Consider the following 41,287-nt stretch of genomic DNA (forward strand, 5'->3'; position numbering starts at 1 on the left):
GACGCGTAGACCAGGTGTTTGCCGTTGTACGTCACGGTGGTGAAGTCCTTGAGCGAGAGCCACCCGTTCGCGGGCTGCGCCAGCACACCCGTCGACGACCACCGGTACGCCGACGGAAGAGAGCACGTGCCGTCCGGCGGCGTCGCCGGCAGGCCGGTCCACTTCTGGTCACTGCCGCCGTCGCACGTCCCGATCTGCACCGCCGTGCCGTTGGCCGTACCGGCACCCGCGGCCTCCAGGCACAGCCCGGACTCCACTCCGACGACCGTGCCGTCGGAGTTCACCCGCCACTGCTGGTTCGCACCGCCGGAGCAGGCCCAGATCTGCACCCGGGTACCGGACGAGGTGGCGTGGCCCGGGACATCCAGGCACTTGTTGCCGTACACGGTCAGCTGTTTGCTGTCCGTCGACGTCCACTGCTGGTTGGTCCCGCTCCAGCAGTCGTAGATCTGTAGGTACGTGCCGTCGGTCTGGCTGGCTCCCGGCACATCGAGACACCGGTTCGAACCAACGCCGCGTAAGGCGCCGCTGGCGGCTGCCTGAGCCGGGATGGCGACGAGCATCGCCGCCAGCGCGGCCAGGACCGCCACAGCGGCGAGCACCACGGACGGTCGTCCGGGGCTGAAACTTCCTCTGTGCATGGGGAGTTCCCCAACCTTGAGTAGACGGTTCCGGTGGCCTCGTCAGAGGTTGACCGGGCTTGTTGACGCAGTGCGGTGGGCGGTGGGCCGGTGCCGGCCCCGTTCAGGGCGTGGCCGGCTCGGACCGCGTGACGCGGACCGAACCACCGAGCGCCCGGGTGGCATGGTTGAAGAGCGCGAACCGGTAGCCCATGAAGAACCGCCAGTCGTCGCCCATGGAGAAGGCGGGTCCGAGCCGGGTGAACGTGACGCCGTCGGTGCTGTAGGAGAACGTCCCCTGACGTGCCGCGCCGGGGCGGATGTCCGCGCTCGCGCGCAGCCGGAGACGGCCGCCCGAGGCGGCGACGCGGGAGGCTCCCGTCGCCGGGAGGAGCACACCGGCGGCGAGGCCTGTGGCGGCGGCCGGCGCGCGACGCCGGGGGAAAGGCCGACGAGACCATGACATGCGCATACGGCAGGCTCCTTGCGGCTCGGCGTTCGAGGAGATGACCCGGAGATGCCTTGCTGTGCGATGGAGCTACCACGACATGTTCGTAATGCCGAACAATGGTCGGTTTATCGAGCAACCTAGATGATAAGGAACCGGCGAACGACGTCAATACCTCTCGCACGTGTCACCGCCGGCACCGTCGCCGATTCCGCAGGACCCATGCGGCCCGGCCGGTCGCGGCCGGCCGGGCCGAGACGTGTCAGTGGCGCCGCTGACCGGCCTGGAGCTCGAAGTACCCGCAGCTGTTGTCGGCCGGGTTGGCCGTGACACCGGGAGCGACGATCTCGTCGACGGCGTCGAGCACGTCGGAGGACAGGGTGACGTCGGCGGCGGACAGGAACGCCTCCATCTGCCCCATGGTGCGCAGGCCGATGACCGCGCACGACGTCGAAGCGGGCGTTGCGTACGAAGCGGGGCCTGACCTCGTCGTTTGCCGATCCGGAGGAGCACCGTGCGCGCGGCACTCGTGTACGCAGCGCTCGTGCACGCGGCCGGTGCCGGGCCATGGCCGCGTGCGCGGCGCTCAAGGTGCTGGTGCGGCCGTGAGCAGGCAACCTGTGATCAATGCGATGGGCGTCTCGGCGCGGGTGGGCGCCACCGTGCCCGCCGTCCGGGCGCGCACCGCGACCGAGGCCCGGGAAGCCGCCGAGGGAACTGGTGCCGACACCATGATCACCACCGCACAGCGCACGTCTTCGCCCACGGCGGAGCGGCCGGGCGGGACCCCGGCCCACGCGACGCTGGTCCTCACGGTCGTCTGCGTCAGCTACTTCATGGTCGTCCTCGACAACTCGATCGTCTTCACCGGCCTGCCGCAGCTCCGCTCCACCCTGGGGTTCTCCGAGACCGGCCTGTCCTGGATCACCAACGCCTACGTCCTGGTCTTCGGCGGACTGCTGCTGCTGGGCGCCCGGACCGGCGACCTCTTCGGCCACCGCAGGGTCTTCCTGCTCTCCCTCGCCGCCTTCTCCCTGACCTCCCTCCTGGTGGGCGCCGCACAGACCCAGTGGTGGCTGATCGGCGCCCGGGCGCTCCAGGGCGTCGGCGCCGCCGTCCTGGCCCCGTCCGCGCTGTCGCTGCTCACGTGCGGCTTCGCCGAGGGCCGGGCCCGCAACCGGGCGATGGCCGCGTACAGCGCCGTCACCGGCCTCGGCGCCGCCCTCGGCCTGGTCGTCGGAGGGCTGGCCGCGGACCTCGTCTCGTGGCGGGCCGGGTTCTTCCTCAATGTGCCGGTCGGCGCCCTGATGATGGTCATGGCCCTGCGATACCTGCCCGAGACCGAGCGCCGGGGCGGCCGTTTCGACGTGGCCGGGGCACTGCTGGCGACCCTGGGCTCGACGGCCCTGGTCCTGGGCATCGTGAACACCGCCGAATTCGGCTGGACCGCCCCCGCCACCCTGATGCCGCTGGTGGCGGGCGTAGCGCTGCTGTCCCTGTTCGTCGGGGTGGAGCGGCGGGCCGCGCAGCCGATCGTGCCCCTGCGGCTGTTCGCCAGCCGGGAGCGCGGCGGCGCCTACGTCACCCGGATGCTCTACATGGGCGCGATGATGGGGTTCTACTTCTTCACCGCCCAGTTCGTGCAGAGCGTCTACCACTGGACGCCGCTGGAGACCGGTCTCGCGTTCCTGCCGATGACGCTGGTCAGCTTCGCCCTCGCCCTCCAGGTGCCCCGGCTCCTGGAGCGGGTGGCACGGCCGCTGGTCCTCGTGTCCGGGGTCGCTCTGACCGCGGTCGGCATGGCATGGCTGAGCCGTCTCGGCCTGCACACTCCCTATCCGACCGGTGTCGCCCTGCCGATGGTGCTCATCGGCGCCGGGCAGGGCCTGGCGCTGGCTCCGCTGACCTCCAGCGGCGTCGACGGTGTCGCCCCGGCGGACGCGGGCGCCGCCTCCGGCCTGGTCAACACCGTCCACCGGATCGGCAGCGCACTGGCCCTGGGCATCCTGGCCGCCGTCGCCGGGACCGTCTCCACCGGCCACTCGGCCGCCGACATCGCGGCCCGCTCCGGAGCGGCCCTGACCGGCTCCGCCGTCCTGCTCGCCCTGGCCGTCGCGACGGTTTCCCTCCTCATCCTGCCCGCACGGGCACCCCGCACCGAAAGGTCCCCCTGATGCGGACCCTCACCCTCAACAACGGCGTCCAGATGCCCGCCCTCGGGCTCGGTGTCTTCCAGACCCCGCCCGACGAGACGATCGCCGCGGTCACGGCCGCGCTGGAGACCGGCCGCCGCGGCGGCCCCGAACCCGAGGCCGTCACCCTCGCCGACTTCGGCCGCGCCATCCCCGAAGCCTGACGCCCGCCCCGTCCTGTCCCGTCCCGCCCCGTCCACGGAAGGTGAGAACCATGACCACCTGCTATACGTCGCCGGGGCGCACCGACAGCCGGCCCGCACCTGATGACGTGTCAGGGCGCGGTCCGCGTAGGCGGATTTCACCGCCAGGCGGTACAGCGGGCCGGGAACGTCGGGGCTGCCGATGACGGATGCCGCGGTCAGCCAGGACAGCGTGTGCGTCCGGACGAGGGGCCTGGGCCCGGCACCGGCGACGAGCGCGGCGAGCTGGTCGTCGAGGATGCGGCGGGCTGACGGCCCGGTGTCCGCCACCTGTCCGAAGAGGACGATGCTGCCGGCGGCCTCACGGTTCAGCAGCAGCTCGCTGTACAGGCGGGCTGCCCGGGTACCGGGTGCGGAGTTGCGCTCCGCCCAGGTGCCGTAGGCGCCGACGAGCCGGGTGAACGTGTCGCGGTCCAGGTCCTTCCAGGACCACGCGGCGCGGAAGGAGAGCACGGAGGGGGGCGGTTCCGGCAGGTCCCGGAACCAGAAGCGGGTGACGATGCCGAAGCTGCCGCCTCCGCCGCCGGTGTGCGCCCACCACAGGTCGCGGTGCGGATCGTTCTCCTCGCGCGTGGCGACCACCGCACGGGCCCGCCCGGACCTGTCCACGACGACCACTTCCACCGCGTACAGGCAGTCGACGGACAGACCGTGCAGACGGCACAGCGTGCCGTAGCCCCCGCCCGGCACGTGACCGCCCAGCCCCACGCCAGTGCACCACCCTGCGGGCAGGGTCACGCCCCAGCCGACGTACAGATCCCGGTACGCCGCGCCGAGCCCGCCGCCCGCCTCGACCATGAACGCCTCGCGCTCCTCGTCGTACCGGACGGCCGTCATCCGGGACAGGTCCACGATGACGCGGACGCTGTCGTTGTCCACGAAGTCCTCGAAGCCGTGACCGCCGCTGCGGGCCACGACGTGCCGGCGCCGGCGTACGGCCTCCTGCACCGCGTGGACGACTTGGGCGGTCGTGGTGGGGAGGTGGATGCGGCGGGGGTGGCCGCTGAAGCGTCTGTTGTAGCCACGGGCGGCGAAGGCACCGTAGCGGGGGTCGCCGGGTCCGAGGACGATGTCGGCCCGCGCCGGCGACGCTGTTCGGGCATGGGCGGCGGACGTCGGCAGTGGACAGGCCGCCCCCGCCGTGGCCGCGCCGACGGCAGCGGTGCGCAGGACGGTGCGTCGAGTGTGCTCCGGCATGGCTCGCTTCCCTTCCGCGGGATGCTGGGATACGCGGCAGAGCACGCAGGCCGCTGCCGACAGCTCCGACGGTAGGAAGCCCCGGACCGGCCGGGAATCCGGCTGGCCGGTGCCCCGAGGGAGACCCAGCCCCCTTGCCGCCCCGGCTCCTGGGCTCGCCGTCCCACCACTGGGGCCGCCCAACAGACCGGGCGTCGCGGGCGACGGAATCCGGCGGGCGACACGGCCGGACACCGTCCGAAATCAGATCGGCAGGTCGTCGGGCAGCACCCGGAACACCTTGTGCCGGCCCAACGGGCGCACGGCCCGGAAATCTCGCCGGTCGAGCGTGAGCACCGCGTCGGTGTCGTACTCGGCGGCAAGGGCCACGTTCACCGCGTCCGCGAGGTCCAGGTCCAGGTCGCGATACCGGGCGCGCACCGACTGGGCGACACCCAGGTGGTCCTCCGTGATCCCGGGCAGAACGACACGGCCTCGTCGTGCCCAATGGCGGATGTCGTCGACCGCGCTGAGCGCCGCTTCACGGCCGAGCTCGCGCGTGGCCACGTGGTCGATCTCCGCGAGCAGCAGCGGGGACATCACCAGAAGCCCGGCAGCCATGATCGCCTCGTTCGACGCCTGGTGCTCGGGGTGGGCGGAGTCGAGCGCGGCAAGCAGCCCGGAAGTGTCCGCGATCACGACGATCACGCAGCGGTACCGGTCCCGGTCTCGCGGCTCACCGCATCGGCGACAGCGTCACGCACGTCGTGCTTGTCGGGGGTGCGGCCCTCTCCCCGGAAGGTGCGCGAGAAGAGGGGCTCGTCCCATACGCGGTTGGCCATGGCCGCGAGATGGATGCCCTGGCGAATGATCTCCGCCTCGCTGATACCGCGCCGCTTGGCGGCCTCTTTGATGATCGAGAGGTCTTCCGGATCAGCATAGACATTGGTGCGTTTCATGGACATGTACCAAAGCTAGCACATGTACCACATTGATGTATGCCCGCTGCGTCCGGGCATCATACGAGCGTCACGGCCGCGTCCGCCTACCACCCTTGATCAGCTCGCTTCGGTCAGGGCCGCGTGCGCGGCGGCGAGGATCTCCTCGGAGAGCGGGGAGCCCTTGGTGGCACGGGACAGGACCAGCGCTCCGAACAGCGTGCAGAGCCGGACGATGCCGTCCCGGTCGTCACCGTCCAGGAAATCGGCGAAGTCGGCCACCCCCTCGGCGTAGACGCGACGGGCCTCGGATCCCCCGCCCTCGCGCGCGATGTCGGCGGCGAGGGCTGCGACCGGGCAGCCGTCCGCCGGGTCGTCGCGGTGCTCGACGGAGAGGTAGGCGTCGATCAGCGCCCGCTGGGCGGCGGCGCGCTGCCCGTCGTACTGGTCGAGCCCGGTGCTGTGGCGTTCGGCAAGCTCGGCGAAGGCGTGGGCGGTGGCCTCATCGACGAGCGCCTCCTTGGAGGCGAACTGCTTGTAGAAGGCGCCGTGGGTCAGACCGGCCGCCTTCATCAGGTCGGCGACGCTGACGTGCGTGCCCTGCTCCCGGAACAGCCGGGAGGCGGTGTCCACCACCCGCCTGCGATTTTCCTCCGCCTGCGCCTGCGATACGCGGCCCATGACCACCTCCCGATTGGATGTCGACTGGCATCTATCGTAAGCCCATGTTTAGATTGGATGCATAATCTAAATGCTTGCGGGTGGCAGACGGCCCCCGCCACAACGCAGGAGCGAACATGGAACTCAAGGACGCGGTCGCAGTCGTCACCGGCGCCAACCGGGGCTTCGGGCGGCACCTGGCCGCCCAGCTCGTCGAGCGCGGCGCCAAGGTGTACGGCGCGGCCCGACACCCCGAGACGGTCGACGTGCCGGGCGTCACACCGCTGCGACTGGACGTCACGGACGAGGCATCGATACGCGAGGCCGCACGCATCGCATCCGACGCGACACTGCTGATCAACAACGCGGGCGTCTCCACCGGCGCGACGCTGATCGGAGGCGACGTGACCGAGGTGCGCCGGGAGATGGAGACCAACTTCTTCGGCCCGCTCGCCGCGACCCGCACCTTCACCCCCGTCATCGAGGGCAACGGCGGCGGTGCCGTGCTCAACGTCCTGTCCGCCCTGTCCTGGTTCCACCCGGCAGGGCTCGGCTCCTACGCAGCGTCCAAGGCCGCCGCGTGGGCGCTGAGCGACGCGACCCGTGAGGAGCTGGCACCGCGCGGGATCACCGTCTCGGCGCTGCATGTCGGCTACATGGACACCGACATGGCCGCCGGCGTGCCCGCCGACCAGAAGGTCGCCGCCGCCGACGTCGCGGCCCAGGCCCTGCGGGGCATCGAGGCGGGCCTGCCCGAGATCCTCGCCGACGAGACCAGCCGGTACGTCAAGCAGAGCCTGTCCGCGACGCCCCAGCCGACCGCGGACTGACGCTCACCCCTCCACCCCGGCGCGACCACCTTCACGCACCTTCACGCAAGGACACCTCATGCGTTACACGACTTTCGGCCACCGGACCGGACTGCGCGTGTCCGAGTACGCGCTCGGCACCGCGAACTTCGGTACCGGCTGGGGCGCGGGCGCCGAGCCCGACGAGGCACGCCGGATCTTCGACCGGTTCGCCGAGGCCGGCGGCACCTTTCTCGACAGCGCGGACGGCTACCAGTTCGGCGAGTCGGAGGAACTGACCGGAAAGCTGATCTCCGCCGACCGCGACCACTTCGTCCTGGCCACGAAGTTCGCCCTCGGCGCCGCCCCGCAGCCGGACGTCTCCAAGACCGGCAACAGCCGCAAGAACATGGTCGCCTCGGTCGAGGCCAGCCTGAAGCGCCTGAACACCGACCACATCGACCTGCTGTGGGTGCACTTCCCCGACGAGCTCACCCCGATGGAGGAACTCCTGCGCGGACTCGACGACCTGGTGAGCGCCGGAAAGATCCACCACGCCGCGCTGTCCAACTTCCCCGCCTGGCGCGTCTCCCGCGCGGTAACCCTCGCGGACCTGAAGAACTGGGCCCCGATCGTGGGCATCCAGCACGAGTACAGCCTCGTCGAGCGCACCGCCGACCGTGAGCTCCTGCCCATGGCCGAGAGCCTCGGCCTGGGTGCCGCCCTGTGGTCCCCGCTCGGCGGCGGACTGCTCACCGGCAAATACCGCACCTCCGCCGAGGGCCGCCTGAGCGACCTGGGAATGGTCATCCACACCGAGACCACCGGCCAGAAGACCGCCGTCGTCGACACCGTCCTGGCGACCGCCGAGGAGACCGGCGTGACGCCCGCCCAGGTGGCGGTGGCCTGGGTGCGCGAGCGCGCCACGCGTTCCGTGGCCGCGCTCGTCCCGATCATCGGCCCGCGCAGTCTCTCCCAGCTCGACGGCTACCTCGGCGCCCTCGACGTCCAGCTGACCGACGCGCAGTACACCCGCCTGACCGAGGTCAGCGCAGTGCCGCTCGGCGTGCCCCACGAGGGGATGGCCGCCTCACTGGACCGCCTCCAGGGAGGCGCCGCCGACCGCGTCACCGCCCCGGTCGTGCCGGTGGCCTGACAGGTGAACGCGGCTGAGGACGTGGTGCGCCCGCGCCCCGGCCAGGAGAGCGACACAAACTGTCCCGTACGGGGAGAAGTCCGGGCACGCAAAGCGCCCGGCCTTTCACGGACGGGGAACGAACGGAGACAACGATGAAGGCGTTTACGGTCGAGCACTACGGCGACCAGGCCGGGATGCGCGCTGCCGACATGCCGGACCCCCAGGCAGGTGCCGACGACGTCCTGGTCAAGATCCACGCGGCGGGCGTCAACCCGCTGGACCTCAGAATCCGCAACGGGGACTTCAAGGCGTTCCTGCCCTACCGTCTCCCGCTCGTTCTGGGAAACGACCTCGCAGGAACGGTCGTCCGGGTCGGGCCGTCCGTCACCCGCTTCGCGGTGGGCGACGAGGTCTACGCCCGGCCCGACAAGGACCGCATCGGCACCTTCGCCGAACTCATCGCCGTTCACCAGGACGACCTGGCACCCAAGCCCGCCACGCTCACCATGGCCGAGGCCGCCTCCCTTCCCCTGGTCGCCCTGACCGCATGGCAGGCCCTGGTAGAGCGGGCCCACGTACAACCCGGCCAGAAGGTCCTCGTCCACGCGGGCGCCGGCGGCCTCGGCTCCATCGCCGTCCAGCTGGCCAAGGCGCTCGGCGCGCACGTGGCCACCACCGTGAGCACCGCCAAGGTCGCCCTGGCCAGGGACCTCGGCGCTGACGTCGTCGTCGACTACCGCACGCAGGACTTCGAGACCCTCCTCGACGACTACGACGTCGTCCTGGACAGCCTCGGTGGCGACAATCTCGCCAGGTCCCTGCGCGTCCTCAAGCCCGGTGGCGTGGCCATCAGCGTCGCGGGCCCGCCCGACCCGGCCTTCGCCCGCGAACTCGGCCTGAACCCGGTCCTGCGCCTGGCCATGACCGCGCTCAGCTTCAAGACCCGTCGCCAGGCCAAGCGCCTCGGAGTGACGTACCGCTTCCTGTTCATGAAGGCCAGCGGCGACCAACTGCGCGAACTCACCCCCCTCATCGACACCGGGAAGATCCGTCCCGTCGTCGACCGCGTCTTCCCGTTCGAAGAGACCCTCCAGGCCATGGAGTACCTCGAGAAGGGACGGGCGAAGGCCGGCAAGGTAGTCGTCTCCATGGTGTAGGGCCGACAGCATCGGGTGACCTACGAGCGCCGGTCCGTCCACTCGACCCGCTACACAGAGGGAAACAGTCCGAGAAACCCACTCAGACCACAAACCCGCAGCTCAGGACCCCTTCCCCGTCGGTTCCAGGATCGCCACGCACTCCATGTGCTGCGTCATCGAAAAGCTATCGGATTGAGCAAGTCTCGGAAAGTCGCAGGTCAGAGGCCATTTCTCGGCTCGTTATCCAGTCGGCAGGAGCCCAGAGCGTCAAACGAGCGTCATGACGCACAGCACATCCCTCCTCTCCGGAACGGAACAGGTTGCCACGGCCAAGTGGCCCAGCAGGGCTCATTGGCCCGGCAGGCGCGCTTGCGGGCTTTCGGGCTGACCGGCTGGCGCACCCGATGAAGCCGGGCCCTCTGCAATCCATCGACAACGCTAGGGCCTCGGTCTAGTCACTGGAGTCCCCCTGACCTGCGCCGACCTGGATCGGTTGGCAAACGAAGTTGCCGGGTTTGCTTACGAGTTGGTGCAGTCTGCACGGTGCAACACCGCAGTATCCGCAGGTTGAAACGCTGCTTGGTGTGCGTCGGGCTGAAGGAGGAACTTCACGCCGTCCCGAAGATCACATGTGTCACGCGCTGGGTCCCGGCGGAGCTAGCCGCCGGGGTCCCCGACCCGGAGATCATCGAAGCTGCCCAGAGTGACGAACGCATTTCCATTGCCTTGTGTCCGTCCCTCCACGCCAAGCTCTACCGTGCCGACGGCCGCTGTCTGGTCAGCTCCGCCAACCTGACCGACAAAGCCACTGGACGTGTACCGAACGCCAACGTGGAACTGTCGTTGAAGGTGCCGATACTTCGCCGCTCACGCCGGCCGGCTCCAACTCAGCCTCGCGGCGATCGATCTGCCGGCCTGGTCGGGCGGCCTGCCGCTGGACGGGAAGCAGGCCACTGCCCATACGAAGAACAACGGCTGCGGTGCGAAGTCCAGGGTGTCAAGTTCCTCCCGCCCGTGCGCGACAGAACGCTCATCGCCGCGGTTCGGGCGCTCTGGGCCGGGACGTCTTCACATGTCGTCGGATCGCCTCTCGGATCCTTGCGCCCGGTCCCGGGCGGCGAGGTCGCGCAGGCGCGCAGTTGTGCCGTTGCGCTGTGCGCGGCGCAGGCCCCGTTTGGCCAGCAGGCCGTTGGCCACGGTCGTGACCATCCTGTTCTGCGGCGCTGTCATGCCCGTCGATGTGTGGGGTGCGTAGAGGGCCTGTCCGTCCTCGACGGTCAACCAACCGGTGACGGTGCGCATGCTCACGCCGACGCACTGCGGTTGGAAGCTGTGGGCGAGGAATCCCGCTCGGCGGCCGCCGGGTGGCAGCAGTTCGGACGATGCGGAGAGGCGCAGGCCGGTCTCGTCGTGTCCGGTGACCGTCACCGGGAGGATGACGGGGTGGCCGTCAGCACCCTGGTAAGCCAGCAGGCGATGAGGAAGGGCGGCGATCTGCCGGGCGAGCTTCGCGGCGGGTGTCCGCGGGGTCGTGCCGTTCCTCGGCGGTTCCTGTTCGGCGGGATGCCCCGGCCAGGAGGCGCCCGCCACGGTTGCACGTCCACTCGCCGAGAGATCGGGCCAGACGGCGATGCGGTCCGGGTGGACATCGACGAAGACCCGGTTTTGGTGGTACTCGCGAAGCAGCCAGTCCCATACGCCTCCGCGCCTGATCCGCCCGAGGAACGGCTCGGAGGCGTCCATCAGCCCCGCCAGTCGCTGCGCCGAGGGCTGAAGGTCCACCTCCGCTCGGCCCTGGGCGAGGACGTAGTGGCTGTGGGTGGCGAAGCCGTGCTCGCGGGTGTGATAGGCGAGACAGACGCGTGGGTCGCGCAGGATGCGTTCCAGTTTCTTCGGGAAGCCCAGCGAGGTGGTGAAGCTGACCTCGTTGGCCGCCCGGTCCGCGAGCCCTACCGGTGAGACGCTGGTGACCACCGCGCCTCCGGCCGGGGTGAGGTAGGCGGCAGCGACGGTCAGGTCGCCCTTGAATGCCTCGTAAGCCGTGTCCGGCCATGGGAGCCGAGTGGAGCTCACGAGCCGTCGCCTCGCAGGACTCGCAGGTCGGCCGCGGCCTGGCTGCGCAGGGCGGGGAGCAACGACTTCACCGGGGGTGGCATGTTCACGAGCATCGACTCCACCTCGGCCGGCGTGCCGGCTTCATCGAGGAATCCGATCATCAGATGCCCGGCCACCGGGGGTGTGCTGGCGATGACTCGCTGGGCGAACTCCTCCCACTGCGCGGGTGTGATGCGCCGCAGGGCGGGGAGCAACAGGGGTTCCTCGTGGGCCAGGTGGTCACGCACGCTGTCGCGCACCGCGACGGCCGCCTTGCGCAGTGCGTGCCGGCTGTCGCCGCTCAGGCTCTCGCCGCTGGGGCCTTCCGTAGCGGTCAGATCGACGGAGGCGAGGCGGTCGAGTGCCCTGTCCAGTTGGTCGTGTTCTTCGCTGAGTTCGTCGAGTGCGCCCTTCGTGTCCGGCGCCGCTGCCAGGATGAGCGGCCACAGCCATGCGTCTTCGGTCTCATGGTGGTGACGCAGGTTCGCCACGATGAAGTCCCTTAGCTGCCCGAGTGCTTGACGCGGCACGGAGGATCGGCCGACGGCGTCGACGAGCAGTCCGGTAGCCAGTCTGTGTGTCTCATGGGCGAGCCGCGTTTCCACGATGGCTTGCGCGTCGGACTCGGCATGCATGGTCATGTGTGCGGAACCTTCGCGTAGGAGTGCACGGTCTTCCGGGCAGGCCCCAAGACCCTGAACCGCTCCGGCGGGACGAGGGGAAGAGACTTCGGTTGCCCGTGAGGTCTCCATTTCAAGTTACATGCTCTGCAATGAAGTTATCCACTCTGGCGTCGGGTAGGCTGCCGACATGCCCGATCGGACTCGGAGCTATCGGTCAGCACGACGTGAGCAAAGCGCGGCTCAGACCCGACAGGACATCCTGGAGACCGCGCGCGACCTTTTCATCACGCATGGCTATGCGCAGGTGACGATGGGGCAGATCGCTCGCTCGGCCGGTGTCGCGACCAAGACGCTTTATGCGAGCGTGGGCACCAAGACTCAGCTGCTGCACGCTCTTCTGGCCGTGGACGTGGCGGATTCGAAGACCACCGGGCTGCATGACGAGGTACTCCGAAGCAAGGACCTCGCCTCCGCGATGACCTGCCTGGCGCACGGAATCCGCGGCAACACCGAACGCTTTGCCGCATCCATAAACCTGCTCCACTCCTCCATGGCCAGCGATGACAAAGCGCGGCAGGTGTGGGAGTACGTCGTCGCGCAGTACCGCCAAGCGCTGCGCGACATCGCGCAGCACCTGGTCGCCCTCGGTGTGGTGGCTCCTCATCTCGACGTGGACGGTGCGGCGGACCGCCTGTGGCTCTGCTTCGGACTGTCGGCTTGGCGATCGCTTGTCGTCGACTGCGGCTGGAGCTATGACGACGCGGAACGTCTGCTCGCCCGCCAGGCGGTGAGCATGCTCGAAGACCCCGGCCCGGCATAGGCGGGACGGGGGACCCGTCGAGCTGCCGCACAGGCTACGGCCTCAACGGGAGCGTCTGGGGCCGCAACGGCGCCGAGGCCCGAAAGGTCGCGGCCCGTGGCTGTTCGAGGCCGGTCCGGAGGTATCCGGCCATGGGCCTGGAGCCTTCCCACCGGCGACATGGCCCACCTACCCCGCGCCGGCGCCAGTCTCTTCGGGTCAACGGTCCTGGAACGTGTCCAGGGCCACGGCCTGGGCGACGGCCAGGCGGGGGTCCGGCCCGGGGATGAGGATGTCGACCACGTAACGGTCCCGCAGACCCCACTTCCTGTCCACCTTCAGCACCTGCTTGCCCCCCGTCTCGAAGTCGAAGTGGTACGGCCACAGGAACGGCACCGAATCCAGCGGCAGGAAGTCCCAGACGCGGCGGAGCACGGCCACGAACCGGTTACGCTCCCGGCCGACGGCGGACGAGAATCCGGGCTGGTCCAGCACCCAGGTCGAACGCACCAGGGAGGCGATGTCCTTCTCCTCGAAACTGCCGAGAAGGCCGCCCTCCGCGTCCCACACGTCGTAGCCATCACCGGCGCCGCGAAGGCCGCGCTCCTCGATGGTGAACAGCACGCGGGTCCCGGAAAGGCCGGCGTGGAAAATGATCTTCTCCTCGAGCGAAAATCGCTTCACCTCGGCGCAGGCCAGGACCTCGCCCTCCGAGCCGTCCGGCATCAACTCGCTCACGGTGTAACGGCTGGCCTTGAGACGGTTCTCCTGCCGGACGGTGAAACGTCTGCCGGTCCACTGTCCCGCACTGTCCACTGTTCCGCTCCCGAAGCCGTCGTTCCCTGTGCCGCCGCTGAGTGCGTCCGGCGGAGCCATCGTCACCGGACCGCCCGCCCTGCGGCAGTCTCCATAGGTCGTCACCCGTAACGACCAAAGAGGGCAGGAATCCCAGGAACCGAGGCGCCCCGACCCCCCTTCGTCGCGCGCGACCGCACCGAAGGAAGGATGCGGGCGTCAGAGGGCAGCCCTCTATCGTCTGCACGTGGATGTTGCAGAAACTCCCCGTACCGGGCCGTCGTTCCGCTTCCGTCTCGCCGCCGCCTCCCCCTGGCCCCGGAGGCGGATCGTCGGCGAGGCCGTGCTCACGCCAGTGCTCTCCGGGATCGCAGGCATCCTTCGCACGGCGGAGACCGGCTCCCTGGTACAGGGCGGGGCACTGGCCCTGGTCGTCGCCGTACTGTCCCTGGCGCGTCGTGCCCTGCCCGCGTCGGTACTGCTGGTCGCGTCAGCCCTGGCCGGCACCTTTCCCGGTGCGTTCGTCCTGCTGCTCTGCGCCGGCTGGTCCGCCGGCAGCCGCATCGAGCGCCCGGCGCGGGCACTGGCCGCGTTCACGGCCGGTCTCGTGTTCCACCTTGTCGCCGGCGTGGCCACCGCACCAGATGAAGACCTCGGACTGTCGGTGCTGGTGACCGTCGCACTTACCGGGGGTTCGTTCCTGGTGCTGGCGGTGGTGCCCGGTTTCGCCGCCCGGTACCGTGCCCAGCGGCACGCCCTGATGGACGCCCTACGGCGGCACAACGCCCAACTGGTGCGCGAACGGGCGATGGTGGCGCGCCAGGCGCGGCTGCTGGAGCGGCAGCACATAGCCCAGGACATGCACGACAGCCTTGGCCACCAACTTGCCCTGATCGCCGTGCACACCGGGGCACTGGAGGTGGACCCGGAGCTCAACGGCCGCCAGCGGGAAGGTGTGGGCGTCCTCCGGGAGGCATCCAGATCGGCGATGCGGGAGCTGCGCGAAGCCGTGGGCATCCTGCGCAATGACGCGGAGATGTCCGGGCCCGGTCCGCAGGGAGCCGGGCCCTCCTCGGACCGTGCCGCGGTTTCTGTCGAAGGGCTGGTCGCGTCGTCGCGGGCGGCGGGCGCGACAGTGGAACTGCACCGCTCCGGCGCCCAGCGGACCCTCACCCCCGCTGTCGACCGGGCGGCGTACCGCATCGCTCAGGAGGGACTGACCAATGCGCACAAGCACGCGCCGGGCGCCCCGATCACGGTCGCGCTGCGTTACGAACCGGACAGCCTCGTAGTCGAGGTGGCGAACGGCCCAGTACCGGCCGGGGTTCCGGCTGCACTCCCCGCGATCAGCGGTCAACAGGGGCTGACGGGCCTGCGGGAGCGGGCCCGTCTGGTCGGCGGCATGGTGCACACCGGCCTCACCCCCGGCGGGGGGTTCCGCCTCGCCGGTGTGCTGCCGTACGCCGGTGGCGAGCGGCAGTCCCCTCCGGGCGGCGCGACTTCGGTGGCTGCGGACGACGACTTCCGAGGGCAGATCGGCGGGGCATCGGCGGGAAATGGTGGTGGCGTCCTCGAACGCTCCGTACCGCACAAGGAGTTCACCGCCATCATGAGCAGCAAGAAGAACGCCGCCCTGGGGTGCGCTGCCACCGCCGTGGTCCTCGTCGTGGGCGTCGGCGCCCTTCTGGTGTGGGGGGTGTCGAAAGGGATCGACGAGTTGGAGAAGGGGGCCATACCGGCGAGTGTGTACGAGTCGGCTCGAGTCGGCGAGGCCGAGGCGGACCTGCGCGGGAAGTTGCCGGAAGGCGGCTCGTTGCTCACCGACGGCGTGGAGAAGCAGGGGCCTGCGCTGCCCGATGACGCGGCCTGCGAACACTTCGTGGACGACGAGAAGGACATCGTCTACCGGTTCTGCTTCCGCGGCGGGAAGCTCGCCTCCAAAGTGTCCTACACGTGGAGCCCCTGACCCGAGGTCTGTGACCGCGCTCCCGGCCGGATCGGGCATGATGAGCCGGCCTGTTGTCCGCCTGTCACACCGATCCCGCGCAGGAGACCGCATGATTCGGGTTCTCATCGCCGACGACGAGCCGCTCATCAGAGCAGGCATCAGAATGATCCTCACCTCCGCCGGGGACATCGAGGTCGTCGCAGAGGCACGGGACGGCCGGGAGGCGGTGGACACCGCCCGGAGCACCGCGGTCGACGTGGCCCTGCTGGACATCCAGATGCCCGTGATGGACGGGCTGACCGCGCTGGCCGAACTGGGCCGTGCCGCGCCGGGGGTACGGGTGCTGATCCTGACGACATTCGGGGAACGTGACAACGTCCTGCGGGCGCTCGGCCACGGCAGTGCGGGCTTCCTGCTGAAGGACACCGCCCCGCAGGAGCTGATCCACGCAGTCCGCGCGGCGGCGGCCGGCAACGCATACCTGTCCCCGGCCGCCACCCGCCACGTGGTGGACACCCTCGCCTCCCCCACCGCCACCGTGCGTGGCGAGGAGGCGCGCCGCCGCCTGGCCGGGCTGACCGCTCGCGAACGCGAGGTGCTGGCCCTGCTCGGCGAAGGACTATCCAACGCGGACGCCAGCGCCCGCCTGCATATGAGCGAGGCGACGGTGAAGACCTACGTCAGCCGCGTCCTCACCAAGCTCGACTGCGACAACCGGGTCCAAGCGGCGCTCCTGGCCCGCGACGCGGGTCTGGAGCCGTGCGCAGAGTGAACCTCAGCGCCCCGGCAAACCGTACGTGGAACGGATCCCCGAACTCACCCTCAGAGGTGAGCCCCGTGAACCGGACTACCCGGATGCCGAGGTCCTGCTCACCATCGTCAATGCGGTACGCCATTGCCGACCGGTTCCGGTCCAGCACGTCGACCGCGACGGACGCCGTACCGACGCAGAGCCCTTATTCCGTTACCGTCGTATTGCTGCGGGCAGTGGCAGCCGTTCGCCTGCCGGTTACCGCCGCGATTGAGCCGGCGGTGCTGCTTGTTTCCGGACGAGTACTCCACTGGGCTCGCTCCGCACAACGCAGGTTAAGAGTCCGCAAGGTGGGGACGGTGCGGAGCTGGTGACCGCGACGCTCTCGTAGCGATCACCTTAGTGGCTACTACGGGCTGCACCTGGCGGCAGCTGCCAACTGTGTTCGGTCCGGCCGGCCAACTGTCTACCGACGCTTCACCCTCCGGAGCCAGGAACGGGTCTGAGCCCGGCTCCGCCGCGTTGTCCTCGACGAGCTGGGGTCCCGAGCGGAGTTGGACTGGTGGCGGTGCGCGGTCGACTCGGTCAGCGGGGCCGCAAAAGGGAGCCTTTGACCGGACCGAATCCGACCGATCACAGCAAATTCGGTACGAAGATCTACCAGCGCCAAGGCTCCGGCCCCCGGGGTGTGAGGGCGATCCGTTACCCCTGGGGCCGGATCGTCACGAGTTTCAGCCAGCCGGGCAGAAGGCGTCCGTCTTCGGCATCTTCCCGTCGACGAGGTAGCGCGTGGTGGTGTTCAGCGCGCAGGGGTCGTCGCCGTACACATAGACCCCGTGACCGCTGTCGTCCACGCCGACCAGCCGGGACCGGTCCGCGAACTTCTGCCGCAGCAGCTTCCCCCCGACGTGCGGGGTCGGCACGTCGCGCAGGTTCTGGACGAGCAGGATGTTGCGCGGCCCGTCGTCGTCGATCGCCACCGGCTTCTCCGCCCGGAGCGCGCACCGAGCGGCTACAAGCGGTACGACGTACGGCACCTGGTCCGGCTGATGGGCATCCGCCGGCTGACCGATCTCGGCGTGCCGCTCTCCGACACCCCCACGGTGGCCGCCGCCGACGCGCGGTCCAAGGAGATCCCGCGCGCCCTGGACGCCGAACTCGCGGCGAACATCGAGCGCCAGCAGCACATGCGCCGCCAACTGGCCGCGATCCTGGAGGACGGGGCCTCGCTCGGCCTGCCCGCGTGCTTCGGGGCCGCCGCCACGCTGCCCCAGGCCCAGCAGGACCTCCTGGTGGCGTCCTCGAGCGTCCTCACGCCGACGGCGATGTCCCTCATCCGGGACCAGTACACGCGCCCCGGGACAAGATGGACGAGGAGTTCGAGCACCTGTCGGCCGACGCCCCCGAGGACGTGCGCCGCAGACTGGCGGCCCACCTGGCGCCGCGGTCCGGGCCCAGCGCGCGGACCGGACCGCCCTCACGGACCTGGACGCCGCGTCCCGCCGCAGCGGGAAGCTCACCCGGTCCGTCGTCCCCCAGTCCGTGGCGGCGTTCTACAACGAGGCCCAGCTCGACGTCGTGCGCCTCCTGCACGGCCTCCTCCAGAAAGAGGAGGCTGAGAGGGGCGGGACGGGTGAGACGATGCGTGCTTCGAACAGCGCATCACCCGCGCACTCAAGGCCCTCGTTGAGGCGTGCAAGCCCGTGACGCTCGGTACCTTGCGGTGCGAGCTGGAAGGGCTGCCGACGTTCGGGCGGCAGTCGCGCGCGGTTGACGACCGCGGCGCCTCGGTCAACGACCGCAGCGTGAACGAGGTGCTGTGGTGAGCGACGTCCCCGACGCGGTCTTGCCGCTGCAGGCCCTTCCGGTGGCAGCACACCTGGGGCGCCGGTAGCCATCTGACGAGTTCGTGCACGGTAGGCGGTGAGACATCGAGCCTCGGCCGCCGCGAGCACATGAGCGACGCCATCCAAGCCGTCGCCGGCCTGCTGTCTCACCAGCAGACCGTGGACCTGAAGCCGACAGGGCAGACGTGAACCCAGATCACACCGAAGCTCACGACGTCTCACCGCCTACCCGTGCACGAGCTCGTCAGGCGTCGCGACCGAGCCGGAATCATCTCCGTTCGGCGATGCCGGTGGCCGCCAAGTCGCGCCGTGAGCAGAGCCCCAGCTTGGCAAACACATTGGATAGGTGATGCCCGACGGTGCGGTCGCTGATCCGCAGACGGGCCCCGATCTCGCGGTTGGTCAGATCGCCGGCGGCAAGCTGGGCCACCCGGCGTTCCTGTGTCGTCAGCGTTGCCATGCCCGTGCCGGCGGCGGTGGCACGGCGTGCGGACGCCATGATCAGACGCTGCTCACGCCGGGCCCGCTCGAGCATCGGGAGCGCTCCCAGTGCGTGGAACGTCTCGGCAGCGGCGTCGAGCTGCTGGCGGGCGTCTCGGCGCCGCCGCTGTCGCCGCAACCACTCGCCGTAGAGCAGACGGGCCCGTGCGTGGTCGAACGGGCGCCGGGACGCACCGGGCATGTCCAGCGCCGCCCGGTAGGACCGTTCGGCGGCGGGTTCGTCCAGCAGTGCGCGTGCCAGGTGCGCTGCGAAGCTCGCCCAGTGCGCGCCGGTGCGCCGTAGCCAGGCGTCGAGCGCCTCGGCGCGGCGCTGGCCGATCTCCGGCCGCCGCGCGTGCACGGCGGCCTCGATCGTGTCCAGGCTTGCCAGCAAAGCGACGATCGGATGTGCTGCCTCGTGCCCGTGCTCGTCCAAGCGGGCGAGCAGGTCGAGTGCGGCATCGGCGCGACCGGCCGCCAGAGCGGCCATTCCACGGTTCCAGTAGGCCGAGGCGCTGACCGCACGGTCGCGGCGCGGCCTGGCCAGCTGCAGGGTTCGAACGGTCAGATGGTCGACGCTGCGGCCGTCACCGCGGGCGGCGGCGAGCCACCCGAGGCAGTTCCGGCACTCCGCAGCGATGTGCTCGGCACCGATTCGCTCGGCCGACGCGAGCCCCTCGGCCGCGGCGTCCTCCGCAGCGCCCCACCGGCCCGCGGCGATGTCGAGTCGCGCGATCCGAGCCAGCGCCGCAGCAAGCGAGGTGCCATCGGCGTGACGGCGGTGCCTGCGGACAAGGGCGTGCACGGCATCGGCGAGTGGCTCGTCGAGACCCCACACCAGTCCGAGCGGCGACGCCGGGAGCAGCTGCGACTCCACCCGGGAGATGTGCGCCATGACGTCACCGAGTTCTGCCGACGACGCTGCCCGTGCCGGGTCCATCGCTGGCCCCCACCACGTCCGGACGATCGGGAGGACCTCGGGCAGCCCAGGGGCCGTCAGCCCCGCGAGACGAGTGAGGGACTCACCGACGAGGTCGTCGCGGGCCGCGGACCATCCCGCGTGCAGGGCAGCGGCGCCGAGCTCCACTCTCATGCGCGGATCGTCGAACGCGGCGATGTCGCGACTGATCGATCGGTGGGCTCGTTCCAGAGACCCCTCGGCGAGTTCGAGTACCCCGCGCAGGCCGCGGCTGGCGCGGGTGGCCAGAACCTCGTCGGTCAGGCTCCGGGCATCGGCCAGCAACCGACGCGCCATCGTGGCGTCGCCGCCGTGCCAGGCGGCCACGGCCGCGCCGGCGAGCCTGCGGGTCGCAGCGGCCGGGTCGGCGGACAGCTCGGCGGCCCGCCGCAGGATCGGTACCGCGCCGACGCCCGAGGGCACCGTCTGCTCGAGCAGTCCGGCGATCTCCTCGTCGACGTCGTGAACGGTCGCGGCCCGGTGCCAGACATGCCCGCGACTGCCCGGGGGAAGCGCGGCGGCCAGGGTCCGGTGGGCGTTCCTGCGCTCAGACGGGGAGGCGCTCGCGTAGACAGCGGCCCGGACCACCGGGTGCCGTAGCGCAGGCCGGTCGGGCGTCCCGGCGAGCAGACCCGACCGGATCGTCTCCTCCCAGACCGGCTCCTCGGCGTCGCGGGAACGTGCTGACCGTGCGAGCGTGAGCTGATCACCGTCGGCACGAGCCGCGGCCATGAGCACGACGAACTCGCGTGCCGGGGTCGGCAAGGTCTGCAGGCGCTCGGCGAAGCCCTTACGCAGCCGGGGCCCCACGGGCACCGTGCCGGCGGCAAGATCGTCGATTGGTATAGGCAGCTCGTGCAGTGCCAGCGGGTTGCCCCCGCCTGCTTTCACCGCGCGGGTGACCTCGGGGCCGTCGAGGCCGGGGTGGGCGGCGGCGACCAGTTGGGCGGCATGGTCGTCAGCGAGAGGACTCACCGCGAGCGGATCGACCCCCTCCCACGATCCGCCGGCGGGCGCGTCGTGGCCGGCGACCAGGACCACCACCGGATCGGTCCCCACCCGCCGGGCGACGAATCCGAGCACGAACTCGGTCTCCGCGTCGAGCCGGTGTGCGTCGTCCACGACGATCAAGAGCGGGCGGTCGACTGCCAGCGCCGACAACAGGGACAGGACCGCCACGGCGGTGAGCGACCGGCCCGCTCCGGTGACCTCCCCTGCGAGCACGCCTCGCAACGCTGCCGCCTGGGACACCGGAAGAGTCGCGATCAGGTGCTCGACCGGCCGGAGCAGCGTGTCCAGGCCGGCGAAGGGGGTCCCGGACTCGCACCGTGCGGGCTGTACCGCCAGCGGGGCGAAATCGGGAGACGCCGCCGTGACGTGGTCGAGAAGTGCGGTCTTGCCGATGCCCGGCTCACCCCAGAGCACCAGGGCGCCACCGGTGCCACGGCGGGCTCGGTCGAGCACCTCGGTCACGGCAGCGATCTCTGCCTGTCGTCCGACGAGCGGAGCCGGAGCACCGGTTGCCCTCATCGCGTCCTCTCAGCCGTGACCATCTTCCGGCCCCAGAGGTCCGTGCCGTACCGTCCGAGGTCGGCGGGATCGTCCGACGCCCCGACGAGAACGCCGACCCCGTGCACGAGCGCGATGCCGGTGAGCACCGCTCGGATGCTGATGAGCGCATCCTCGGGCCCCTGCTGCGGCAGTGCCACCCCACCGAGCCGGGTCCCGTTCGGTGGTGCCGACCTGTCCGTGACTGGTGTGCGCATGCTCAGCGGCCTGCCGCAGGCGCTTCTAGGCCCGCAGACCACGGGTCCGAGTACCTTGACCGATGGCCCCGCCGCCGCGGGTAGGGTCGGGTCCCGTTCGTCGATCGCCGAGGACGAGCTTGCGCAAAGAGCACGCCGAACCGCTGCCACGGCACGGGCAGCGTATGGACGAGGCGCTCGCCGCGAGCGCACGCCGAGGTCGGCGCCGCGGGGCAATGCGCCGGTCGAGGCGGCGGTGGCCGTGGTCATGGCGATTCCTCCGAACCGGGGCGGACGCCCTTAGGGAGTGGGTCTCAGGAAGGCGAGCAGGGCGGCGTTGACCTCGTCGGCGTGAGTCCACAGCAGCCCGTGCGGGGCGCCGTCGATCTCCACGTACTGCGCGTCGGGCAGGGCCCGGCGGAAGCGGTGGGCCGTGACTTCGATGGGGAGGATCCGATCGGCGGTGCCGTGCAGGATCAGGGCCGGCGTGCCGCTGGCCCGGACGGCCTCGACGTCGGCGCGGAAGTCCTCGATCCACGAGGAGACGACAGCATGGGCGGCCACGGGGGCGCTGGAGATGGCGACGTTCCAGCTGGCTGTGACCGTCTCCTGGCCGATGCGGATGCCCAGGTTCTCGTCGAGGTTGTAGAAGTTGGAGAAGAACTGCTCGTACCAGGCGTAGCGGTCGCCCTTGGCCGCGGCCTCGATGCCGTCAAAGACGTCCTGGGGCACGCCCTCCGGGTTGTCGTCCCGAGCGACGAGGAAGGGCCCCAGGGAGGCCAGGAAGGCGAGCTTCACGACCCGCTGGTGGCCGTATCGAGCGATGTAGCGGGCGAGTTCGCCGGTGCCCATCGAAAACCCGACGAGGACGACATCGCGCAGGTCCAGGGTCTCCAACAGGGCATTCAGGTCGGCGGCGAAGGTGTCGTAGTCGTAGCCGGTGCCGACCTTCGACGAGTGGCCGAAGCCGCGGCGGTCGTAGGTGATGACGCGGTAGCCGGCGGAGAGCAACTCGCGCGTCTGGCGCTCCCAGCTGTGGCCGTTGAGCGGGTAGCCGTGGATGAGGACGACGGGCTGACCCGCGCCTTGCTCCTCGTAGTAGAGCTCGATCGGCGTGCTGTTCTCGTTCCCGATGGTTACGTGGCCCATGATCTTTTCTTTCCGAGGGTGGCGTGCCTGCTATTGACCGACGAGCCGCCGTACCGCGATCGTTGTCGCTTCGGCGATGGTGGCGTTGCCGGCCGTGGACTCCGGGTCGGCCGGGTCGGCGTAGACGGCGAGACCGGCGGCGCGCGGTCCGCGAACAGCACGATCCCGACGTCGTTGTGCTCGCCCTGTGCTCCGGTCCCGGTCCTGTCCACGATCAGCCTCCCGGCTGGCACGCCGGCGAGATCGGTGAGTTGGCGGGGCCTCCAGGCCACGGCTGTTCCCTCCAGGTGTCGTGTCGTCGACCGACGTGTCGTCGGCCCACATGTCTTCGGCGTGGTCAGGGGCGCGTGAGCCGGCGCCGGCCGGCGATCGGCCTCCGACAGCCCGCCCCACCGCCGTGCAGCTCCCGGTGAGCCAGGGCGTGGACGGCGACCCGCTCGCGCTGCTGCCGTAGCGAAAGGACTCCTCGTCGGCGGGGAAGAACACCTCGGTGCTGATCACGGTGGCCGCTCCCTTGCCGGTCGCTCTGCTGTCGGCTCTCAGCGTCGCGGGGAAGGCACCTGGTCCGCGTCGGTGGAAATCCCTTATCCCGTCACCGACCCTGGCGCGGGGGAGACTGGCATCTTGACGACCCGGTGCTGCCCGCGCGCTTCGCGTCGGTGAGAATTACCGGATAGACGCCGTGTCGGCGCCAGGGGAGGACCAGGCGATGCTCGTGGGACGGCGCGCCGAGCAGGCGGCGCTCGAGCAGCTGCTGGCTCGGGCGCAGGGCGGCGACAGCGGGGTGTTGGTGGTGCGCGGGGAGGCCGGCATCGGCAAGTCCGCCCTCTTGCAGCACATGCGGGAGACCGCCGTGGCGATGGGATTCGGGGTTCACGACGCGGCCGGGGTGGAGGCCGAGGCAGAGTTCGCGTTCGCGGGCCTGCACCAGCTGTGCGCCCCGTTCCTGGCGCGGGCGGTCGAGCTGCCCGAGCCGCAGCAGACCGCGCTCGGGGTGGCGTTCGGGCTGAGCGAGGGTGCTGCGCCGGACCGGTTCCTGGTGGGGCTGGCGGTGTTGAGCCTGTTGGCCGAGAACGGGCCGTTGCTGTGTGTGGTCGATGATGCGCAGTGGCTCGATCAGGCGTCTGCGCAGGTTCTGGCTTTCGTGGCCCGGCGGGTGGGGGCCGAGCGGGTGGTGATGGTGTTTGCGCTGCGCGATCCCGGTGTGACCGACGTCGAGGCGTTCAGCGGGTTGCCGGAACTGCACCTGGCGGGGCTGGGGGCCTCCGATGCCCAGACGCTGCTGGCCGCTGCGGTCCGCGCACCGCTGGACGATGTGGTGCGCGACCGGATCGTAGCCGAGGCGCGCGGCAACCCGCTGGCGTTGTTGGAGCTACCCCGGGGTGCTCCGGCGGTGCAGTTCGCGGGCGGGTTCGAGCTGCCGGACGTGGTGAGCGTTCCGCGCCGGATCGAGGACGGCTTTCGGCGTCGCGCGAACAGCCTGCCTGCCGACGCGCGGATGCTGCTGGTGGTTGCCGCGGCCGAACCGACCGGGGATGCGGCGTTGCTGTGGCGCGCGGCCGCGGAGCTGGGGATCGCCCGCGAGGCAGCTGCGCCCGCGGAGGCCGCCGGGCTGCTGGAGTTCGACTTCCGTGTGCGGTTCCGGCACCCGCTGGTGCGCTCGGCGGTCTACCGGGCGGCCACACCGACCGACCGGCGCCGGGCGCACGGCGCGCTGGCCTCCGTCACCGACCAGCAGGTCGATCCGGACCGGCGTGCCTGGCACCGCGCGCAGGCGGTGGTGGGCACTGATGAGGACGCCGCCGCGGAGCTGGAGCGTTCGGCCGGACGGGCCCGCGCCCGCGGCGGGTTGGCCGCCGCAGCGGCGTTTCTGAAGCGTGCGGCCGAGCTGACCCCTAGGCCGGCCGTCCGGGCGGAACGGGCCCTGGAAGCTGCACACGCCAAGCACGAGGCCGGTGCGTCCGAGGCCCTGGAGCTGCTGACGGTCGCCGCGGCCGGGCCGTTGGACGCCGTGGCGCAGGCCCGCCTAGAGCTGCTGCATGCTCGGATCGCGTTCCACGGGGCAAGGGGCGGCGAGGGGCCGCGGATGCTGCTGGACGCCGCCAAGAGCCTCGCCCCGCTGGACCCGGCGCTGTCCCGGGAGACCTACCTCGACGCGCTCGATGCGGCAATCGTTACTGGCGACCGCGGACGCGGCGGCGTGCGTGCGGTGGCCGACGCAGCCCGGGCCGCGCCCGCACCACCGGAGCCGCCGAGGCCGGTGGATCTGTTGCTCGACGGGCTGGTGACGACGTTCACGCAGGGCTACGCGGCAGGAGTGCCCGGCCTGCGGCGGGCGTTGGACGCCTTCAATCCTCACGAGCGGGACGATCATGCCGTGAACGACGGCGACGACCGTCGCTGGCTGTGGCTGGCCGGCCGGACCGCGATGTCGGTCTTCGACGACCAGATGGTGCACGCGCTGGCCGCTCGTCATGTCCGGCTGGTCAGGGAAGCAGGCGCGCTGGCCACGCTCCCGGCAGCACTGCTCGTCCAGTCCGTCATGCTGGTGCTCTCTGGTGACTTCTCCCGGGCCGAGGAGCAGACCACGATCGCGGCCGCGACCAGAACTGTGCCCGTGCTCCACGGCCAGCTCATCCTGGCTGCCTGGCGCGGCCGCTCGGACGAGACCACCGAGGTCCACGCGACCATGGTCCGGGAAGCGGCTGGACGTGGGGGCCGAACTGAGGACTTCCTGGCGCAGTACGCCATGGCGGTGCTGCACAACGGTCTGGGCGACTACCCAGCGGCTCTGGTCGCTGCGACGCGGGCTTTCGAGTCCGACGAGCTGACCCACAGCAACCTGGCCCACTCCGAGCTCATTGAAGCGGCATGCCGTAGCGGCCGGCCGGAGCGTGCGACCGCTGCGCTGGACCAGCTCAGCTCACGGGCGCTGGCCAGCGGCACCCCATGGGGGCTCGGGCTGGCGGCGCGCTCATGGGCATTGGTCAGCACCGGCCCGGCCGCCGAGGAGTACTACCGCGAGGCGATCGAGCAGCTACGAAACTGCCGAGTGGCCACCCAGCTGGCCCGGACTCATCTCGTCTATGGCGAGTGGCTACGCCGCGAGGGCCGCCGCCAAGGCGCCCGCCAGCAGCTCCGCACCGCCCACCAGATGCTGTCGGACATGGGTGCGCAAGCGTTCGCCGCACGCGCCGCCCGCGAGCTGCGCGCCACCGGCGAGCACCCACGCAGCCGGTCCGCCCAGCCCTCGGACGCGCTCACCGCACAGGAGCTGACGATCGCCCGGCTGGTAGCTACCGGGGCGACCTCCCGGGAGGTCGGCGCACAGCTGTTCTTGAGCCCGCGCACCATTGAGGCCCACCTCCGCAGCATCTTCCGCAAGCTGAGCATCACCTCCCGGCGACAGCTGCGGGACCTGCGGCTTCCCTGACGGGCTGGCAGCGTGCGTGCCCTGTCGCGGTACAGCGAATGCCGCCCGGAAGGCCAGCGAGCTGCGCCCTTTGGAGCTCGTAAACAGGATCAAGAGCGCGCCGTCTTGAGGCGACGCCTGCACTTGCGGTTGCTGATCAGCCGGATGTCCTCTTCCGTGAGGGCACCGTCGGCAGCGGTCCTGACGGCTTCGAGGAGCGTCGTGCGGTCCTGGTCGGCCAGGAGCCGAGCCAACTCGGCTTCGTCGCCAACAACCAGCCGCAGGCTGCTTCCGGGGAGGTCCAGCCCGACGCAGCCCTGGAGGAAGCTGATGACCTTCCAGAAGTTCTCGTGGACATCACTGGTGTCAACGAGCGCCTTGACGATCTGAGGGGCCTCGGTGCCGGGAATCGCCTCCATGGCCGCTGTCCTCGCAGCCTTGGTCTTGTCCTTCTTCCACAGTTTGATCCTGGGCGAGAGGACGCCGTCCTTGTTGATGAGGATGACATGGCACAACGTGGCCACCTGCGGCCGGTCGCCGAGGAGGAATTCGGTGATCAGACGCCCCCTGCGCGTGTCGTAGACGTAGGGAAATCCGTGGCCGCGTATCTCAAGATCCGAGAAGTCCTGCAGTACGACGTTGAACTCCGTGGTTGGCGGACCGATGCGGAGACGCCGAATGACGGCTGGATCGGGCTCGGCCGTCTGGTTCCTCCAGTCCGGTGGGACGGCTGGCAGGGGCGCTATGTCGCCTTCGACCACGAGAGGCTGAACATCTTCGCGCTGGAGCCTGGTGAGCACGGATTCGAGTCGCTGCCAGTCGCGTCGGTGACCGCTTTTGTGAAGGCGGGCAGCAGAACTCGATCCACGTTGAGGACAACCTCGTACGTATCGACCGTCCATCCGTCACCGGGCATGGGGTGGTAATTGCCGCCGTCACAGCGCAACGTGAGGACGGCCGGGCGGAGCAGGTCGCGGGCGACCTGCTCGCCTTCGCGGTCGAGGAGACTGTAGGTGTGCCCGAGAACGAGGTCGAGTTTGCCGGTGCCGTCGTTGGCGAGCGGCAGCGAGACCATCGGGCCAGTGGCCGGCGTGGGGAACGGTGCGTAGATCGGCCGACCCGACAGGAACTCGAAGGCGCGGAAGGTCCGGCCGTCCGGCCCGAGGAGGCGGTTCAGCTCCTCGACTCGTCGGGATGACTGGTCGACGTCGGGCTGTACCTCTGGATGAACGAGCCTTGCCAGGAAGGCGAGAAGCACCTCATCAGGACCATCGAAGAGTTGGAATCGTTGGTCCTCGAAGACCCAGTCATCCGGCACGTCGAATGGATTGTCGATCCGGTGCTGGTCGATGTCGCCACGCGCCGTCGTGAACCGGGAGTCCATCGACGCCAGCCCGTCCAGGTCGTACAGGCCCTCCAGGATAGTCAATCTCGTCGAGCCGTCCCCACCAGGGGCCGCCCTCGCCGCGTAGGTAGTCAAAGATGTCGCGTCGCGTAGCCGCCGTGATTCTCGGCGGGCTGAATATTGGGGACTCTTGGGTCTTGTGGCCTCAGCAGGCGACGTCGTCATCCAGGGCTCTAACGTGACGGGGTCGTCCGCCGCGCCAAGCCTTCGCAGTCCCCGGGGACGCTGACGGCGAAGACGCCACCGTGTCCGTAAGCCCAGATAGAGATGCGCTCCGGGCCGAGGGGCCTCCGTCACCGCGCGGCTGACGCTCGCCCGAATCAGCGTGCGGCACGCCACGCTGATCTGGCTGACCTGCGGGGCGACATGCCAGGAGCGGGCACTGATCCTGGCCTCGCCGCACCCGTCGCCCCGCCCAAGCTGGGACGCAGCCAACAGGTACGGCGTCCCACCCTCTGCCGGTGAATCGGTGACGTGAGGTGGTTGGCCCCGGACAGTGGCCAGCGTTCGGGCGCGCCACTACCACCGACGGTCCCCGCCGAGCGGCGGCTTGCAGCGGGCCGCGGAGCTCCAGCGCATGCAACCCACCCACCAACACCGGGGGCTTTTTTCACTGAAGAGCCAACCATTCCCCCACCGCTGCAGGCGACCTGACCAGCACCCCAACACGCCTGACACCCCATCAGGACGAGCGTCAAATGAGCGTCATTCAAGGCGTCGGCCGGAGGCTGTCAAGCCGGATGAATCGTGGGTGACTGGCCGTCCGCCGCGCCGTCCCCCGGAAGGGAAGCCGCAGAGCCCGCGTCGGGTTGCCCGCGCTTGATGGCCGTGTCCACTGCGGCACCGATGCGGCGCAGTGCCGCCAGTTCCTGAGGACCGAGATCATCGATCAGGTACTCGCGGACTGCGGCGACGTGTCCCGGCGCCGCTGCCACCACTACGTCGTAACCGGCCTCGGTCAGCGTCGCGGTGGTGCGCCTTCCGGAACCGGGGATCCGCTTCCGTGCGAGCAGTTCGCGCTTCTCGAGCCGACCGACGACATGGGACAGCCTCGACAGTGACGCCGCCGTTCGCGCGGCCAGGGCGCTCATCTGCATGGTGCGGTCCGGCTGCTCGGAGAGGACCGAGAGCACCATGTACTCGAAGAAGGTGAGCTGAGCCTCGCGCTGCATGCGCGCATCCAGCGCGGCCGGCAGGCTGATCATGATCGCGGAGTTGGCCAGCCACGCCGCCAGCTCGTCGCCGTTCAGCCATCGCGTCTGGGCAACCGGACCGGTGGACTCCCCCGAGTCGGAGCCTTCGTCGGCCCGAGCCGTCGCCTCGGATGTCGGGCCGTTCCGAGGTCGCCGACGGCGCCGGCCGTTCGTGTCATCTGCCGTCCTCGCCATGAGGACATCCTAGACCCACTTATTGACGCGTCAAGTTCGAAGGAGTAGAACTTGACGCGTCAAGTTCGCTCTGCGGCGCTGAGGCCCGCCCCACACGGAATGGACAACAGATGCAGTCCACGTCGCTCGGCAAGCTCGATGTCCCGCGCATCGGCCTTGGTGTCATGGGGATGTCGGCGTACTACACCGGCGCCGGCCGGGACGGAGCCGAGTCGATCCGCACCATTCGTCGCGCCGTCGACCTCGGTGGCACCCATCTGGACACCGCCGAGGTGTACGGCCCCTACGTCAACGAGGAACTGCTGGGTCGCGCGATCAAGGGCCGCCGGGACGAAGTCGTCCTCGCCACCAAGTTCGGCCTCGTCTCCCACACCGGCCGACCGGGCCCGGACAGCACCCCCGCCAACATTCATACGGCTGTCGACGGCTCACTGCGGCGACTCGGAACCGACCGCATCGACCTCTACTACCAGCACCGGGTCGACCCCAACACTCCCATCGAGGAGACGGTGGGGGCGCTGAGCGAGCTGGTGGAGGCGGGCAAGGTCCTCCACATCGGGCTGTCGGAGGCGGCAGCGGCGACCGTCCGCCGGGCCCATGCGGTCCATCCCGTGGCCGCTGTCCAGAGCGAGTACTCGCTCTGGACGCGGGACCCGGAGGCCGAGGTACTGCCCACGCTGCGTGAGCTCGGCATCGGACTGGTTCCCTATGCACCGCTGGGACACGGCTTTCTCACCGGTGAAATCCGCACCCTGGACGGCCTGGACGCCGCCGACTGGCGTCGCTCCAATCCCCGGTTCACCGGCGACAACCTCACGCACAACCTGCGCATCGTCGACCAGGTACGCGAGGTCGCCGACGAGGTCGGGGCCCCGCCCGCGCAGGTCGCTCTTGCCTGGCTGCTCGCGCAAGGAGACGGCATCGCGCCCATTCCGGGGACGAAACGCGTCGACCGCCTCAAGGAGAACAGCGCCGCCGACGGTATCCGACTCACTCCGGGCCAGATCGCCCGCCTGAACAACCTCACACCGGCGTCCGGCGAACGCCATGCCGAGCCCGACATGGCCGCTGTCGACCAGTGAGAGAAGCGCGAACGCGCCGATTCGCCCCGCGCACCACGCCCCGTCTTGCTTCAGCGAAAGAAACGGAACACCACATCATGTCAAGCAATCTCATTCGGGTCGGCATCATCGGCGCGGACACGAAGGCGAGCTGGGCGGGCGCATCGCACATACCCGCGCTGGCGGCACAGCCCGACTTCCACCTGGCCGGTGTGGCGACGCGGCACGAGGAGAGCGCGCGCGGCGCTGCCGAGGCGTTCGGCGCCGAGCGTTGGTTCGCGGACCCCTACGCGCTCATCGGTGATCCTTCGATCGACCTCGTCACCGTCGCGGTGAAGGTCCCGGCTCACCGCGAGCTCGTCCTGGCGGCCCTCGCGGCGAACAAGGCCGTGTACGCGGAGTCGCCGCTGGGCGCGACCGTCGCGCAGACGGAAGAGATGGCTGACGCGGCCGGCTCACTGCACACCGCGATCGGCCTGCAGGGCCGGCTCAACCCCTCGGTACGCCGCGCGGCGGAGATCATCGCTGAGGGCCGGCTCGGGCGGCTGCTCTCGGCGCGAGTCGCCGCGACGACCTTTGGCAACGGCCCGGAGTCGGTGAGCGCGTACGAGTACTTCGACAAGGCAGCGTCCGGAGCCGGTTTCCTCACCATTGCCGCGGGCCACGTCCTGGATGTGGTCGAGGCCGTTCTCGGCGACATCACCGAGATCGACGCCCGCACCGAACTCCTTTGGCCACAGGTGAAGTTGGTCGACACCGGCGCGATATCCGTCCGCGAGGTCCCGGATCACCTCGACGCCATCGCCAAGACCTCCTCGGGGGCGCCGGTCGGGGTGCAGATCCTGGCGGGCGTGCCCGCCTCCGACGCCCATTTCAGTCTGGAAGTACGCGGATCGGAGGGCTGGCTGAAGCTGACGGGCGACCACCCCGCGGGCGTTCAGGTCGGCGACCTCACCCTCGCGTCGAGCGTCGACTTCACCGCGCCCGACCGCCCGGTCGCCACCGGCGCGGGACCCACCGCCGCCGACATCTGGACGGGCGCTTCCATCAACGTCGGCGAGGTCTACGCCAGCCTGGCCCGCGACATCACGAACGGCACCCACCACACCCCGGGATTCCAGCACGCCGCCCACAACAGCCGTCTCATCGCCCGAGTCGAACAAGCCGCCCGGACCGGCGTCCGGCAGTGACGCCACCGCACCTCGCGGCACCGTGCCTTACTGCCGTGACGGATACGGCGACCGATCCGCGGGCACGGGCGGCCGACATAGGTTCGGACTCGCTGAAGGGTTCCTGAGGCCCACCCCCCGATCAGGGAGTCGTTGATGATGTCAGTCCCTCGTCACCATGGCCCTCGCGGCGCTTCGCGGCAGGCTCACGGCGTATGACCACCTCCGCGCGCGCCGCTGTTCTCGAAGCGCAGGACGGGCCCTTCGAATTCCGCGACATCGAGATCGAGGACCCGCGGTCCGACGAGGTACTCGTTCGCATGGTCGCGACCGGAATATGCGCGACCGACGCTCACGTGCGGGCACAGCGCATGGCGACGCCGCTGCCGGTGGTGCTGGGGCACGAGGGAGGAGGAGTCGTCGAACGCGTGGGGGCCGCTGTCACCACCGTCGAGCCCGGTGACCACGTCGTCCTCTCCTACCACTCGTGCGGCCGCTGCAAGCCGTGCATGTCCTCGCACGCGGCCTACTGCGACAACGTCTGGGCGGCCAACTTCGCAGGTGCCCGCCTGGACGGATCGAACGGTCTCCACGTCGCCCACGGTGCTGAGCCGCACGGTCACTTCTTCGGCCAGTCCTCGTTCGCCACACACGCCCTGACGCACCAACGGAACACGATCAAGGTCCCCCGCGATCTGCCCCTCGACGTCATGGCTCCGCTGGGGTGCGGGCTGCAGACGGGCGCGGGGGCCGTACTCAAGGCCCTCGCCGTGCCGGCGGGAGCGTCCTTCGCGGTCTTCGGCGTGGGAGCGGTGGGCCTGGCGGCGGTCATGGCGGCACATGTCGCGGGTGCCACCACCATCGTCGCCGTCGACGTCGACGCCGGCCGCCTCGAGCTGGCCCGCGATCTCGGAGCGACGCACCTCGTGAACGCCGGCCAGGTCGAGGATCTGACCGGCGCGCTCCGCGCCGTCGACGAACGCGGTCTGGAGTACGTCCTCGACACGAGCGGCCGCGCGGAGAACCTCGACGCCGGGGTCGGCGCCCTGGCACCGATGGGCCGATTCGGCTTCGTGGCGTTCCACGAAGGAGCGGGCGCCATGCTCGACGCCGGGCGGCTCACGCTCGGCCAGTCGCTTCAGGGCATCATCCAGGGCGACGCCGTCTCGTCGCTCCTGATCAACGACCTTGCCCAGCTCTATCGAGCGGGCCGGTTCCCCATCGACCGACTGCTGTCCTTCTACGACTTCGCCGATATCAACACCGCGTTCGAGGATGCGGGCTCAGGCCGCGTCACCAAGGCGGTCCTTCGATTCACATCACCCGGATAGCCCACCCGTTCGACAGCTTCCCAAGAACACAGAAAGGCGTTACGCCGGTGTGCCAGAGCAGTCAGATACCCATCAGCGTCGAAGAAACCCCGAGCTTCTACGGGATCGACCACTATGGCTTCCCCCGCGCGGGGGCGGACGACCCGTTGGACCCCGCGGGCTATTACCCCCCGTACTTCCAGAGCGAGCACTTCCAGAAGTACGGCTACCACGTGGAAGAACTGCGCGGCGGCTTCTACTGGGTCACCAGTGCCGGCTACGACGCCGCATTCGTGGTGACCGAGGAAGGCGTGGTCGCGATCGACGCACCCCCGACGCTGGGCGAGAACATGCTGGCGGCGATCGAGGACGTCACCGACCGACCCGTGACCCACGTCATCTACAGCCACTGGCACGCCGATCACATCGGCGCGGCCTCCGTGTTCGGTCCCGCCGTCGAGATCGTCGCACACCGCATCACCAAGGAACTCCTGGAGCGCTTCCCCGACCCGAAGCGCCCCCTGCCGACGAGGACGTTCGACGACGAACTCGTCCTCGAAGTGGGCGGCGTGAGCCTGCACCTCTCCTACAAGGGAGAGAACCACTGCCCCGGCAACATCTTCATCTACGCACCCCAGCAGAAGGTGCTCACGGCCGTCGACATCGTCAGTCCCGGGAGCGTCACGTTCATGCACTGCGACGCCTCGCAGAACATCTCCGGCTGGTACGAGGCTCAGTCTCAGATCCTCGAATACGACTTCGACTACTTCGTCGGCGGGCACCACATGCATTACGGCACCTACGAGCAGGTGAAGCTGTGCGTGGAGTACTTCAGCGACGTGCTCGAGGGGGCGACTGCGGCGGTCGAGCGGTTCAGCCGCTCGGACGCGCTCGCCGACATCGTGACCGGCACCGGCTGGAACAGGATCTTCGTCGGTACCGAGAACTGGATCAGCTCCATGGCGAACTACACCACCCGCCACGTCCTCGAGAAGGAGACGAGCGACGGCCGGCTCTGGTGGGAACGGCTGGCAGGAGCAACCACCCAGACCAAGTACCACGCGTACACCGTGCTGGAATCGATCCGCCTCGAACGGCCCCGGCCCGACTACCGCCTGCGGGGCGAAAATCCTCCGGTCTTCCTGACCTGACACCGTTCTGAACGGTGCGAGCAAACGACCCTTGTATACGAGAAGGATCATCATGAAAGCCGCCGTCATCACCTCGTTCGGAGAACCCTCCGTGTTGCGGGTTGCGGAGGCTCCGCGACCGGTGCCGGGTCCGGGTCAGGTACTGGTGCGGGTTCACGCCGCGGGGGTGAACCCGGCGGAGATCCAGGCCCGCGCCGGAGCGTTCGGCCTGCGTGCTCCCGCCATCATCGGATTCGAGTTCGCCGGCGTCGTCGAGGCGGTCGGCCCGGGCGTCGACGTGGGCGTGGTCGGCGACCGCGTCGCCGGGTGGCCGGACTCCGCCACTCAGGGCTCCTACGCCGAATACACGGTCAGCAGCAACTTCGCGATGATCCCCGACGGCGTTTCCTTCGAGGAGGCCGCGGCTACTGTCATCGGCGCCGACAACGCGGCGAGGGCTCTCGGGCTTCTGAACATTCGCCCGGGTGAAACGCTCGTGGTCACCGGCGCGAGCGGTGCTCTGGGCGGCGCCGCCGTGCAGTTCGCGCGACAGCGGGGTGTGACGGTGATCGGCGTCGCCGGGACTGCCAACGCCGACTTCGTCAGGAGTCTCGGAGCGACCCCTGTCGCCCACGGCCCGGGCCTGGTCGATCGCATCCGTGCCGCCGCTCCGGGCGGGGTCGACGCCGCGCTCGACACCGTCGGCAAGGGGCTCCTTCCCGCCCTCGTCGATCTTCTCGGCGGCCCCGACCGGATCGTGACGCTCGCCGACCGCGATGCCGCACAACACGGCGTCGCATTCAGCCCCGGGGGCAGCGGGAACCGCGACCGCGGCCCTGTCCAGGAAGCCCTGAATCTGATCGCCGCCGGCGCATGGACCGCACGCATCGGCCGGAGCTTCCCACTCGACAAGGCCGCGGACGCTCATCGCCTCGTCGCCACGGGCCACACCCACGGCAAAGTCATCCTCCTTCCCTGACTCGGCCGACCGGCCATTCAACCACGACACCAATTAATTGGAGAATCCGAAATGCCTGCAGTCCTCGTCCATGGTGTACCTGACACCCACCGGCTCTGGGACACCGTCCGTTCCCATCTTCAACGCGAAGATATTGTGACGATCGATCTCCCCGGGTTTGGCGTACCCCTGCCAGAGGGATTCACGTCGACGAAGGAAGAGTATCTCGATTGGCTTATTAAGAAGATCGAAGAAATCGGCGAACCCGTCGACCTGGTCGGTCATGACTGGGGGTCTCTTCTCACGGGTCGTCTCGCGTCTGTCCGGCCAGATCTGGTGCACACATGGACAGGCATCAGCGGACCAATCGATCCGGAGTATCCGTGGCACTATCTTGCCAAGATCTGGCAAACGCCGGGCGAGGGTGAGAAATGGATGGCGGACCTCGACCTCGAGGCGTTCGCGGCAAGCCTCAACGAGGCTCAGATGCCGCGCGACGCGGCAGACGAAGCGGTCCGGCATATCGATGCCACTATGAGGGCAAGCATTCTCGCCCTTTACCGTTCGGCGATCGAGGTCGGGGCGGAGTGGAAGCCAGGTCTGAGCAAGGTGACCGCACCAGCGCTAGTGATCTGGGGCCTGGACGATCCGTTTCTTCCTCACCGCTTCGCCGACGAGCTCGGTAATGCCACACGCGCACGTGCCGTCTTCAAGCTGCGCAGCTCGCACTGGCCGATGATCGAGCGTGCGGCCGATGTCGCGCGCGAACTCGAGGCCCACTGGGCTCACGTGTAAAACCTGCACTTGGGTCACTCGGGCTCACCATGGCGAACGCCAATAATTGCTCGCTCGCCATGGTGAACCCGAGTGCCCACGCATGTGTCCGGAAACGAATCATCGTGACACAGCCCTGAGAGCGTTTCCGGGCTGCACATGGCAGGAGCATCCTTATGACGAATTCAGCACATACCCAGATCGGCGTCGGTATTATCGGGGCTAGTTCCGATCGGGGTTGGGGCAGAATTGCTCATGTCCCGGCGCTGCAGGCGCTCGACGCGTTCCAGATCCGCGCCGTCAGCACGACTCGTATGGAGAGCGCGAACGCGACCGCTCGCCGGCTGGGCGCCGATCTCGCCTTCGACACACATAACGCTCTGGTCGGGCGACCGGAGGTCGACCTGGTGGTGGTCGCGGTCAAGGTGCCGGATCACGAGCAGATTGTGTCCGACGCGCTGGCCGCGGGCAAGATGGTTTATTGCGAATGGCCGCTCGCGAGAAACCTGTCCGAGGCCGAAGCGCTGGTGGGGTTTGCCCGCGAGCGGCGGCTGCGCACGGTTGTCGGGTTGCAGGGCGGCCTGCACCCGCCGATCCTCTTCCTTCGCGACCTCATCGCGCAAGGCGTGATCGGCAAGCCGCTCAGCACGAGCATCCGAGCGCATCTGGCCGACGACATGTGGGTCGGCCGATACGACCCGCCGGTCGAGTACATGGCCCACGCAAAGCATGGCGCCACGCTTCTGAGCATCATGCTCGGCCACGGGCTCGAACCGCTTGCGCGCGTGCTCGGCACGTTCGAGAGTCTGTCCGCCGTCGTCGCCAATCAGCGCGGTGACGGCGTCCGCCTATCCGATGGCGCGTCGCTGCCGAAGGACGCTCCGGACGAGATCGTCGTCGCCGGCGTTCTCGAAGGCGGGATCGTCACCTCGCTGCACTACAGTGCCGGGCAGTCGGCCGGCTCGGCGACGGTATGGGAGATCCAGGGCACCGAAGGCAGTGTGCGTGTGGAGTCGGCGTCGGGCTACCTTCACTTCACCGATTTCACCATCACGCTGCGCCGCGGCAGCGAGCCTGTCCAAGTACTACAGGTCCCCCCCGCTTATGCGGCTCCTGACCTGCAACTCGACGCACCCGCAGCGGGGGTCGCCCGCCTCTACGCCCAGTTCGCCGCCGACCTCCGCGACGGAACCGCCGATGCGCCGGATTTCGCGGTCGCACTCGATCGCCACCGGGTACTCGAGGCGATCACACGCGCCGCTGAAACAGGTCATCGGCAGCATCTGTCCCGCCCCGACCGAATGAACTCCAATCTTTGAACCCGAGAGAGGCACTGCCGCAGGACCCGAGGAGATGGCGATCCGCGAGCTAACCCTGACTTGATCACACAGAGCTGACTCGCACCGTGTCGAAGAACTCTGCCGACCAGCGGGACCTCGCCCTCCATCCCTCTTCTTCAATGCGGCGCCGACTACGTCGCTCGTCCACCGTTTCCCCCGCGCCGTGCAGCGCTCATCCGCATCGCCGAATCGTGCCCATGTGTGCCCCACGACGCGGGCTGCTCAGGTGGCATTCGACACCAGCTGGCCGCGAAGGCACAGCTGGCCCTCATAGCGGCAATGCAGGCGTGGCGTGGCCATGCCTGTGCGTCTTCGGTCGGGATGATCCTCGAAGAGCCCGACGATCAGGACAACGATCGAGCGCAGCGCGATTCGGGACATTTATCCGCGGAATCGTGCTGGAAGCCGTGTGGACCACCGAGCCCGTCGCGCGACACGAGGGCAGGCACTACACCTTCCCTGCCGCCCGCATCGGGCCCAAGCCGCTCCAGCGCCCCCGGCCCCCGATCTACCTGTCCGGCTTCGCCCCGGCCTCCCGACACCGGGCGGCCCGCGGCGCGAAGCGGCGTACTTCCCGTCGCGGTGCCCGTCCGGGGTTCCGCATTCGACCCCGCCGCCGTGATCAACCAGCCGCTGCGGGAAGTCCGCCGCCTCGCCGAGGCCGAGGGCCGCGACCCGGCCGGCATCGACGCCATCCTGAGGATCAACCCCACCACCGAGTCAACCGTGCCGGAGATCGCGGACATCATCCTCCGTACGGGAGACGAGACGGACGTCGACCACGTCTTCGTCGACTTCGTCCACCTGGCCGACCAAGGCGTGGACCAGGCCCTGGAACTGCTGCGTCAGACGATGGAACTGTCCCCCTGAAAGCCGAGCCGCAAGACGGCGCGGTCCGCCCCGGGGGCCGCGTCATCGCGTCGGTCCCTCGCGCGCGGTCGAGGTGGCGGCATGGAGCCAACGGCGCAGGACGAGGGTCACAGCCGGCATCATCAGATACGTCATCAACGTACTGAACAGCAGCGCGAGCATCAGCACCCGCGCCACAAGCGGCCAGGCGCGGAGCGCCGGCCCCAGAAGACCGTTGCCGATCAGGGAGATCGGAAGTACGGCCGCGAAGGCGGCGAGCGCCATCTTCCACCGAGGCGGCGCCGTCGTGGGCGTGTCGTGCGCAGTGGTGAACAGGGTCTCCATTCCGGAGAGTTCGCGACGCGCCACCTCGCTCTGATGGTGGCCCTCGCAGTGGTCGAACAGTGCGGCACGCTCAGGTGACGTCGTCCAGTGCCGCGCGGACTCCTGGTCGCGGAACCGGTGGATCAGAACCCATGGCCCGGCGGCCGTGGCAGGCCGGAACAACCCGTCCCCCAGGTGTCCGGGAAACGCTGAGGCGGTGTCGGTCACCCGCCCGAACCACTCCCGGAAGTCCTGTTCGTAGCCGGGTTCCACAGCGCGCGCGGTCAGCAGGGTGACGTCGGCCGGGCCGACGTCGTCCGTCTCGGTCATCGATTCTCATTCCGCCGTCGAGAGCTGTCAGAGCTGCGGTGCCACATGCACGAGGTGCTTGGTCTCCTGAAATTCCTCGATCCCGCGGATGCCGTTCAGGCGGCCCACTCCCGACTGCTTGAAGCCGCCCTCCTCGAACTGGTCGTGGACCATGGCCCAGGTGTTGGTCCAGACGGTCCCGGCCCGCAGTTCGCGGCCGACGCGCATGGGGCGGTCGACATCACGGGTCCAGATGCTAGCGGCCAGGCCGAACTCGGTGGCGTTGGCACGCGCCACGGCGTCTGCCTCGGAGTCGAACACCTCGAAGGTGGCGACCGGCCCGAACACTTCGCGCTGCACGATCGGCGAGGACACGTCGGTGACCTCGATCAGGGACGGGCCGAGGAGCGCCCGATCCCGCTTGCCCCGCACGAGGACGGTGGCGTAGTCGGCCGCGGCGGCCACGGTCTGTTCGACCCGTTGGGCGTTTCCTTCGTCGATCATGGGGCCCATCTCGCTGGCGGGGTCGTCACCGGGCCCGACCCGGACCGTTTCGAGGGCGGCGACGAGCCGCCGCCGGAGTTCGTCGGCCACGCCGCGCTGGACCAGTATCCGGCTGCCCGTCATGCAGAACTGGCCCGCGAACATGGTGACGGCCTTGGTGAGCACGGGCACGACGGCGTCCAGGTCGGCGTCGTCGAAGACGAGCATCGGCGTCTTTCCGCCCAGCTCCATGGACAGCGTTTTCAGCGTCGGTGCGGCCTGTTCCATGATCACGCGGCCGACCTCAGTGGAGCCGGTGTAGCTGATCACGTCGACGTCCGGGGAGGAGACCAGCTCCGGAGCCCCGGTATTCCCGCTCTCGGTGAAGACGTTGAACACGCCCGGGTCCAGGCTCGGCGTGTCGGCGATGATCTCGCTCAGCACTCCGTTGACCAGGCCGGTCTGCGCCGGCATCTTCATGACCACGGTGCAGCCGGCGGCCAAGGCGGGTGCGAAGGATCGCGCCGAGAGGATGACCGGTGAGTTCCACGGCACGATCACCGCGGCGACGCCCGCGGCTTCGCGCAGGGTCATCGAGTACATGCCGGGCCGCACTTCCCCGGCCCTGCCGTGGTCGGTGAGGGAAAGCGCCGCGTGGTAGCGGAGCTTGGGCACGGTGCCTTCGACTTCGAGGGCTGCCTCGGCGAGTACTTTCCCGTTCTCCCGCGCCAGGAGGGTGATCAGTTCGTCCTTGCGCTGCTCGAGCCGGTCGGCCAGTTCGTGCAGCGCTGCCGCACGCCGGTGGCGGTCGCGGGACCAGGCGGTGGAGTCGAAGGCCCTTCGGGCCGCGGCCACGGCGGCCCTCGCCTCCCGCGCACCGCCGTCGGCGAAGGTGCCGAGCAGGCCGTTGGTCGCGGGGCTGCGTGACTCGCCGCGGGAGCCGGAGTCCTGCCACTGCCCGTCGATGTAGTGGCGCGCGTGGGGCAGGGTTTCGGATGTGGGCATGAGGTGGCCTCTCGTCATGCGTCGCACGGCGTTTCGCCGCGGGCGCGGGACAACGTCAGCGACGCTACAAATCAGGGCCGGTGGGCGAATCGGGCGGGCAATCCGTTGTTTTCCGCCGGAGGCGTCGTACGCCCGCTCCGCCGCGTCCTCCCTGGTGTCGGCGTACACGTGAACGTGGCTCTGGCTTGATTTTCGTAGGTGGAGATCATTGCGTCGGGGCGGGGGTCGGCCGGCCTGCGCCGCGGGCAGAATGAGGCTGTGCCCTGTTGAACTGGCGTGTCTGATGCCGCACTTGATGAGTGTGCTGGTGGTCTCGGTCGATTCCTCCGGCCCGGTAGTGATAGTCCGGGCCCGGACGAGGGCGCGTGCTCCTGCAGGCTGTACGGGATGCGGGACGCCGAGCAAGTGGATCCACAGCCGTTACAAGCGGCAGCTGGCAGACGCTGCCGTGGGTGGCCGCCCGGTCCGGATCGATCTGAGCGTGCGGCGTTTGTACTGCGAAAATTCGGCCTGCCCGAAGCAGACGTTCGCCGAGCAGGTTCCGGGACTGACAGTCCGCTACCAGCGGCGCACACCGTTGCTCCAGCAGGTGGTCGAGGCGGTCGGCATCCTGCTGGCTGGCCGCGGCGGCGCTCGGATGCTGCAGGTCATCGGCGTGGCGCTCTCGCGGTGCACAGTGCTCTCCCAGCTGATGCGGGCACCGCTTCCGCCGCTGGTTACGCCCCGGGCGCTGGGGGTGGACGACTTCGCGCTCTACGGCGATTCCTACGGCACCCTCACGGACTCCAGACCGTGGCTGAGAATCACTGGGCCTTTCGCCTCAAGGGCGGCAGCGAAGTCCCCGAACAGGGCGAGCCCGGCCATCTGCGTGCCGTGTCCGCTGCGGTCGGCTGGTGTACTGCCTGGCAGCACGCTGTAGGCCCGCTCGTACAGTGCGGGCTTGAGTAGCGAATGTTCCTGGGGCTATGCCCGTGTCCAGGATGCATACCGCGGGGGCCTGTGGGTCGGCCGGCTCAATACGCTCGGCGAGATCTTCGACGAGGTCCACGCGAAAGGCGCGGTCAACGGCGTAGAGGCCCTCGGCGAAGGTCGGCCTGCGGATCTCGGCAGGGCAGGCGTTCGTGGCCAGCAGGACTGTGAGCTCTTCGCCGGTCGTCGCGACATGCGCGACAAGACGCTCGCCCACATGGATCGCTCGGTCGCTCATGCGCCACTGCCGCTCGCCAGCAAGGGCACGCAGGGTGACAATCGGATCCGTCGGCGAGATCCGTGGATCAAACCACAGCTCCCACCACCGCTCCTCGTCCATGGGCGGCAGCTCCTGCCGCTCCTGCCAGAGGTGCTCCAGAAGCGCTCGGTGGATCTGCTCCATGTTGGCCACCAAAGGGGCCTGCTTCGGGTTGCCCCCGTCGGCGTCCTCGGTGAAGGCATGGATCCGCTGCGTGAACGAGGTGACTCCGTCGAATGGGATCCAGACCAGCGCATCCTGCGGACCGTCGTCGGTCTGCGGATGGCTGCTCATGAGGGTCAGGCCCGAGCCGTCGAGACGCTCCAGCGACAGCGGGTGGTCACGCGCTGCTTCGATCCGCACGGCGAAACCGTCGGGTTGGAACGCGTCGGGGATCTCGTGGATGAGCTGGGCCGACTCGCGTTCGGCCTTCTCAAGACCATCCACAAGAGCAGCAGCGTGCGCGTGACGGTCTTCGCGTTGGGCTAGTACTGCAACGGCGTTTGAGGTGACGGGGCGGCGGTTCTATGGGCTGTGGCCTCGTCGTTTGTAGTGACTGTGGCGGGCTTGGTGCTGGCGGCGGCGTCGCCAACGGGACCAGTGCAGGACGAAGTCGACGTGGTGGTGGGTGCCGTAGGCGAGGCGAGTGAT

Annotated in this window: 37 protein-coding genes and 4 pseudogenes; 20 read left to right on the forward strand and 21 right to left on the reverse strand. The window is 69.5% G+C overall.

Features of this window, described 5'->3' with window-relative positions:
- From ACWGJ2_RS35375 to ACWGJ2_RS35385, 3 genes and pseudogenes are all read right to left on the reverse strand, one after another.
- Window positions 1-641: non-reducing end alpha-L-arabinofuranosidase family hydrolase (locus ACWGJ2_RS35375; RefSeq protein WP_453350459.1), on the reverse strand; the 641-nt coding region annotated here is incomplete at its 3' end.
- A 103-nt stretch (window positions 642-744) separates the two neighbouring features.
- Window positions 745-987: pseudogene (locus ACWGJ2_RS35380) on the reverse strand (xylosidase); the annotation flags it as partial.
- A gap of 343 nt (window positions 988-1,330) precedes the next feature.
- A complete protein-coding gene (locus ACWGJ2_RS35385) occupies window positions 1,331-1,480 on the reverse strand; it encodes a hypothetical protein (RefSeq protein ID WP_453350460.1) in 150 nt (49 codons plus the stop codon).
- A 193-nt stretch (window positions 1,481-1,673) separates the two neighbouring features.
- On the opposite strand from ACWGJ2_RS35385, the gene ACWGJ2_RS35390 reads away from it, so the two are divergent.
- Window positions 1,674-3,242, forward strand: coding sequence for an MFS transporter (locus tag ACWGJ2_RS35390; protein WP_453350461.1), 1,569 nt, complete (start codon window positions 1,674-1,676; stop codon window positions 3,240-3,242).
- A gap of 842 nt (window positions 3,243-4,084) precedes the next feature.
- Here ACWGJ2_RS35390 and ACWGJ2_RS35395 read toward each other — a convergent pair.
- From ACWGJ2_RS35395 to ACWGJ2_RS35410, 4 genes and pseudogenes are all read right to left on the reverse strand, one after another.
- Window positions 4,085-4,660 (reverse strand): annotated as a pseudogene (locus ACWGJ2_RS35395) (FAD-binding protein); the annotation flags it as partial.
- Window positions 4,661-4,903: 243 nt separating this feature from the next.
- Window positions 4,904-5,347 (reverse strand): PIN domain-containing protein, encoded by a 444-nt coding sequence (locus tag ACWGJ2_RS35400; protein WP_453350462.1) that lies wholly within the window; start codon window positions 5,345-5,347, stop codon window positions 4,904-4,906.
- Window positions 5,344-5,604, reverse strand: coding sequence for a ribbon-helix-helix domain-containing protein (locus tag ACWGJ2_RS35405; RefSeq protein ID WP_453350463.1), 261 nt, complete (start codon window positions 5,602-5,604; stop codon window positions 5,344-5,346). The genes ACWGJ2_RS35400 and ACWGJ2_RS35405 overlap by 4 nt, the downstream gene beginning before the upstream one ends.
- 93 nt (window positions 5,605-5,697) lie before the next feature.
- Window positions 5,698-6,258 carry a TetR/AcrR family transcriptional regulator gene (locus ACWGJ2_RS35410; RefSeq protein ID WP_453350464.1) on the reverse strand — a complete coding sequence of 187 codons (561 nt, stop codon included), beginning with the start codon at window positions 6,256-6,258 and terminating at the stop codon, window positions 5,698-5,700.
- Between the two features lie 116 nt (window positions 6,259-6,374).
- Here ACWGJ2_RS35410 and ACWGJ2_RS35415 point away from each other — a divergent pair, with 116 nt between their 5' ends.
- The 3 genes from ACWGJ2_RS35415 to ACWGJ2_RS35425 all read left to right on the forward strand — a co-directional run bounded on the left by ACWGJ2_RS35415 (window position 6,375) and on the right by ACWGJ2_RS35425 (window position 9,320).
- The gene (locus tag ACWGJ2_RS35415; protein ID WP_453350465.1) at window positions 6,375-7,067 is read left to right on the forward strand and encodes an SDR family oxidoreductase; all 693 of its coding nucleotides are present in this window, start codon (window positions 6,375-6,377) and stop codon (window positions 7,065-7,067) included.
- Between the two features lie 58 nt (window positions 7,068-7,125).
- The gene (locus ACWGJ2_RS35420) at window positions 7,126-8,181 is read left to right on the forward strand and encodes an aldo/keto reductase (protein ID WP_453350466.1); all 1,056 of its coding nucleotides are present in this window, start codon (window positions 7,126-7,128) and stop codon (window positions 8,179-8,181) included.
- Between the two features lie 134 nt (window positions 8,182-8,315).
- Window positions 8,316-9,320 (forward strand): NADP-dependent oxidoreductase, encoded by a 1,005-nt coding sequence (locus tag ACWGJ2_RS35425; RefSeq protein WP_453350467.1) that lies wholly within the window; start codon window positions 8,316-8,318, stop codon window positions 9,318-9,320.
- Window positions 9,321-10,370: 1,050 nt separating this feature from the next.
- Here the strand turns inward: ACWGJ2_RS35425 and ACWGJ2_RS35430 are convergent.
- Window positions 10,371-11,375, reverse strand: a complete 1,005-nt coding sequence (locus tag ACWGJ2_RS35430; protein WP_453350468.1) for a hypothetical protein — start codon at window positions 11,373-11,375, stop codon at window positions 10,371-10,373.
- The gene (locus ACWGJ2_RS35435; protein WP_453350469.1) at window positions 11,372-12,037 is read right to left on the reverse strand and encodes a hemerythrin domain-containing protein; all 666 of its coding nucleotides are present in this window, start codon (window positions 12,035-12,037) and stop codon (window positions 11,372-11,374) included. Before ACWGJ2_RS35435 ends, ACWGJ2_RS35430 begins: the two co-directional genes overlap by 4 nt.
- 169 nt (window positions 12,038-12,206) lie before the next feature.
- Here ACWGJ2_RS35435 and ACWGJ2_RS35440 point away from each other — a divergent pair, with 169 nt between their 5' ends.
- Window positions 12,207-12,839: a TetR/AcrR family transcriptional regulator gene (locus tag ACWGJ2_RS35440; RefSeq protein WP_399984675.1), complete on the forward strand. Its 633-nt coding sequence runs from the start codon at window positions 12,207-12,209 to the stop codon at window positions 12,837-12,839.
- Window positions 12,840-13,037: 198 nt separating this feature from the next.
- On the opposite strand, the gene ACWGJ2_RS35445 is transcribed toward ACWGJ2_RS35440, so the two are convergent.
- Complete coding sequence (locus ACWGJ2_RS35445) at window positions 13,038-13,634, reverse strand: hypothetical protein (protein WP_453350492.1); 597 nt, start codon at window positions 13,632-13,634, stop codon at window positions 13,038-13,040.
- Window positions 13,635-13,860: 226 nt separating this feature from the next.
- On the opposite strand from ACWGJ2_RS35445, the gene ACWGJ2_RS35450 reads away from it, so the two are divergent.
- On the forward strand, window positions 13,861-15,579 hold the full coding sequence (locus ACWGJ2_RS35450; RefSeq protein ID WP_453350470.1) for a sensor histidine kinase: 1,719 nt from the start codon (window positions 13,861-13,863) through the stop codon (window positions 15,577-15,579).
- Window positions 15,580-15,670: 91 nt separating this feature from the next.
- Window positions 15,671-16,333, forward strand: a complete 663-nt coding sequence (locus ACWGJ2_RS35455) for a response regulator transcription factor (protein ID WP_453350471.1) — start codon at window positions 15,671-15,673, stop codon at window positions 16,331-16,333.
- A 224-nt stretch (window positions 16,334-16,557) separates the two neighbouring features.
- Here the strand turns inward: ACWGJ2_RS35455 and ACWGJ2_RS35460 are convergent.
- Window positions 16,558-16,644: pseudogene (locus ACWGJ2_RS35460) on the reverse strand (transposase); the annotation flags it as partial.
- Between the two features lie 37 nt (window positions 16,645-16,681).
- On the opposite strand from ACWGJ2_RS35460, the pseudogene ACWGJ2_RS35465 reads away from it, so the two are divergent.
- A pseudogene (locus ACWGJ2_RS35465) lies at window positions 16,682-16,973 on the forward strand (transposase); the annotation flags it as partial.
- Window positions 16,974-17,043: 70 nt separating this feature from the next.
- On the opposite strand, the gene ACWGJ2_RS35470 reads toward ACWGJ2_RS35465, so the two are convergent.
- On the reverse strand, window positions 17,044-17,292 hold the full coding sequence (locus ACWGJ2_RS35470; protein WP_453350472.1) for an alpha/beta hydrolase: 249 nt from the start codon (window positions 17,290-17,292) through the stop codon (window positions 17,044-17,046).
- Here ACWGJ2_RS35470 and ACWGJ2_RS35475 point away from each other — a divergent pair.
- Window positions 17,221-17,931 (forward strand): MerR family transcriptional regulator, encoded by a 711-nt coding sequence (locus ACWGJ2_RS35475; protein ID WP_453350473.1) that lies wholly within the window; start codon window positions 17,221-17,223, stop codon window positions 17,929-17,931. The genes ACWGJ2_RS35470 and ACWGJ2_RS35475 overlap by 72 nt on opposite strands.
- An 84-nt stretch (window positions 17,932-18,015) precedes the next feature.
- Window positions 18,016-18,138, forward strand: coding sequence for a hypothetical protein (locus ACWGJ2_RS35480; RefSeq protein ID WP_453350474.1), 123 nt, complete (start codon window positions 18,016-18,018; stop codon window positions 18,136-18,138).
- A 289-nt stretch (window positions 18,139-18,427) separates the two neighbouring features.
- Here the strand turns inward: ACWGJ2_RS35480 and ACWGJ2_RS35485 are convergent, their stop codons facing one another.
- The 3 genes from ACWGJ2_RS35485 to ACWGJ2_RS35495 all read right to left on the reverse strand — a co-directional run bounded on the left by ACWGJ2_RS35485 (window position 18,428) and on the right by ACWGJ2_RS35495 (window position 22,491).
- Window positions 18,428-21,070, reverse strand: a complete 2,643-nt coding sequence (locus tag ACWGJ2_RS35485) for an AAA family ATPase (protein ID WP_453350475.1) — start codon at window positions 21,068-21,070, stop codon at window positions 18,428-18,430.
- A gap of 53 nt (window positions 21,071-21,123) precedes the next feature.
- The gene (locus ACWGJ2_RS35490; protein ID WP_399984653.1) at window positions 21,124-21,363 is read right to left on the reverse strand and encodes a hypothetical protein; all 240 of its coding nucleotides are present in this window, start codon (window positions 21,361-21,363) and stop codon (window positions 21,124-21,126) included.
- 279 nt (window positions 21,364-21,642) lie between these two features.
- Complete coding sequence (locus ACWGJ2_RS35495) at window positions 21,643-22,491, reverse strand: alpha/beta fold hydrolase (protein WP_453350476.1); 849 nt, start codon at window positions 22,489-22,491, stop codon at window positions 21,643-21,645.
- A gap of 709 nt (window positions 22,492-23,200) precedes the next feature.
- Here ACWGJ2_RS35495 and ACWGJ2_RS35500 point away from each other — a divergent pair.
- Window positions 23,201-25,924 carry an ATP-binding protein gene (locus ACWGJ2_RS35500; protein ID WP_453350477.1) on the forward strand — a complete coding sequence of 908 codons (2,724 nt, stop codon included), beginning with the start codon at window positions 23,201-23,203 and terminating at the stop codon, window positions 25,922-25,924.
- An 89-nt stretch (window positions 25,925-26,013) separates the two neighbouring features.
- On the opposite strand, the gene ACWGJ2_RS35505 is transcribed toward ACWGJ2_RS35500, so the two are convergent.
- The 3 genes from ACWGJ2_RS35505 to ACWGJ2_RS35515 form a co-directional block, all read right to left on the reverse strand.
- Entirely contained in the window at window positions 26,014-26,664 is a 651-nt protein-coding gene (locus tag ACWGJ2_RS35505; RefSeq protein ID WP_453350478.1) for a hypothetical protein, read from the reverse strand.
- Complete coding sequence (locus ACWGJ2_RS35510; RefSeq protein ID WP_453350479.1) at window positions 26,646-27,332, reverse strand: AbiJ-related protein; 687 nt, start codon at window positions 27,330-27,332, stop codon at window positions 26,646-26,648. The genes ACWGJ2_RS35505 and ACWGJ2_RS35510 overlap by 19 nt, the downstream gene beginning before the upstream one ends.
- 707 nt (window positions 27,333-28,039) lie before the next feature.
- Window positions 28,040-28,696 carry a MarR family winged helix-turn-helix transcriptional regulator gene (locus tag ACWGJ2_RS35515; protein WP_453350480.1) on the reverse strand — a complete coding sequence of 219 codons (657 nt, stop codon included), beginning with the start codon at window positions 28,694-28,696 and terminating at the stop codon, window positions 28,040-28,042.
- Between the two features lie 110 nt (window positions 28,697-28,806).
- Between ACWGJ2_RS35515 and ACWGJ2_RS35520 the strand changes: the two genes are divergently transcribed.
- From ACWGJ2_RS35520 to ACWGJ2_RS35555, 8 genes are all read left to right on the forward strand, one after another.
- Window positions 28,807-29,778 carry an aldo/keto reductase gene (locus ACWGJ2_RS35520; RefSeq protein ID WP_453350481.1) on the forward strand — a complete coding sequence of 324 codons (972 nt, stop codon included), beginning with the start codon at window positions 28,807-28,809 and terminating at the stop codon, window positions 29,776-29,778.
- Between the two features lie 77 nt (window positions 29,779-29,855).
- Window positions 29,856-30,947, forward strand: coding sequence for a Gfo/Idh/MocA family protein (locus tag ACWGJ2_RS35525; RefSeq protein WP_453350482.1), 1,092 nt, complete (start codon window positions 29,856-29,858; stop codon window positions 30,945-30,947).
- 194 nt (window positions 30,948-31,141) lie between these two features.
- The gene (locus ACWGJ2_RS35530) at window positions 31,142-32,257 is read left to right on the forward strand and encodes an NAD(P)-dependent alcohol dehydrogenase (protein ID WP_453350483.1); all 1,116 of its coding nucleotides are present in this window, start codon (window positions 31,142-31,144) and stop codon (window positions 32,255-32,257) included.
- A 47-nt stretch (window positions 32,258-32,304) separates the two neighbouring features.
- Window positions 32,305-33,387, forward strand: a complete 1,083-nt coding sequence (locus tag ACWGJ2_RS35535; protein WP_453350484.1) for an MBL fold metallo-hydrolase — start codon at window positions 32,305-32,307, stop codon at window positions 33,385-33,387.
- A gap of 52 nt (window positions 33,388-33,439) precedes the next feature.
- Window positions 33,440-34,345 (forward strand): NADP-dependent oxidoreductase, encoded by a 906-nt coding sequence (locus ACWGJ2_RS35540; RefSeq protein WP_453350485.1) that lies wholly within the window; start codon window positions 33,440-33,442, stop codon window positions 34,343-34,345.
- A gap of 51 nt (window positions 34,346-34,396) precedes the next feature.
- The gene (locus ACWGJ2_RS35545; RefSeq protein WP_453350486.1) at window positions 34,397-35,119 is read left to right on the forward strand and encodes an alpha/beta fold hydrolase; all 723 of its coding nucleotides are present in this window, start codon (window positions 34,397-34,399) and stop codon (window positions 35,117-35,119) included.
- A 155-nt stretch (window positions 35,120-35,274) separates the two neighbouring features.
- Window positions 35,275-36,417 (forward strand): Gfo/Idh/MocA family protein, encoded by a 1,143-nt coding sequence (locus ACWGJ2_RS35550; RefSeq protein ID WP_453350487.1) that lies wholly within the window; start codon window positions 35,275-35,277, stop codon window positions 36,415-36,417.
- Between the two features lie 639 nt (window positions 36,418-37,056).
- On the forward strand, window positions 37,057-37,308 hold the full coding sequence (locus ACWGJ2_RS35555) for a hypothetical protein (RefSeq protein WP_453350488.1): 252 nt from the start codon (window positions 37,057-37,059) through the stop codon (window positions 37,306-37,308).
- A gap of 42 nt (window positions 37,309-37,350) precedes the next feature.
- On the opposite strand, the gene ACWGJ2_RS35560 is transcribed toward ACWGJ2_RS35555, so the two are convergent.
- Window positions 37,351-37,941 carry an antibiotic biosynthesis monooxygenase gene (locus ACWGJ2_RS35560; protein WP_453350489.1) on the reverse strand — a complete coding sequence of 197 codons (591 nt, stop codon included), beginning with the start codon at window positions 37,939-37,941 and terminating at the stop codon, window positions 37,351-37,353.
- 27 nt (window positions 37,942-37,968) lie between these two features.
- Entirely contained in the window at window positions 37,969-39,408 is a 1,440-nt protein-coding gene (locus tag ACWGJ2_RS35565) for an aldehyde dehydrogenase family protein (RefSeq protein WP_453350490.1), read from the reverse strand.
- Window positions 39,409-39,703: 295 nt separating this feature from the next.
- Between ACWGJ2_RS35565 and ACWGJ2_RS35570 the strand changes: the two genes are divergently transcribed.
- Window positions 39,704-40,327, forward strand: coding sequence for a transposase family protein (locus ACWGJ2_RS35570; protein WP_453350491.1), 624 nt, complete (start codon window positions 39,704-39,706; stop codon window positions 40,325-40,327).
- Here the strand turns inward: ACWGJ2_RS35570 and ACWGJ2_RS35575 are convergent.
- A complete protein-coding gene (locus ACWGJ2_RS35575; RefSeq protein ID WP_453350493.1) occupies window positions 40,229-41,083 on the reverse strand; it encodes a hypothetical protein in 855 nt (284 codons plus the stop codon). The two genes, ACWGJ2_RS35570 and ACWGJ2_RS35575, sit on opposite strands and share 99 nt — an antisense overlap.
- Between the last annotated feature and the right edge of the window lie 204 nt (window positions 41,084-41,287).

The organism is Streptomyces sp. NPDC054796 (assembly GCF_053611545.1).

What these genes read in the sequence shown, in the direction of transcription:
- ACWGJ2_RS35490 (WP_399984653.1), bottom strand. Translation starts at nt 21,363, where the DNA reads ATGCGCACACCAGTCACGGACAGGTCGGCACCACCGAACGGGACCCGG.
- ACWGJ2_RS35405 (WP_453350463.1), bottom strand. Translation starts at nt 5,604, where the DNA reads ATGTCCATGAAACGCACCAATGTCTATGCTGATCCGGAAGACCTCTCG.
- ACWGJ2_RS35565 (WP_453350490.1), bottom strand. Translation starts at nt 39,408, where the DNA reads ATGCCCACATCCGAAACCCTGCCCCACGCGCGCCACTACATCGACGGG.
- ACWGJ2_RS35545 (WP_453350486.1), top strand. Translation starts at nt 34,397, where the DNA reads ATGCCTGCAGTCCTCGTCCATGGTGTACCTGACACCCACCGGCTCTGG.
- ACWGJ2_RS35455 (WP_453350471.1), top strand. Translation starts at nt 15,671, where the DNA reads ATGATTCGGGTTCTCATCGCCGACGACGAGCCGCTCATCAGAGCAGGC.
- ACWGJ2_RS35570 (WP_453350491.1), top strand. Translation starts at nt 39,704, where the DNA reads ATGAGTGTGCTGGTGGTCTCGGTCGATTCCTCCGGCCCGGTAGTGATA.
- ACWGJ2_RS35560 (WP_453350489.1), bottom strand. Translation starts at nt 37,941, where the DNA reads ATGACCGAGACGGACGACGTCGGCCCGGCCGACGTCACCCTGCTGACC.
- ACWGJ2_RS35550 (WP_453350487.1), top strand. Translation starts at nt 35,275, where the DNA reads ATGACGAATTCAGCACATACCCAGATCGGCGTCGGTATTATCGGGGCT.
- ACWGJ2_RS35520 (WP_453350481.1), top strand. Translation starts at nt 28,807, where the DNA reads ATGCAGTCCACGTCGCTCGGCAAGCTCGATGTCCCGCGCATCGGCCTT.
- ACWGJ2_RS35525 (WP_453350482.1), top strand. Translation starts at nt 29,856, where the DNA reads ATGTCAAGCAATCTCATTCGGGTCGGCATCATCGGCGCGGACACGAAG.
- ACWGJ2_RS35420 (WP_453350466.1), top strand. Translation starts at nt 7,126, where the DNA reads ATGCGTTACACGACTTTCGGCCACCGGACCGGACTGCGCGTGTCCGAG.
- ACWGJ2_RS35495 (WP_453350476.1), bottom strand. Translation starts at nt 22,491, where the DNA reads ATGGGCCACGTAACCATCGGGAACGAGAACAGCACGCCGATCGAGCTC.
- ACWGJ2_RS35435 (WP_453350469.1), bottom strand. Translation starts at nt 12,037, where the DNA reads ATGACCATGCATGCCGAGTCCGACGCGCAAGCCATCGTGGAAACGCGG.
- ACWGJ2_RS35385 (WP_453350460.1), bottom strand. Translation starts at nt 1,480, where the DNA reads ATGGAGGCGTTCCTGTCCGCCGCCGACGTCACCCTGTCCTCCGACGTG.
- ACWGJ2_RS35500 (WP_453350477.1), top strand. Translation starts at nt 23,201, where the DNA reads ATGCTCGTGGGACGGCGCGCCGAGCAGGCGGCGCTCGAGCAGCTGCTG.
- ACWGJ2_RS35425 (WP_453350467.1), top strand. Translation starts at nt 8,316, where the DNA reads ATGAAGGCGTTTACGGTCGAGCACTACGGCGACCAGGCCGGGATGCGC.
- ACWGJ2_RS35415 (WP_453350465.1), top strand. Translation starts at nt 6,375, where the DNA reads ATGGAACTCAAGGACGCGGTCGCAGTCGTCACCGGCGCCAACCGGGGC.
- ACWGJ2_RS35530 (WP_453350483.1), top strand. Translation starts at nt 31,142, where the DNA reads ATGACCACCTCCGCGCGCGCCGCTGTTCTCGAAGCGCAGGACGGGCCC.
- ACWGJ2_RS35515 (WP_453350480.1), bottom strand. Translation starts at nt 28,696, where the DNA reads ATGGCGAGGACGGCAGATGACACGAACGGCCGGCGCCGTCGGCGACCT.
- ACWGJ2_RS35540 (WP_453350485.1), top strand. Translation starts at nt 33,440, where the DNA reads ATGAAAGCCGCCGTCATCACCTCGTTCGGAGAACCCTCCGTGTTGCGG.
- ACWGJ2_RS35410 (WP_453350464.1), bottom strand. Translation starts at nt 6,258, where the DNA reads ATGGGCCGCGTATCGCAGGCGCAGGCGGAGGAAAATCGCAGGCGGGTG.
- ACWGJ2_RS35440 (WP_399984675.1), top strand. Translation starts at nt 12,207, where the DNA reads ATGCCCGATCGGACTCGGAGCTATCGGTCAGCACGACGTGAGCAAAGC.